The organism is Pseudomonas sp. Q11, assembly GCF_024494355.1.
Taxonomy (GTDB): Bacteria; Pseudomonadota; Gammaproteobacteria; order Pseudomonadales; family Pseudomonadaceae; genus Aquipseudomonas; species Aquipseudomonas hefeiensis.
Genome location: NZ_JAKNQY010000001.1, coordinates 457,346 through 500,021 on the forward strand (window position 1 = coordinate 457,346; position 42,676 = coordinate 500,021).

Below are 42,676 nucleotides of genomic sequence, written 5' to 3' on the forward strand. Positions count from 1 at the left end.
GGCAGCCTTATGGGCTCATGGCATCAGCAACCAGGCACGCCTGCATACTGCACCGAACTAACACTGCCGGAGCTAAAACTGGCCTTGTGTGCGGCTGATAAAATCAGGGCGCCTCAAAACCGGGACGCACTGTTGGCCAGGTTCATGGCTCCCGGTGGTCAGTTTACACATGAGCAAATTGTTGCCACGAATCGTGCAATGACAGCCTGACTATCGAACTGCGCTCAACACCAGCAAAGCACAATCCGTTATTACATCGGGTGCACATCGGCGGATCAAATGATCATTGCGCGGAACGTTCGCTGAGCGTGCTCGCGGCCTGAAACAGGATCTGCCCCACAAAATCGATCTCCTGCTCAGTGATGATCAGCGGCGGCAAGAAGCGCACCGTCGCGCCGTGGCGCCCGCCCAGTTCAACGATCAAGCCATGCTTCAGGCAAGCCTGCTGGAAAGCCTTGGCCCGGGCTGTGTCCACCGGCGGATGGCCCTGTACATCGAGGGTGCCCTGGGGGTCGACGATTTCCATCCCGAGCATCAGGCCGCGACCCCGTACATCGCCGATCCAGGCGAACTCGTTTTGCAGCGCCTGCAGTTGTTTTTGCAGATAAGCGCCGACCTTTTCAGCGTGCTGGACCAGACCTTCATCGCGGATAAACCGCAAGGTCGCAGTGCCGGCCGCCATCGCCAACTGATTGCCGCGGAACGTGCCGGCGTGGGCACCCGGCTGCCAGACGTCCAGCGACTCGTGGTAGACCATGACCGACAGCGGCAACCCGCCGCCGATGGCTTTGGACAGGGTGATGACATCCGGCGTGATCCCCGATTGCTCGAAGCCAAACATCCGGCCACTGCGGGCAATGCCGCACTGGATCTCGTCGACGATCAGCGGAATGCCGTGGGCCTGGGTCAATCGGCGCAGTTCCTGCAGCCAGCGGTCCGGCGCGGCGATTACCCCACCCTCCCCTTGAATCGGCTCCAGGATCAGCGCCGCCGGTGCGGTCACCCCGCTTTCCGGGTCGTTGAGCAAGTGTTCCAGGTAACGCACGTTCAACGTGACTGCCTGATCGCCGGCCACCCCGAACGGGCAACGATAGTCGTGCGGGAACGGCAGGCGCTGCACACCTGGCATCAATGCGCCGAGGGCATTTTTCGGTGACAGGTTGCCGCTGATGGCCAGCGTACCCAGGGTCATCCCGTGATAGGCCCCTTCGAACGCCAGGACCGAATGCCGCCCCGTGGCGGTGCGGGTCAGCTTGAGCGCGGCCTCGACCGCATCGGCCCCACTCGGGCCGCAGAACTGGATGCGTGCATGGCGAGCGAACTCGCTGGGCAGACAAGCGAAAATTTCCTGGACGAATGCGTCCTTCACAGGCGTCATGAGGTCCAGGGTGTGCATCGGCACACCGGCCGCCATGACTTGGGTGATGGCTTCGATGATCACCGGGTGGTTGTGGCCCAGCGCCAGGGTGCCGGCACCGGCCAGGCAATCGACAAACACTTGCCCCCGGCTGTCCTGCACATAAATGCCATGAGCCCTTTCAAGCACCAGAGGAATGCGTCGCGGGTAACTGCGGGCGTTGGATTCCTGCTGTTGCTGACGTTCCAGCAGGGGTGTCGAATCGAGGCAGTAAGGACTCGACAGACCGGTGTGCAACAGGCGCAACTGTTGCGCGCCACCCGCTGTGACATTCGAAAAAGCACTCATGATTTCCTCCATGGAGGCTGGGTTTGGAAGGGAACGAACAGCCTGGAAACAAACATCCGAAACGTTGCAGGACAGGCGCGAGGAGATTGCCTCCCCGCGCCTTTGGGTTTACATGTCGTCGCTTACATATCGTAACGAAGGCTCATGCCCACCGTGCGCGGTGCGCCGACGTCGATGATGTCATCGTTGCGGTTGTTGGTGACGTATTCCTTGTCGAAGGCGTTTTTGACGTAAGCGGACACAGCGACGTTCTTGGTGACTTTGTACTCGGTGTTGAAATTCACCAGCACATAGGCGTCGCTCTTACGCTCACCAGTGACTTTGCCGTTTGAATCGAATTCATACTCCGAAGGCGCGGTACCCTGATAGACAATGTCCGTGCCGAATATCAGACGGTCGTCGAAGCGATAGACACCCCCTACCGAAGCCTTGTACTTAGGCGAATAGAGGAACGACTCGCCGCTCCTGTCCTGACCGCTGCCTGTGACGAAGTCCTTATATTTGCTATCGGTCACGGCGGCGCCGACGTTCAAGGTCAGTTGCTCGGTGATGTCCTTCTCTACGAAGACTTCCAGCCCCTTGATATCGCTGCGACCGGCGTTGAAGACATCAATGAAGTCGCTGCCGTTGCGCCTAACACTGACCTGCTGGTCCTTCCAATCCGTGTAGTACAGGTTGGCGCGGGTACGCAGGGACTTGTCGAAGAACGAACCGCGGTAGGACAGCTCGTAGTTGGTGGTGTATTCCGGATCGTAGGCTTGGTGACCGCTACCGGAACGCAGGTTGACGCCACCGCCGCGGTAGCCTTTTTGCACCATGAAACCGAGGTATTGGTTCGCGGCCAGCTCGTAGTCGATGCCGAGTTTCGGCAGCACGGCGTCAAATGACTTTTTGACTTTGGCGGATTCGGAGAAATCGTCCTGCTCGACGTCGGTGTCGTTGGTCTCGTGGTCGTAACGCAGGCCGGTGATCAAGGTCCAGCGCGGTGCGAACGTCCAGTTGACTTCACCGAACACGGCCTTGTTCTCGATCGTGGTATCGCCCTTGACCGTACCGAACAGCACGTCATCGAAAAACAGCCGGTCGTGGAAGTCGTTGCTGTTGTGGCCGTAGTACGCCCCCACAAAGCTCTTCACCGTGTCCGAGGTGTAATTCAAGCGCAGCTCCTGACTGAACAGGTTACCGTCTTGCTTGCGCAGAACGACCTCGTTGTCCACGGCATTCTGGTCGAAGTCCAGACGGTTGCTGTAGTCGGTACTGGTATTGGCGGTCATGCTCGTCAGCGACCAGTCATCATTCAGGCGGTAATCCACCTTGGCGCTGAGGGTGTCCTGCTTGAGGTTGTCGAACGCCTTGGTGTTGGACGCGATATCGTAATAGCTCGGCTTGCCGTTGACGCGCATGGTCGAACGGTCGCCCTGGCGATGCTCGCTGTGGGCGTAGGTCAGCAGGACGTCGGTGTCGTCGTTGGGCAGGATCAGCAATTTACCGCGGGTGTTACTGGTGCGACGCGGGTTGGCGTCGTCATTGAACGTGGTGTTGCGGATGTAGCCGTCACCTTCGCCGTAGTCCACGGCGATACGCCCGGCGATCTTGTCGTCGACGATCGAGCCACCACCGGCCACCGCCGCCCCGCGCTCACCATAATTGCCCACATTGGTTTGCGCCGAGAAGCTCGGTTCGAAGGTTGGGTTCTTGGTCCGGATAACCACCGCGCCGGCCAGGGAGTTACGGCCCTGGGTGGTGGATTGCGGGCCAAGGAATACTTCGACCTGCTCGGCATCCCAGAGCGGGACCGGGCTGAGGGTCAGCGCACGGTTCGGCTGTACGGCACCGTCGACATAAACGGACACGGCACCATTGAGGGTCGCTGGGCCCTGATCGTCAAAACCGGACACCGGCACACCACGGATACCCCAGTTTTCATTGCCGGCCTGGCTATAGACGCCGGGCGTGCGGGCAAATACATCCACCAGGTCCTTGTCGCCGTGCTCACGCAGATTCTTGTCGGTGAGGACCACGACGCTGGACTGGGTCTGCTCAAGCGTGCGGTCGATTTTTTCACCTGTCACGGTGATCGGAGCAATTTCCATCGTGCCGGCTTCTTCGGCCGCCCATGCAGCGTTGCTCAGGCCTATGGCCGACCCTACAGCCAACGCAATTGTGTTCTTTTTGAAATTCACGCCCCGCTCCCCTGCGACAGATATTTTTTAGGTTTTTTGAGCTGGCCGAAGGCTGTTTGGTGCCAGCGGAGCGGAGTCTAATCCAAAAAAAAAATTAAATAAATAGTATTGATAATCCCTCTCATTTGTACCTAGTATGACGTCTTGTATTGATATGAATACATTACAGACGAGTCCTACACAACCGACCGCTGCCCTGCTTTCAAGGTCTTGTGACTGGTCGAAGAAGACAAAAGAGGATGCACAAGGATGACCTCAATCGAACACCTGACCGGGCGTTCCGAGCTTTTTTCCATGGCGCCCACGGATGCAAGCGCCCAGTCGCTACCCCTGCTGGTGGAGGGGACATCGGGACAGTCGATCCACGATCTGGACGCCTCGATTCGCGACAGCCTGGCCCATGCCCTGACCACGGTTGGCGGCGTGTTGTTTCGCGGTTTCACCGTCGCCACACCCATCGATTTCAAGCGCTTCGCTGCCAGCTTCGGGGCACCGCTGGCCAGTTACGAATTCGGCTCCACGCCGCGCAGCAAAGTCTTCGCCGGGGTCTATAGCTCCACGGAATACCCGGCCCATCAATTCATCCCTTTGCACAACGAGCAGGCCTACACCCGCCCCTGGCCTTCGCGCATCTGGTTTCACTGCATCAAGGCCAGTGAAACCGGCGGCGAGACCCCGATTGCCGACAGCCGCCTGATCTACCAGCGCATGCCCGCCGAGATCCGCGAGTTGTTCGCCAGCCGCGAGTTGCTCTACGTACGCAACTACAGCGGCGCCCTGGACCTGCCTTGGGAAAAAGTCTTCAACACCCAGGATCGTGCCCAGGTCGAACGCTACTGCCGGGACAACGACATCGAGTGGGAATGGAAAGCCGATGGCGACCTGCGCACCCGCCAGCGGTGCGCCGCCGTGCAGCAGCATCCCGATACTGGTGAATGGGTCTGGTTCAACCAGGCGCACCTGTTCCATGTCTCAGCCATCGAACCGAGCGTACGCGCCAGCCTGCTCGCAGCCGTGGGTGAAGAGAACCTGCCGCGCCATGTCTATTTCGGCGACGGCTCGGCCATTGCCGACGACATCCTTGACACCGTGCGCGAGGTCTACCGCGAGACGGCCATCAGTTTCCCCTGGCAGCCGGGCGATATCCTGATGCTCGACAACCGACTGGTGGCACACGGTCGCAATCCTTTCACCGGTGACCGCAAAGTCATCGTGGCCATGGCGTGAATTGCACATGTTTTCATTCAAACATTGGATCGAGGTGCTGGAAGCCAACGCCCAGCACTTCCCTCAGCGTGCTGCCCTGCATTTCTTGCCGGACGGTGTCAACATCGGCGAAACCCTGAGCTTTGCCCAACTGCACGAGCAGTCCCAGTCCCTGGCGGCCGCGCTGCAAGCGCGTTATGCCCCGGGGGATCGTGTGCTGTTGATGCTGCCCAGCAGCCTCGACTACGCCCGCGCCTTCTGTGCCTGCCTGTATGCGGGCCTGATTGCCGTGCCGTTGTTTCCACCGCCGTCGCGCAAACCGCGCCACCTCGACCGCGTCCGCAACGTGGTGGTGGATGCCGAGCCGGCGCTGATTCTGGCACCGGCGGAGCATTGCGAAAGTCTGCTTGAACTGGTGGAGGGCCGCGTCGATGTGTTGACCGTCCAGCACCTGGGCACACCACCGGCCAGCCAGTGGCAACGCCCGGCTATCGACGGTTCGACCGTGGCCTTCCTGCAATACACCTCGGGCTCTACCGGCTCGCCAAAAGGCGTCGAGGTGCGTCAGCGCAACCTGATCGCCAACGTCGAGCTGATGCGTCAGGCGTACGCTTTCGACGAACACGGCGCCATGGTCAACTGGCTGCCGCTGTACCACGACATGGGCCTGATCGGCGGCATGCTGGCCCCGCTCTACAGCGGCATGCCGTGCTACCTGATGGCGTCCCAGACCTTCGTCAATGCGCCGTCGACCTGGCTGCAGGCACTGAGTCGCTACCGGGCCACCGCCAGCTTCGCCCCCAACTTCGCCTACGCCCTGTGCAACCGTGTGGTCAGCGACAACCTGATCGCACAGCTCGACCTGAGCGCCTGGAAACATGCGATCAACGGCGCAGAGCCGATCCACCCCGGCACCCTGGAAGCTTTCGCCCAGCGTTTTGCCGCCTGCGGCCTGAACCCGCTGGCCATCAGCCCCGGTTATGGCCAGGCCGAAGCAACGCTGTGCGTCAGCGCCACGCCGGCCGATGCGCTGCCGGTGGTGCTGCGCCTGGACAAAGCCGTGCTGGAGAGCGGTCGCGTGGCGCTGGCGGCTGCCGACGCCGCCGCGGTGGAGTTCGTCGCCTGCGGTTATCCGCAAGCCTTGCACAGCATCGCCATCGTCGACCCGCACACCTTCGAGCGCTGCGCCGCCGATCACATCGGCGAAGTCTGGCTCAAGGGCCCGAGCAACGCCGAATCCTACTGGAACAATCCCGAGGCCACTCGTGAGGCCTTTGAGGCACGGATAGTCGGCTCATCGGAACATTACCTGCGCTCCGGCGACCTGGGCTTCATGTACGAAGGCCAGGTGGTGATCTGCGGGCGGCTCAAGGACCTGTTGATTCTCAATGGGCGCAACCTCTACCCCCACGACATCGAATTCGCCATTACCGACGCCGAGCCGGGCATCCGTACCGGACGCATCGCTGCTTTCTCGGAAATGGACCCGGCACTGGGCCGCGAGAAACTGGTGATCGTCGCCGAGCCGCAGCGCAAGTTCGTCGACCCGGCGCATCATCCGGCGCTGTTCGCGTCGATGCAAAACGCCGTGCGCGAAGCCGCCGATTGTGGCATCGACCAGATTGTGCTGGTGCAAGCCGGCACCATCCCGATGACCACCAGCGGCAAGATCGCCCGTCAAGGTGCGCGCAAGCAACTGGTCGCCGGCACGTTGAGCATCATCGCCCAGAGCGGTGGGCAGCAGGCCTCGAACGGCGAGCCCCTTGACCTTGCCCAGCTCAAGCGCCTGGCGACCGAAACACCGCAACAGGCCCAAGCCGCCTGCCGCCAATGGCTGGAACAGACGCTGCACGCGGTCAACCCGTATTTTTCCGCCGACTTCGACCTCAGCCTGATCGGCCAGGGCCTGGATTCCATCGGTGTGGCTGACTTCGCCGCGCGCCTGCACCGGGACCTGGGCTGGAACCTCGATATTCAGGACCTGTTCGGGGAAACCACCCTGGGGCAATGGGCGCTGGCCCTGCAAACCTTCCTCAATGAGCCAACGCCAACGGCCGAGGCTTCGACCGAGCAGGCCAACCTCAGCCAGGGGCATCAATCGTTCGCCCAGCGTCGTCTGTGGTTCCTGCGACAACTGAACCCGGACGACACCCGCCACAACCTGGTGTTGCACCTGCGCCTGCAAGGTCCGCTGGACATCGAGACGCTGGCCCTGCGACTGAACACGCTGGTCGAGCGTCACGGCGTATTACGCACGGTGTACCGCGACGGTGTCGATGGCCCGCAACAACAGGTGTTGCCGGCTACGACGGTAGCGCTGGTCCATCATGATGTGCGTGAGCAGAGCCAAGCGCAGCAACAGCAGACGCTGAACGAACGCCTGGCCCACGAACACACCACCCCGGTCGATCTGCAAGCCGGACCGTTGCTACGGGCGCAGTTGCTCAGCCGACACGACCAACAGCATGACCTGCTGCTGACCCTGCACCACATCGCCTTCGACGGACGCTCGGCGCAAATATTGTTGGCGGAACTGGCGGGGGCGGCGGACGCCGCGCTCCCGGGGCAATACCTCGATTTCGCCCAATGGGAAGCCCGGCACTGGAGCGAACAGCGGATCGCCACTGAGCAAGACTTTTGGCGCGAACACCTGACCGGCATGCCGCAAACGTTGGAACTGGGTGGCAGCGGCCAGGCCCCGGGCGAATACAGCCTGGACTTCAACGTGCCGCAGACCGGCTGCGAGCGCTTGGCAGCGCTGGCCCGTGAACAAGGCATGACGTTGTTCATGTTGTTGCTGGCCAGCTACCAACTGGTGCTCAAGCAACTGGGCGGCCAGCCGCAGTTCCTGCTGGGCACCGACGTCAGCGGCCGGCCGCTGGCAGAGCACAACGACGTCATCGGTTTCTTCGTCAACCAGTTGACCCTGCGCTGTGACCTGCACGGCGAACCGACCCTGGCCGGTTTCCTCGAGCGGGTTCGCGATGAAGCGCGCCTGGCCTACGCCCATCAAGGCCTGCCTTTCGACCTGGTGGTCTCGGCCCTTGCGCCGCAGCGCCGTCCCGGTCACTCGCCGCTGTTCCAGGTCAAGCTCAACTATCAACCGTCACGGGTGACCCCGACCGCCATCGCCGGCGCGCAGTTGTCCGCGCTGGACGTGGCCCAGGCACCGGGGGATTTCCACCTGGTGCTCGACCTCGTGCACGGCGGCGAAGGCCTCGCCGCGACGCTCAAGTATCGCGGCGAATACTTCGACCGCGACCGTGCCGTGCGCCTGCAACACCTGTGGACGCGCCTGCTGGAGCAGATGCACAGCCTGCTGGACGAACCGTTGCCGGCACTGGCCGAGCGCATCGACGGCTGGGACCAGGCCTTTGCCCGGGAGCGACAACAGTCCCAGGCGCTGGCCGGTCGCAGCCAGATGATGCAAGCCAAACGTCGCTCCTTGTCCCTTTAACCGAGTCGGATGCCGTTATGTCTATCGTGCCCCCATCGCCACGCGCCCTTGGCGCCGTGCGTCGCAAAGCCATGAACGTCTCGGAACAACAGTTGGTCAGCGAGCGCCTGCTCAGCCCGGACCACGCCCTGCCCCTGGTGATCGAGCCGGCGGTCAGTGGCGTCGACCTGATCGCCTGGGCCGCCGGGGAACGCGAGTCGCTGGAAAAAAAACTGCTGCAATACGGCGCCCTGCTGTTTCGCGGCTTCAACGTCGCGTCCGTCGAGCAGTTCGACCAGGTGATCGCCGCCCTCTCCCCCGGAGCGCTGGAATACATGTTCCGCGCCTCACCCCGGACACGGGTCGGCGGCAACATCTACACCTCGACCGACTACCCGGCCGACCAGATGATTTTCCCCCACAACGAACACTCCTACTCGCCGCGTTTCCCGCTGCGGCTGTTCTTCTACTGCCAACTGCCGTCCGAGACCGGCGGTGAAACCCCGATCGGCTCGACCCGCACCGTAAAGGCCAGGATCAGCCCGCAGATCCAAGCGCGGTTCAGGGAAAAAGGCGTGCTGTACGTGCGCAACTACGGCGACGGTTTCGGCCTGCCATGGCAGAGCGTTTTCCAGTCCGAAGATCGCCGCGAAGTAGAGGCCTACTGCGCCAGCGTCGGCATCGAAGTGGAATGGAAAGACAACAATCGCCTGCGCACCCGTCAACGCGGGCCAGCCGTGGTGCGCCACCCGCGCACCGGCGAAGAGGTCTGGTTCAACCACGCCACGTTCTTCCACATCAGCACCCTGCCTGAGCGAATCCGCGATTCGCTGCAAAGCAACTTCAACGACCTCGACCTGCCCACCAACACCTTTTACGGCGATGGCGAACCGATCGAGCCGCAGGTTCTGGAGTCGCTACGTGCGGCCTACCTCGACTCGCTGGTGCGCTTCAGTTGGCAACAGGGGGACGTGTTGTTCATCGACAACATGCTCGCCGTGCACGGTCGCGAACCCTTTACCGGCAAGCGCGCCATCATGACCGGCATGGCGGAAGCCCTGCTGTCGAGCGACGTTGCCGTCTGACATTCAACGGGTCCACCCGCCGTTCGCAGGCGGCTTGCCTGACACGAGTCCAGCAAGCCCCGGCGTCTGTGCGGTGATCCAGGCTCAAGCCCTTTTCCAGTCGAGATGAACATGAGCGGACTTCAAGGTTTTCGTATTTCGCCGCAACAGGCATCGGTTTACCCCCACACCAACGGCGCAGCGCAGCACCCGTTCAGCTGTCATTTGCAATGGTCGCTGTCGCGACCGCTGGATGTCGATGCACTGAACAACCGCCTGCAGGCACTGGTAGCGGGCAGCGAAATCCTGCGTACACGCCTGATGCCCGTGCCCGGCCTGCGCCACCCGGTGCAGGTGATTGACGAAGCCGGCTCGCTGGCGGTGAACCTCCTGGACCTGCGCCAGCACAGCCGCGCCGACCAGGACGCCGCGCTCGCTCAGCTCGCCACCCAGCCCCGTGACTGGACACCCCCCCTGTGCGTGACCCTGGTGCGCCTGTCCGATGAGCAAGGCGTGCTGGACCTCGCGGCGGCCAGCAGCCACTTCGACCTCGCCAGCCTGAAATGGCTGGCCGGTGCATTGCTGCAGGACACCGCCACGGACCTGTCCGACACCTTGCAGTACGCCGACTACGCCGAATGGCGCTGGAGCCTGGTTGAAGACGCGCCGGACCATCCGGGCGTGAGCTTCTGGAAACCTGCGGGCGACACCGAACAGGCCACCTTGCAACTGCCGCTCGAATCGGCCCTCGAGGGCGGTTTTGCACCAACCCGACTGGAGCTGACCCTGCCGAGCAACCTCGCCCGTCACTCGGCTCTGCCCCCAAACCTACTGCTGGCGGCATGGGCAGCGGTCCTGGGACGACTGGCCGGCCAGCAACAGGTGCCACTCACCCTGATCCATGAAAGTCGCGGCGCGGAACTGGAGAACGCCCTGGGCCTGTTCGAACAGTGCCTGCCCGTGAGCATCGAACTGGATGCCCAGGCGACTCTGCTGGAGCAAAGCACGCACGTGGCCGCCAACCTGGAACGGCTGATTGGCTGGCAGGACTATTACACCGGCAACCACCACGCCGGATACGCTTTTTCCTGGCGCTCCGGCGATGCCCGGGAGCGCCAGGCCGGCGCGGTGATGAGCCCGCTGAAGGCGTGCCTGAACGTCCGCCAGTTGCCCGACAGCCTGCACGCGCAGCTGGTCTACGACCGCCATGTCCTCAGCGCCGATGCTGCCGGCTGCCTCGCCGAACAATGGCTGCAACTGCTGCAAGGCGCCCTGGCCGAACCGCAACGGGGCTGGGCCCAATTGCCCCTGGGTGGCGCGCTGCAATCGCAGTTGATCGGCGCCGGCGCGAGCGCACCCTCCATCGAACCGGTGACGCTGGTGGAATTGATTGCCCGCCAGGTTCGCCACCAGCCGAACGCCATCGCCCTCAGCGATAAGGACGGCGACCTGAGCTACAGTCGCCTCGACGCCTGCGCCACGCAACTGGCCCACCGACTGGTCGCCGCCGGCATCGGTCCAGGGGTGCCCGTCGGCATCCTGTTCACCCGCAGCAACGCGGCCATTGTCGCCATGCTCGCCGTCTTGAAAGCCGGTGGCGCCTACGTGCCGATCGACCCGACCTACCCAGCCGACCGCCGCGCCTACATGCTCGCCGACAGCGCCATCGCCCACATCGTGGTCAGCGCCGAGCTGGCCGACAGCGTGCCGGCCAACCTGCAACGCTTCGTGCTCGGTGAGCTGACAACACAGGACCTCGGCGATTGGCCGGCGCTGCCGTTGCCGGACGCCAACGACCTCGCCTACCTGATCTACACCTCCGGCTCCACCGGTGCGCCGAAAGCCGTGGAAATCAGCCACGGCGCCCTGAGCTTCTCGACCCAGGTGCGCATGGCCACCTATGACAACCCGGTGCGCGCCTACCTGTTGTTGTCGTCGTTTGCCTTCGACAGTTCGGTCGCCGGGATTTTCTGGACCCTGGCCCAAGGCGGGCGCCTGGTATTGCCCGCCCCGGGCGAAGAGCTGGAGATGTCGCGCCTGGCGCAACTGATTGCCCAGCACCAGGTCAGCCACGGCCTGTCGCTGCCGTCGCTGTACCAGGCCCTGCTCGATCAATTGCAGCGCAGCGGGGGAACCGACAGCCTCGCCTGCTGGATCGTCGCGGGTGAGGCTTGCCCGCCGTCGCTGATCGCGCAACACAGCAAGACCCTGCCACGCGCACATCTGGTGAACGAATACGGTCCCACTGAGGCCACCGTCTGGGCCACCTATGAGGTGCTGGACCCACGCCGGAACGTCAGCATCGGCCGTCCGATCGCCGGCATGGACCTGCGCCTGCTGAATGAATTCGACACGGCTTGCGGCATTGGCGAACCGGGTGAAATCGTCCTCGCCGGCCCCACCCTGGCCCGCGGCTATCGCCACAAGCCCGAAGAAACCGCCAAGGCCTTCGTCACCCTGGCCGACGGCACTCGTGCCTACCGTACGGGTGACCTGGCGTGCTGGCTGGCCGACGGGCGCCTGGCGTTCCTTGGCCGCAAGGACCATCAGGTCAAGGTGCGCGGCTACCGCATCGAACTGGGCGAAATCGAACGGCAGTTGTGCAGCCACAGCGACGTGCGCGAAGCCGCCGTGATCGTCCAGGAACACGCCGCTGGCAAGCGCCTGCTCGCCTACATCCTGGCCGCCCACGGCTACGCACCGGACTCGGAGGCGATCAAGCGTTTCCTCGGTGAACGCCTGCCGGCGTACATGGTGCCGGCCCTGGTGCTGACCCTGGCGAGCTTTCCGCGCACACCCAACGGCAAGCTCGACACCCGGCAGTTGCCCGACCCCGACTCGTTCGATGAAAGCGCCCACGTGGCGCCGCGCAACGCGATGGAAACCGCCCTGCAAGCGATCGTCGCCAAGGTCTTGAAGCTCTCGACGGTGAGCGTCACCGACAACTTTTTCGCCATCGGCGGCGACTCGATCCTGAGCCTGCAAGTGGTGGCCCAGGCCCATGAGCAAGGCATCGCGCTCTCCGCCAAACAAGTCTTCGAGCGCCAGACCATCGCGGCCATGGCCGAGGTCGCGCAACCACTGGATCCGAACGCCGCCGAGCCGCAAGCCGACAGCACCGAATTCAGCGCCTCGGGCCTGTCCGATGACGAAATGCAAGCGCTGATGGCCGAACTGGACGAGGCCGACCTGTGAACGGCTCCTCTCGTCACCACGCCATCACCGTCGCCCCTATTTACGCAGGACCCTTGCAATGACCAGCGAAAAAACCACCGGTAACCCGATCGAAGACATTTACCCGCTGTCGCCGCTGCAACAAGGGATGCTGTTCCACTCCCTGCTGCACGAAGACTCCGGTGTCTACCTGATGCAGGATCGCTACCGCATCGGCGGGGCCATCGATGAAGGGGCGTTCCTCGAATCGTGGCGCCAGGTGGTGGCGCTGCACCCTTCCCTGCGCGCCAGTTTCCAGTGGAAAAGCCAGAAGCAACCGGTGCAGGTGATCCATCGCCAGGTCAAGGTACCGCTGGACACCCTCGACCTGCGCGGGCTCGCCCCCCATGAGCAGGAAGCGCGGATTCGCAGCCTGCTGGAAGACGAGCAGAAAGTCGGCTTCAACCTGTCCAAACCACCGCTGATTCGCTTCCGGCTGGTGCGCCTGGCTGACGAGTCCTACGAGTTCATTCGCAGCTTCCACCACATCCTGATGGACGCCTGGTGCATTTCCCTGGTGACCGTGGACTTCCTCAAAGTCTACGAAGCGCTGTGCAACGACCGCACGCCGGAGCTGAAAAGCCCTCGGCCGTTTCGCGATTACATCCAGTGGCTGCAACGCCAGGATGCCGGCAAGGCCGAGCAATTCTGGCGCGGACAGCTACAAGGCCTCAACGCGCCCACGCCACTGACCGTGGACAACGGCGTGACCCGCGACCGCTACACCGATGCGGTACTGGTGGACGACCAACTGATTCACCTGAACGAGCAGGAAACCCAGGCACTGGCGGCGTTCTGCCGCAATCGGCGGATCACCCCGAACACGTTTTTCCAGGGCGTCTGGTCACTGCTGCTGTCGCGCTACAGCGGGCAACAGGACGTGGTCTTCGGCGTCACCGTGGCCGGGCGTCCGGCCGACCTGACCGGCGTCGCACAAATGATCGGCCTGTTCATCAACACCTTGCCACTGCGGGTGTCGGTGGACCCGAATGCCACGCTCGGCAATTGGCTGGGCGACTTGCAGAAGCTCAACGTCGACATGCGTGACTTCGAGCACACGCCGTTGACCGACATCCAGGGCTGGAGCGATTTCCCCCGGGGCGAGACCCTGTTCGACAGCATCCTGGTGTTCGAAAACGCGCCCATCGACGAACAGATCCTCGAAGGCGGCTTCCAGTTCAGCCTCGAAGGCATGGACCACAGCGTGCACACCCACTACGGCTTGACCGTGGTGATCCTGCCGGGCGAACAGCTGGGCATCCGCGTGTCCTATGACCGCGAACGTTTCGAGGCCGCCACCGTGCAACGCCTGCTGGGCCACATCGCCAGCCTGGTCCGCAGCATGCTCGCCGCCCCCGACGCGCCGTTGGCCAGCTTCGAACTGCTGGCCGCCGAGGAACGCCAACAGTTGCTGGGCGAGTGGGCACTCAACCGCCACGATTTCCCGCTGGATCAAAGCTACTCCGAGCTGTTTGCCGCCCAGGTGGCCCAGCGCGGTGATCAGGTCGCCGCGATCTGCGCCGGTGAGTCACTGACCTACGCCGAGCTGGACCTGCGTTCCACGCGCCTGGCCCATACCCTGCGCGAGGCCGGCGTCGGTGCAGATCAACTGGTCGCGCTGGTGGCCCCTCGTGGCCTGGCGCTGTTGACCATGATGCTGGCCGTGTTCAAGGCGGGCGCAGCGATGCTGCCCCTTGAGGTCAATCACCCGCCCGAGCGCCTGCGGGAAATCCTCGGGCTGTCCCGCGCGCCTCTGCTGGTGGCGAGCGAAGCCTGCAGCGGCCTGCTCGATCAACTGCTCAGCGGCCTCGACCGGGCGCCCGAGTCGCTGTTCGCCGAGGCCTGCTGGACGTCCGGCAACGACGCGCCTCTGCCGGTGCTCGCCGGTCCGGACAGCCTGGCCTACGTGCTGTTCACCTCCGGTTCGACCGGCACTCCGAAGGGTGTGATGATCGAACAGCGCGGCATGCTCAACAACATCTTCGGCAAAGTACCGGCCCTGGGCCTCAGCGCCGCCGACCGGATACCCCAGACCGCCTCGGTGGCGTTCGACATTTCGGTGTGGCAGTTCCTCGCCGCGCCGGTGCTCGGTGCCACCGTGCACATTCTTCCGGATGAAGTCGCCCACGACCCGCAACGCCTGCTGCAGGTGCTCGCCAGCGAGCGCCTGAACGTGCTGGAAGTCGTCCCGAGCCTGATGCGCACCGTGCTCGCGCTGTGCCCGTGCGACCTGCACCTGCCGGACCTGCGCTGGGTATTGCCGACCGGTGAAGCCCTGCCGCCGACCGTGGCCCGTGACTGGTTCGCCCGGTTCCCCGACATCGCCCTGATGAACGCCTACGGACCGGCCGAATGCGCCGACGACGTGGCTTTCCAGCCGATCTTCGAAGCGCCGGGGGCCGAAGTCAGCCACATGCCCATCGGCCAGCCGACCGCCAACAACCGTCTGTATGTGCTGGACGAAGCCCTGCGCCCGGTGCCGGTTGGCGTGGCCGGGGAAATCTGTGTCGGCGGCGTCGGCGTCGGCCGCGGCTACCTGCACGACCCGCAACGCACCGCCGAGGCTTTTATCGACCATCCTCAACTCGAAGGTCGCCTGTACCGCACCGGTGACCTGGGGCGCTGGCGTGCAGACGGGGTGATCGAATACCTCGGCCGCCGCGACCAGCAGGTCAAACTGCGCGGGCACCGGATCGAGCTGACGGAAATCGAACACCGTCTCGCCCAGCACCCGAACGTGCGTGAAGCCGCGGTCCTGTTGCGGGAAAACACCGTCGGCGAAGCCTGGCTGGTGGCGTACTGGTCGGCCCATGACCAGGCCCTGGGCAGCGACGACCTGAGTGAGCACCTGCGGGCGCAATTGCCGCCGTACATGGTGCCGGCGGCCTTCGTCTGCCTGGACAAGCTGCCCCTGAACAACAATGGCAAGGTCGACCGCAAGGCCCTGGCCGCCCGAGAACTGGACTGGCAGGCCGACACCCAGCACAGCATCGCTCCGCGCAACGCGCTGGAAACCAGCGTGGCGTCTGTCTGGGCCGAGGTCCTGGGGCGCGACACGGTGGGCGTGGAAGACAACTTCTTCACCCTCGGCGGGCATTCGCTGCTGGCGACCCAGATCGTGGCCCGCCTGCGCACCCAGTTCAAACTGGACCTGCCATTGCGGGTACTGTTCGAGCAGCCGACCGTGGCCTTACTGGCCGAAGCCATCGGCGCCCGCCAGGCCCAGGCCGCCGCACCGCAAGCCAGTGCGATCAGCGTGCCCAAGGCCCAACCACGCCCGACGCTGCTGCCACTGTCGTTCTCGCAACAGCGCCTGTGGTTCATCGAGCAACTGACGCCGGGCACCACCCTGTTCAACATCCCGTTCGCCCTGCACCTCAAGGGTGAACTCAACGTCCAGGCGCTGCACGCCAGCCTGAACGATCTGCTGGTGCGCCACGAAATCCTGCGCACCGGTATCCACAGCACCAACGGCGTGCCGTGCCAGCGCATCAGTCAATCGCTGGACATCGCGCTGCCCTTCGAAGACTTGTCGGGGCTGACCGCGACCGCTCGCGCCGGCGCGCAGTTCAATGCCTTGCAAGACACCTTCGAGCAGCCGTTTGACCTGACTTGCCCACCGCTGCTGCGTGCGCGTTTGCTGCGCCTGGCACCGGGCGAGCATGTGCTCGGCATCGCCCTGCATCACTTGGTCTCGGACGCCTGGTCGGCCACCATCGCCCTGCGCGAGTTGGCCCTGGGTTATGAAGCCCGTTGCAATGGCGCCCCCGCCGACGTGCCGGCCCTGCCACTGCAATACGCTGACTTCGCCCTCTGGCAGCGCGAACACCTGCAAGGCGCCGAACTCAAGCGCCAGCTCGATTACTGGACCACCACCCTGGACCGTCGCGACAGTGACGCCAGCCCGCTGCTGGCCTTGCCCACCGATCATCCTCGGCCGTCGGTGCAAAGCTACCGCGCCGGGATCGTACAGCGCGAACTCAGCGCCGACCTCAGTGGCCGGGTGCAAGCCTTTGCCAGTCGCCTCGGCACCACGCCGTTCACCGTCCTGTTCGCCGGTTTTGCCGTGCTGATGCACCGTTTGAGCGGCGACGCCACGGTGCTGGTCGGCACCCCGGTTACCCACCGTGAACAACCGGGCACCGAAGGCCTGCTGGGCATTCTGTTGAACAACCTGGCGATCCGCGCCGACTTCGAGCCGCAAGCCGACTTCAGCGCCCTGGTCAAACAAGTGGCCGAGCGTCTGCGCAGTGGCTTGCTGCATCAGGACCTGCCGTTCGAACAATTGGTGGACAGCCTGCAACTGCCACGCAGCCTCAGCCATGCGCCGCTGTACCAGGTGATGGTCGCCCAGCAACTGGCCATGGAATCGCGGTTGCGCTTCCCCGGGCTGGAATTCGAAGCCCTGGACACACCGCTGCGGCACTCCGAATGCGACCTGGACCTGCACGTGCTGTGCCCGGCCAATGCGCCGATCCAGCTGGAGCTGATGTTCGCCCTCGACCTGTTCGTCGCCGACAGCGCCCGCCAGACCCTCGAGCGCCTGGAGCATCTGCTCGAACACATGCTCGCCGAGCCACAGCGCCCGGTCGCCGCGTTGCCGCTGCTGACGGACGCGGAGTGGCAACGCACCGTAGTCGAGTGGAACCGCACCGAGATGCAGGTGCCGACGCACCTGACCTTTGCCCAGCTGTTTGAACAACAGGCCGAGCGCACCCCGGAACGCGACGCCCTGTGTTTCGAAGGCCGCAGCCTGAGCTACGGCGAACTGAACCGGCGCGCCAACCAGGTGGCGCATTACCTGCGCAGCCGGGGCGTCGGCGCCAACCGCCCGGTGGCGCTGTGTGTCGAACGGTCGCTGGAACTGCTGGTCGGCCTGCTGGGCATTCTCAAGTCCGGCGGCGCTTATGTACCGCTGGACCCGACCTACCCGGTGGATCGCCTGGCGTACATGCTCGAAGATGCGCAACCGGCACTGTTCCTCGGCCAGCAGGGCCTGCTGGAACAGCTGGGCGCCGAACTGCCACGCTTGCGTCTGGACAGCGACGCAGCGCTGTTCGCCAACCAGCCAGACAGCAACCCGGCCCCGCTCGCCGGCCCGCACGACCTGGCCTACATCATGTACACCTCCGGCTCGACCGGTAAGCCCAAGGGCACCCTGGTGACCAACGGCTCGGTGGTCAATCTGGCCTGGGCGCGTATCCATGGCTTGTATCGCCGCTACACCGACCAGCCGATGCGCACCAGCTTCAACTACTCGTTCGCCTTCGACAGCTCGGTGGCCGAGCTGATCCTGCTGCTCGACGGCCACAGCCTGTACCTGACCCCGGAAGACGTGCGCTACGACCCCGAGGCCCTGGCCGGGTTCTTCCGCGACACCCGTCTGGAAGCCTTCGAGTGCACCCCGGCACAGCTCAAGGCCCTGCTTGAAAGCGACGGCGTTCGCCGTGGCGAGGTGTACCTGCCGCGCTTCGTGCTGTTCGGTGGCGACGCGGTGGACGCGCAACTGTGGCAACGGCTGCCGTCGATTGCCGGCAGCCGCTTCTTCAACACCTACGGCCCGACCGAATGCACCGTGGATGCCACCGGCTGCGCGGTGGATGACTTCCCGCTGCGGCCGATCATTGGCCGGCCGATCGCCAACGTGCGCACTTACGTGCTCGATGCTTTCCTCAACCCGATGCCGGTGGGCGTCCCGGGGGAACTGCACATCGGCGGTGCCGGCGTGACCCTGGGCTACCTCAACCGTGCCGAGCAGACCGCCAAGGTGTTCATCGAAGACCCGTTCTCGTCGCTGCCCGGCGCGCGGATGTACAAATCCGGCGACCTGGTGCGCTGGCTGCCCGACGGCCAGCTCGAATACCTGGGACGCATGGATCATCAAGTGAAGATTCGTGGCTTCCGCGTCGAACTGGGGGAAATTGAAACCCTGATCGGCGCCCAACCGGGCGTGCGCCAGGCCGTGGTATTGGCCCGTGAAGACGTGCCCGGCGACAAGCGCCTGGTGGCCTACGTGACCTGCGATCAGCAGGCCGATATTCACGCCTGGCGCAAAGCCATTGGCGCCGCCCTGCCCGACTACATGGTGCCCTCGGCATTCGTGCTGCTCGATGAGTTGCCGCTGACCGACAACGGCAAACTCAACCGCAAGGCTTTGCCGGCCCCGGACATCCAAGCCGCGCCAGACGCTCTGGAACCACCCCGAAGCGTCGCCGAACAGCAATTGGCCGCCCTGTGGGCAGAGTTGTTGAACGTGCCGTCGTCGCAGATCGGCCGTGACAGTCATTTCTTTTACCTCGGTGGCCACTCGCTGCTGGCGGCTGCGCTGTTTGCCCGCCTGCGCCAACAGTTCGCCAGCGTGCCACCGTTGCGGGCGGTGTTCGAACACCCGACCCTTGATGCCTTGGCCGCGCTGTTGGGCGATCCCCTGCAAGCTCCGACGGCAACCTTCGCTGCACCGGCACGTCCGGCGCGCCTGCCGCTGTCGTTCGAACAGCAACGCTTGTGGTTCCTCGAACAACTGAGCGCCGGCGGTGGTGAATACAACGTGGTCAGCGCCGTGCAACTGGACGGCGAACTCAATGTCCAGGCCCTGCAAACGGCCCTGAACAATGTGGTCCAACGCCACGAGATCCTGCGCAGCCGCATCGTGCGCGATACCGACGGCGAGTTGGCGCTGATTGTCGAACCACAAGTCGATATCACCTTGCACGTCACGGCACTGCAGGCCGCCAGCGACGAGCAGTGGCAACAACTCACCGACGCGGCGATCCACGCGCAAACCGGCCGCCGTTTCGACCTCGCCGCCGAAGTGCCCATGCGTGCCACACTGCTGCAACGCAGCGGCGGCGCCCAGTCGCTGCTGTTGCTCAGCGTGCACCACTGCGCCACCGATGACGCCTCCAGCCAGAACCTGCTGGATGAACTGCGACAGTTCTACACCGGCCAGTGCCAGGGCACTCCGGCGGCACTGCCGGCGCTGGCGCTGCAATACCCCGATTATGCCCTCTGGCAACGCGAGCCCGGTCAACAGACCGCGTTCAGCAGCCAACTGGAATACTGGCGCAACCAACTGGAGGACGGCGACTACCTGCTGGACCTGCCGACCGAACAGGGCCGGCCAAACCAGCTCGCCCCGGCGGCCGGCGCAGTGCAACTGCAATTGCCGCCCGCCCTGGTGGAACGCCTGCGGCAGTTCGCCCAGCAACGCGGTGCCACGCTGTACATGCTCATGCTCGGTGCGGCGCAGTTGCTCTTGGGGCGCTACGCCAACCAGCACGACGTACGGGTCGGCAGCCCGGTGGCCCAGCGTCCATTCGCCGAGCTGCAACCGCTGATCGGCTGTTTCGTCAACACCGTGGTCATGCGTGCCGATCTGGATCCGGCGCTGGATTTCGAAGGTTTGTTGGGCCAGGTGCGCAACCGTGTGCTGGATGCCCAACAGCACCAGGACGTGCCGTTCGACCAGGTCGTCGAGCACTTGAAGCCTTCGCGCAGCCTCGGCCAGACGCCGCTGTTCCAAGTGCTGTTCGCCATGCAGAACGCTGACTCGTCCTCGGCTCACTGGCCGCAGTTGCAGGTGCGCGAACGGGCGGTAACCGCCCAGGCCACCAAGTACGACCTGAACTGGGAAGTGCACGACGGCGAAGTGCTGTCGGTGTTGCTGGAGTACCGCGCTGCGCTGTTCAGCGAATCCACGGTCCGGCGTTGGCTGGAACAATGGCAACAACTGCTGGAAACCATGCTCGAAGCGCCACAAACCCGCCTCGGGGACTGGACACCGCTGCCGGCGGCAGAGCGTCATCGCCAACTGATCGAGTGGAACGCCAGCGAACGTCATTACAGCGGCCCGACCAACCTGCACACCGCGCTCAGCCAACAGGCAGCCCTGAGCCCCAACGCCCCGGCCTTGGTGTTCGAAGGCCAGCGCCTTACCTATGCCGAGCTGGATCAACGGGCGCAAACCGTGGCCCGGGCCCTGCGCGCCGCCGGCGTGGGCAGCGACAGCATCGTGCCGCTGTGCATGGAGCGTTCGGTGGAGATGGTCGTGGCCTTGCTCGGCATCGTCCATGCCGGCGCCGCGTGGCTGCCGCTGGATCCGGAGTTGCCGGCTGCACGCCTGGCCTTCCTGATCGAAGACGCCGATGCCAAGGTCACCTTGACCCAGGCGCAGTGGCTGTCGCGCCTACCCGCCGGGCATGACGTCTGGACGCTGGATGCGTTGCCAAACGCTGAGGTCGCAGAGCCGATCAGCGTCGAGCCCCATGACCTGGCCTACGTGCTCTACACCTCCGGCTCCACCGGCCAACCCAAGGGCGTGATGAACGAACACGGCGCCTTGATGAACCGCCTGCACTGGATGCAGGAGGCCTTCCCGATTGGCCCGAACGACCGTGTCCTGCAAAAGACCCCGTACAGCTTCGACGTCTCGGTGTGGGAGTTCTTCTGGCCGCTGATCACTGGCGCGACCCTGGTGGTGGCGCGTCCGGACGGGCATCGCGACCCGGCCTATCTCAGCCAGTTGATCCAGCAGGAGCGGGTCACCACCTTGCACTTCGTACCGTCGATGCTCCGGGCGTTTGTCGAAGAACCGGGCCTGGTCAACTGCCACAGCTTGCGCCAGGTGTTCGCCAGCGGTGAAGCACTGCCGGTGGATCTGGTGCGGCGTTTCATGGGCCAACACCCGGCCGCGCTGGCCAACCTGTACGGCCCGACCGAAGCGGCCATCGACGTCTCGGTCTGGCGTTGCTCGGCCAACGACGTGATCGTGCCAATCGGCAAGCCCATCGCCAACCTGCGTTTGTACATCCTCGACGAGGCCATGCAACCGTTGCCGATTGGCAGCATCGGCGAGCTGTACATCGGTGGCGTCGGCGTGGCCCGGGGTTATCTGAAACGCCCGGACCTGACCGAGGAACGCTTCCTCGCCAGTCCATTCATCGAAGGTGACCGCCTGTACCGCACCGGCGACCGTTGCCGCTTCCTGGCCGATGGCAACATCGAGTACCTGGGGCGCCTCGACCATCAGGTGAAACTGCGAGGACAGCGGATCGAGCTGGGTGAAATCGACGCTGCGCTGCTGGCGCAGGCCGGTGTTCGCGATGCCGCCACCTTGTTGCTCGACCAGCGCCTGGTGAGTTTCTGGTGCGGTGACGCCGACGAGGCAACCCTGCGGGCCGACTTGAACAACAGCCTGCCCGCGCACATGCAGCCAAGCCTGTTCGTGCAGCTCGACAGCCTGCCGCTCAACAGCAACGGCAAGCTCGACCGCAAGACATTGGCCGCCACGCCGCTGCCACAGAGCCAAAGCGACCAGCCGCGCACAGCACCGCGCAACGCCACTGAAAGCGCACTCTGCGAACTGTTCGGCGAAGTGCTGGGTTGTTCGCCGGTCGGGATCGAAGATCACTTCTTCCAACTCGGCGGCCACTCCTTGCTGGCCACCCGCCTGGTCAGCCGGGTCCGTGAGCACCTTGGGGTATCCCTGCCCTTGCCGCTGGTGTTCGCCCAACCAACGGTGGCGGCCCTGGCCGAGCATCTGCGCGCGGCCATGCCCGGTGAGTCAATCAGCGCACAACCGCGCCCGACGCAATTGCCCCTGGGTCTGGCCCAACGCCGGTTCTGGATGCTCAGTCGCCTGGTGCCGGAATCCCGCGAGTACCACATGCCGTTTGCCCTGACCTTGCGCGGCGAGCTGCAGGTCCAGGTCTTGCGCGAGGCCTTTGCGCAGCTCAGCCAGCGCCATCTGGTGCTGCGCAGCCGGATTGTCGACGTCGACGGCGAGCCGCAACTGCTGATCGACGACCACGGGCCGGCACTCGCGGTCACTGGCGTCGCGACCCAGGACTGGACCGCGGCCTGCGCCAACGCCCAGGACGAACTGATGACAGCGTTCGACTTGGCCGCCGCCGCGCCTTGGCGTGCGCATCTGCTGCAACGCCAGGGCAGCGACGAAAACCTGTTGTTGGTGTGCCTGCATCACAGCGCCACCGACGGCTGGGCCATGCAGTTGCTCATCGATGAACTGACCCAGGCCTACGCCGCCAGCCTCAACGGGCAATCGCCGGCCTGGACGCCGCTGGAGATCGACTACGTCGATTTCGCCGTGTGGCAACAGCACCCGGACACCCAGGCCCGACGCAGTGACAGCCTGGACTACTGGAAAAACCATCTGGGCCAGGACGACTACCAGCTCGACCTGCCCATCGACCATCCGCGTGGAGCCGAAGCCGATCGTCGCGCCCGGCAACTGACCGTCCGCCTCGGCACCCAGCGCGCCGAAGCCATCCGCCAGTTCGCCCGTCAGCGCGGCACCACCACCTATGTGGTGCTCGCCACGGCCTTGAGCGCGCTGCTGGCGCGCTACAGCGGTCAACGGGAGATTCGCCTTGGCACCCCGGCGGACCGACGTGATCAACCGCAAGCCCAGACACTGCTGGCCTGTCTGGTCAACACCCTGGTGATCCGCAGCGACGTCGACCAACGGGCCCCGGCCGAGCAATTGCTCGCCAACCTCGAGGCCGATCTGCGCGCCGCCCAGGCCCACGCCGACCTGCCATTCGCCACCCTGGTCGGCGCCATCGCGCAAACCCGCGACCTGAACCGTACACCGCTGTTCCAGGTGCTGTTCTCCCTCAACTACGGCCACGTCGACAGCAGCCAATGGCCGGGGCTGAACGTCGAAGAGCAGATGCTGCCGGTGATCGACGCCAAGTTTGAACAGAGCTGGGAAGTCCAGGACGACGGCAGCGACATGACGCTGGCGCTGGAATACCAATCGGCCTTGTTCGACGAAACGACGATGCAACGCTGGAGCGCGCAGTGGTGCGCGCTGCTCGACGCCCTAGTGGCAAGCCCTGGGCGCACCCTGGTCGAACTGTTCCCGCAACAGCAGGATCAGCAGCAACTGGACCGTTGGAATGCCACTGAACGTGAGTACAACGGCCCGACCAACCTGCACACCGCGCTCAGCCAACAGGCAGCCCTGAGCCCCAACGCCCCAGCGCTGGTGTTCGAAGGCCAGCGCCTGAGCTATGCCGAACTGGATCAACGCGCACAAACCGTTGCCCGGGCCCTGCGCGCCGCCGGCGTGGGCAGCGACAGCATCGTGCCGCTGTGCATGGAGCGTTCGGTGGAGATGGTCGTGGCCTTGCTCGGCATCGTCCATGCCGGCGCCGCATGGCTGCCGCTGGATCCGGAACTGCCGGCCGCACGCCTAGCCTTCCTGATCGAAGACGCCAACGCCCGGGTCACCTTGACCCAAGCGCAATGGCTGTCGCGCCTGCCCGCCGGGCATCAGGCCTGGACCCTCGACGCCCTGCCCCAGGCACCCGCGTTCGAACCCATCAGTGTCGAGGCCAACGACCTGGCCTACGTGCTCTACACCTCCGGTTCCACCGGCCAACCCAAAGGCGTGATGAACGAACACGGCGCCTTGATGAACCGCCTGCACTGGATGCAGGAGGCCTTCCCGATTGGCCCGAACGACCGTGTTCTGCAAAAGACTCCGTACAGCTTCGACGTGTCGGTGTGGGAGTTCTTCTGGCCGCTGATCACCGGCGCGACCCTGGTGGTTGCGCGGCCGGACGGGCATCGCGACCCCGCCTACCTCAGTCAGTTGATCCAGCAGGAACAGGTCACCACTCTGCACTTCGTACCGTCGATGCTCCGTGCCTTTGTCGAGGAGCCGAGCCTGGTCAACTGCCACAGCCTGCGCCAAGTGTTCGCCAGCGGTGAAGCCCTGCCGGTGGATCTGGTGCGGCGCTTCATGGGCCTGCACCCAGCCGCGCTGGCCAACCTGTACGGCCCGACCGAAGCGGCCATCGACGTCTCGGTCTGGCGTTGCTCGGCCAACGACGTGATCGTGCCAATCGGCAAGCCCATCGCCAACCTGCGTTTGTACATCCTCGACGAGGCCATGCAACCGTTGCCGATTGGTAGCATCGGCGAGCTGTACATCGGTGGCGTCGGCGTGGCCCGAGGTTATTTGAAACGCCCGGACCTGACCGAGGAACGCTTCCTCGCCAGCCCATTCATCGAAGGTGACCGCCTGTACCGTACCGGCGACCGCTGCCGCTTCCTGGCCGATGGCAACATCGAGTACCTGGGGCGCCTCGACCATCAGGTAAAACTGCGTGGACAGCGGATCGAGCTGGGAGAAATCGACGCTGCGCTGCTGAACCTGCCGGCCATCACCGGCGCCTGCACGCTGGTCATCGACAACCGCCTGGTGGCGTTCTACAGCAGTAGCACCGCACAGTCGGACCTCGACACCCAGCTCGCGGCCGAACTGCCGGCGTACATGGTGCCGGCGGTATGGGTGCAAATCCCGGCCCTGCCCCTGAGCACCAACGGCAAGATCGACCGCAAGGCCCTGGCCGCCCTGCCCTTGCCGCACAGCCAGAAAGACTACGCGGCACCACGCAACGAGCTGGAACGCCTGCTCTGCCAGTTGTTCGGTGAACTGCTCGGCGACACCTTGACCGGCGGCCGTGAAGTCGGCACCTCGGACAGTTTCTTTGCCCTGGGTGGTGACTCGATCCTCGGCCTGAAACTGATCTCGCGCCTGCGTGAACAGGGCTATTCGCTCACGCCACGGGACCTGTTCCGTTCGCCGACCCCGGCGGCGCTGGCCCACGTGACCACAACACTGTTGACCCAGGCCGAGCAAGGCGACGTGACCGGGCCAATGCCGCTGATGCCGTTGCACCAGTGGTTCTTCGACCAGCAGCAGGTCCAGGTCGCACACTGGAACCAATCGGTGCTGGCCGACAGCGACCGTCGCCTGGAACCGGCCATCGTGCAAGCCACGCTGGATCGACTGGTCGCCCACCACGACGCCCTGCGCTTGCGTTTCACCAACGTCGACGGCCAATGGCAGGCGTACATCGCGCCGGTAGCCCCGGCCCAACTGACCCGCTGCGAGCACCCGGAACAACTGCTGCACGTTGCGCAAAGCCTGGACCTGCAACACGGCCCGCTGTTTGCCGCGGCCCTGCTGGAAGGCACCCCGCAGCGCCTGTACCTGGTGGCCCATCACCTGGTGGTCGATGCGGTGTCCTGGACGCCGCTGCTGGAAGACTTCCAACAGCTCTACACCGCCCTGGAACGTGGAGAGCAGCCGACGTTGCCGGCAAAAACCACCTCGTATCGTCAATGGGCCGAGCACCTGCAAGCCCATGCCGCGAAGGCTGCTACCGAGCATCGCTACTGGCATGCCCAGATCGGCACGAACCGGCCGCCCATGGCCACGGTCGCCGAGCGCCAGACACTGGCGTCCCGCTGGGATGCCAGCCGCACGCAGCAATGGCTGACCGAGTCCCACGCGGCGTACCGCACGCAACCGGAAGAACTGCTGATCGCCGCCCTCGCCGCGACCCTGGCCGAAGTCGAACAGCGCACTGACATCGTGGTGGACCTGGAGCGCCACGGACGTGACGCACCGTTTGCCGGGCTGGACGTCGGTCGCACCGTCGGCTGGTTCACCACGCTGTACCCACTGCGGGTGAACGCCAGCGGCGCCGCAGGCGAGCAGGTGCGCAACACCAAGCAAGCCTTGCGTGACGTACCCGGCCAGGGCCTTGGCTACGGCTTGCTGCGCCAGCGCGGCGAGTTGCCGGCCAGCAGCGGCGATGTGCTGTTCAACTACCTGGGGCATGAGCAAACACCCGAGGGCTGGTTGCGCGCCAGTAGCCTGACCCCGCCGCCGGAGGTAGCCCCGGTGAACCGAGTGACCCATGCCCGTGAAGTGGTGGCCTGGCTGGAGGACGGCGTCTTGCGTGTCGAATGGCACAGCGTCACGCCGAACGCCGACAGCCGTTTGCCCGCTCGTCTGCTGGAACATTTGCAGGCGCTGGTCGAGCACTGCCTCGACCCGCAGGCCGGTTCGTTGATGCCAGCCGATTTCCCGCTGGCCAAGGCGCTGAACCAGAAGTCCCTGGACAAGCTGCTGGGCAAACTCAAGACCAAACCCAATTCCCAAAGCTAGCGAGCGACGCCGCGCCCGCGCAGGTCTGAGACCGGCGCGGCGCCTTGATCGACGCTCACTCAAGTTTCAAGACTTTGAAATGGACCAAGCAAGCATGAACAACATCGAAGACATCTACTCCCTTTCGCCGACCCAGCACGGTCTGTTGTTCCACAGCGTCTATGAACCGGATTCTCGGGTGTATTACCAGCAGTTGAGCCTGGACATGAACGGCCCGCTGCAACTGAGCGCGTTTCGCGGTGCCTGGCAGGCGCTGATGCGGCGCCACGCCGTGCTGCGCAGTGCTTTTCTCTGGGAGGAACTGGACGATGCCTATCAGGTGATGCAGCAGGACGTGGCATTGCCCCTGACCGAACTGGACTGGCAGGACCGCGCCGAACCCCAGGCCGCGCTGGAACAGTTGGCACTGGAACAACGCGCGCAACCCCTGGAGCTGAATGACTCACCGCTGATGCGCGTGTGCCTGGTGCGCCTGGCACCTGAACGCTGGCACCTGATCTGGACCTTCCATCACATTCTCATGGATGGCTGGAGCGTCGGCATTGCCGTCCAGGAGTGGCTGGCGCTGTACTACGAACAAGCCCATGGCCGCCCCGCCAACCTGGCGCCGACCCGCCCTTATCGCGATTACATTGCCTGGCTGGCGGAACAGGACATGGCCGCCACCGAAAGCTTCTGGCGCGAACAGTTGCAGGACGTCAGCGAGCCGACCCCACTGCCCAGCTTCGCCGTACGCCAGCCGGCACCGGCAGGGGCGCCGTTCGCCGAACGGGAAAGTCTGCTGACGGCCAGCGAAACCGAGCAACTGACGCACTTCGCCCGTCAGCATGACCTGACCATCAACACGCTGATCCAGGGCGCCTGGGCACTGCTGCTGGGCCAACACGCCGGGCGTGACGACGTGGTCTATGGCGTTACCGTCGCCGGGCGTCCGGAGAACCTGGCGGCGGTGGACAGCACCGTCGGGCTGTTCATCAATACCTTGCCGCTGCGCGTGCAATGGGCCGATGAGCCAACGCTGGTTGCCTGGCTGCAACACTTGCAGCAAGCCAACAGCGATCTGCGCCACCACGCCTATTTGCCGCTGGGCAAGCTCAAGTCGATGACGCGCATCGCCGCTGAACAGGCGCTGTTCGACTCGATCCTGGTGTTCGAGAACTTCCCGGTCACCGACGCGCTTAACCAGGACACCGGTGGCTTGAGTTTCAGTGCCCCAAGCAGCGACCAGCAGGCCGATGGCATTACCCTCACCCAAGGCCGCAACCACTTTCCGTTGTCGCTGATCGTGGTGCCGGACAAACAGCTGCACTACCTGATCAGCTATGACCGCAGCCGTTTCAGCGATGCCGAGGTGGCGGTGCTGTCGGCACAATTACGCGCGATCCTGTTGGCGATGACGGCGCACGCGCAGTGCCGGGTCAGCGAGCTTGAATGGCTGAGCCCGGAAGAACGCCAGCAACTGCTCATGCAGGGGCGCGGCGTGCAACTGCCGGTGCCCCCTGCGTGCCTGCACCAGCGCTTCGAACAACAGGTGGCCGCTCACCCTGAGCAACTGGCGGTCCGCGACCGTCAGGTCGCCCTGACCTACCGTGAACTGGACCAACAGGCCAACCGCCTCAGCCAGTATTTGCGCGCCCAGGGCATCGGCCACGACAGCGTGGTGGCACTGGCCCTGGAACGCAGCGCCGAGTTCGTGATCGCCCTGCTGGCCACCCTCAAGGCCGGCGCCGCCTATCTGCCGCTGGACCTCAAGCAGCCGGCCGGGCGCCTGGCCGACGTGCTGGTGGACAGCCGCGCCGCGCTGCTGATCGGTGCCGCCGCTTCACCCCTGCTCAAAGGCCTGGCCGAGCACACGCCGACGCTGTGGCTGGCGGAACAGGCCCACGCCATCGCCTCCCAGCCAGACACGCCACCTGCCGTGGTCCACAGCCCGACCGATGCTGCCTACGTGATCTACACCTCGGGCTCCACCGGCACCCCCAAGGGCGTAGTGGTCGAGCACCAGTCCATCGTCGATTACCTGACGGCGGTGCACGCAGTGCTCAACCCGCCACCGGCGGCTCGCTACGGCTTGCTGTCCAGCATCGCCGCCGACCTCGGCCACACCCAGCTGTTCGGCGCCCTGTGCAGCGGCGCCAGCTTGTTGCTGGTGGATGAAGACAGCGGTTTCAGCCCACTGGCACTGGCCGAACTCTTCGAGCAACACCCGGTGGATGTGCTGAAGATCACCCCAAGTCATCTGGCCGGCCTGTTGCAGGCGTTGCCCGATGACCGCCTGCTGCCCAGCGCCCTGCTGGTCTTCGGTGGCGACGCCCTCAGCCCGGCGCTGCTGGAACAGGTCAACCGCCTGGCGCCAGGGCTCCGGGTGTTCAACCACTATGGGCCGAGCGAAGCGACGGTCGGGGCGATTGCCACCGAACTGCCCGCGGGCCTGCGCAGCATCGCCCTCGGCCGGCCGCTGCCGAACCGTCAACTGCAAGTAGTCGATGCCAACGGTCGCCTGGTGCCCACCGGGGTATCCGGAGAGCTGCTGATCAGCGGCGTCCTGGCCCGGGGCTACCTGCACCGCCCGGACCTGACCGCCGAACGTTTCCATCTCGACGAGAATCAGCAACGCTGGTACCGCACTGGCGACCGCGTACGCTGGCAAGTAGACGGCCAACTGGCGTTCCTCGGCCGGGTCGATAGCCAGGTCAAGATCCGTGGCAATCGCCTGGAGCTGGGCGAAGTCGAAGCGCAGCTCAAGCGCTTGTCACCGCTGATCGAACAGGCGCTGGTCCGCGCCGTGGACCTGGACGGCAGCCTGCGCCTGGTGGCCTACCTGGTCGCCAGCCAGTCGCTGTCCGCCACCAAGCTGCGCAATGACCTGGGCGCGCGAGTGCCGGATTACATGGTGCCGGCGCACTTCATCACCCTCGACGAACTGCCCCTGACCCGCAACGGCAAGGTCGATGTCCAGCGCTTGCCGCTCCCGCAAAAACCCACGGACGACAGCGCCACCCACGTCGCCCCGCGCAATGAAGTCGAAGCGCAGCTGGCGGCCATCTGGCAGGACGTGCTGAAGCTGGAACGTGTCGGCGTGCATGACAACTTCTTCGCCCTGGGCGGTGACTCGATCATCAACTTGCAGATCATCGCCCGCGCCAACCAGCAAGGGCTGAAGCTCACGCCCCGCCAGCTCTTCGAGAACCGCACCATCGCCGATATCGCCCGGGTGCTGGGCGCCGATGCCAGCCATGGCGTGGCACACGAGATTGCCGATGGCTATGACCTGCCGCTGGCCGCCGGGCAATTGGCCCGCTTGCAACAAGGGCCGTTGCACGCCACCTGGCGTTGCGTGGCGCTGACCCAGGCCATCGACAGCGAGCTGCTGAGTCAGGCCATCGCGGCGTTGCAGCAACACCACCAGGCCTTGCGCCTGGCGCTCAAGGCCCAGCCGGAGGGCCAGTGGCAACAACGGGTGCTGGTCGCGGCCAAGGCCCCGGTCATCACCACCGAGAAACTGGAGACCTGTACGCCGGCGCAGTTGCAAGCCCTGGCCCAGGCCGGTGTCGACGCGCTGGAACTGGACGCCGGCCAAACCGTGCATGCCCGCCTGCTGGAGGTGGACGGCAAGCACGCCCTGCTGCTGGCCGCTCATCCGTTGTGCCTGGACGAAGCCTCCTGGTCGCTGCTGCTGACGGACCTCAACCTGGCCCTGGCGCAACTACGCTATCAGCGGCCGGTGCGCCTGTCCTATACCGGTGGCGATTTCACCCAGTGGACGCGGCACCAACAAGCCCATGCACAGGGCGACGCTCTGGACGACGCCTGGGAACACTGGCTGCAATACGCCGGCATGGAAACGCTGCAACTGCCTGACAGCCAGCAGCCGGCCAGCGTGGTCGAACAGACCCTGGCGGCCGCCACCTCAGGCGAACTCAAGCGCCTGGGCGAAGTGCTGCAACTGGACTGGAACAGCCTGTTGGCCGCTGCCGTGGTCGAACAGTGCCGTGAACGGTGCGGCAATGGCCTGGTGGCGCTGAGCATGCACGCTGCCCGTCCGAACGCCGAGCGCCTGCCGGTGGATGCGCCGATTGCCGTGGCCGACCTCGACCCGACACGCATCATCGGGCCGTTGGCCCTGGCGGTGCCGTACTTCCTCCAGCCCGAAGGCGACAGCCTGCTGCAACGCTTGCAGGCCCTGACCGCACAGATGCGCGCCTACCCGCAGCACGGCGTCGACTATGGCGCCCTGCGCTTCCTGTCGGACAACACCTACCTGCAAGAGCCACTACGCGACCTGCCGGCGGCCTCGGTGGCCATTCGCTGGCTCGGCAACCTCGACAGCCATCGTGAAGAGCGCGGCATCCTGGCCCAGGTCGAAGCCGCAACTCCATCGGCGGCCTCGCCTTGCCCGCTGACCCTGGACGCCTGGTGGCTGGATGACTGCCTGCACCTGCGCAGCCAGGGCACCCTCGCCGCCGACTGGGCACCGCGCCTTGCGCAACGCTTGAACGAACTCGCCGCACTGGCCAGCGCAGCCGACCTGCGCCCCGCCAGCCAGGCATTCGCGCTGTGCCACAAGCAAGCGGCGACCCTGGCATCCGAACCGCTGGACTGGTCGAACATCGAAGACGTCTACCCGCTGTCGTCCATGCAACAAGGCATGCTGTTGCACACCCTGTTGCAACCCCACAGCGGCATCTACCTGATGCAACAACGCTACAGCTGGGACGGGGTATTGCAGCGCCCGGCGATGGAGGCCGCATGGCAACTGTTCCTCGAGCGCCATCCGATGATGCGCACCGCCTTCTGGTGGCAGGACGATCATGAGCCGCTGCAATGCGTGTACCGCCAGACCCACCGGGCGTTTGACTGGCAGGACCTGCGCCACCTCGACGAGGAGCAGCAGCGCCTGGCCATGGACCAGGCCCTCGAAGCACAACGCCTGCAAGGTTTCGACATGGCCTGCGCGCCACTGACCCACCTGCGGGTGTTCCAACTCGATGAGCGACGCTTCGCCGTGGTGCGCAGCTTCCACCACATCCTGACCGACGCCTGGTGCTTCGGCCTGCTGATGGAAGACCTGCTGGCGATCTACCAGGCCATCGTGCGCCAGGAGCCAGTGGCCCGCGCGCGCCTGCGCTCGTTCCGCGGCTACATGAGTTGGCTGGAACGCCATGACATGGCCGCCGCCCACGCGTTCTGGCAGGCCGAAATGGCCGGTTTCAGCGAGCCGACGCCACTGCATGTAGACAGCCCCGTGGCCGGCCCGGAACAGGCGCCGGAACAGGTCGGCGACTTCGACCAGACCCTGAGCATCGCCCAGACCCAGCGGCTGCAGCAGCTGTGCCAGCAATACCAACTGACCCCCAACACCTGGATCCAGGGCGCCTGGGCGCTGTTGCTGTCGCGCTACAGCGGCAACCGCGATGTGCTGTTCGGCGTGACCGTCGCCGGCCGCCCGACTGACCTTGCCGGTGTAGAAGAAATGGTCGGGCTGTTCATCAACAGCCTGCCACTGCGCATCGATGTCGACCCAGAGATGCCAGTGGCCGACTGGTTGCAGGCGCTGCTGTCCCACAACGCGCAATTGCGCGAACACGAAAGCGCTTCGCTGGTGGACATCCAGCGTTGCAGCCAGGTGCCGCGCGGCCAGCAGTTGTTCGACAGCCTGGTGGTGTTCGAGAACGCGCCGCTGGACATCAGCAGCGTGCAACTGGATGCCTTCAGCATCGACATCTATGAAGACCGCGTGCACACCAACTTCCCGATGACGGTGGTGCTGTACCCCGGCGACCGCCTGGGCATTCGCCTGTCCTACGACAGCATGCGTTTCAGCACTGACACCGTGCAGCGCATGCTCGGCCATCTGGTGCAGCTGCTTTCGGGCATGCTGGAGACGCCGCAGGCGCCACTGGGCAGCCTGCACATGCTGCCCGAGGCGGAACGCCGGCAGTTGCAGATCGACTGCAACCGCAGCGACGTCGACTTCCCGCTGGAGCGCGGCTATGCGGCGCTGTTCGCCGAACAAGTGCGCAACCGTCCACAACACCTCGCCGCGGTATGCCAGGGGCAATCGCTGACCTACGCCGAACTGGACCGCCGCGCCAACAGCATCGCCCATGCGCTGCAAGCGGTCGGTGCCGGCCCGGAAACCCTGGTGGCGCTGTTCGCTGAGCGTGGCCTGGCCTTGCTGACGATGATGATCGCCACGCTCAAGGTCGGCGCGGCGTTCCAGGCCCTGGACATCCAACAGCCCCACACACGGCTGGCGGAGTTGCTGGACCTCGGTGAAGCGCCACTGTTGCTGGTCTGCGAGCACGCAAGCTCAACGCTGGACAACGTCCTGCCGCAGATGCGCCAGCAACCCACCTGCCTGATCGCCCAGGCACTCTGGCAAGGTCGCGAACAGCCGCCGGTCAGCTATGCGCACGACCCGGATCAACTGGCCTACGTGATCTTCACTTCCGGTTCCACCGGCACGCCCAAAGGTGTGATGGTCGAACAGCGCGGGATGCTCAACAACATGTTCGGCAAGGTCCCGAGCCTGGGCCTGGGTGAGCACGACCGGATTGCCCAGACCGCTTCGGCAGCGTTCGATATCAGCGTGTGGCAGTTCCTCGCCGCGCCGCTGTTCGGCGCCACCGTGCACATCCTTCCCGATGCCCAGGCCCACGACCCTGTGGCCCTGCTCGATGCGGTTCAAGAGCAGCAACTGACCCTGCTGGAAACCGTGCCGGCGCTGATTCGCGGCATGCTCCAGGAAAGCCTGGCGCACCACAGCCTGGCGAGCCTGCGCTGGCTCCTGCCCACCGGTGAGGCATTGCCGCCGGCCCTGGCGCGGGACTGGTTCGCCCGCTTCCCGGCGATCCCGTTGATGAACGCCTACGGTCCCGCCGAATGCTCGGACGACGTTGCCTTCTATCCCATCACCGAAGCGCCCGCCGACGATTGCCTGCACATGCCCATCGGCAAGCCTACCGCCAATAACCAGGTGTTCGTGCTCGACTCGGCGCTGCGCCTGGTCCCTGTCGGTGTACCCGGCGAATTGTGCATCGGTGGTGTCGGCGTGGGTCGCGGTTACCTGCGCGACCCGCAGCGCACCCGCGAAGCTTTTGTTCCGCACCCGTTCCAGGCCGATGCGCGGTTGTATCGCAGCGGTGATATCGGCCGGATGCGCGCCGATGGCGTGATCGAATACCTCGGGCGGCGCGACCAGCAAGTGAAGATCCGTGGCCACCGCATCGAACTGGGCGAAATCGAAAACCGCCTGATGCAACACCCAGCAGTGGACAGCGCGGTGGTACTGGCGCTGCCCGACGCGCGCGGGGCGTTGCAACTGGTGGCCTGGTACGTGCTCGACGAAGCGGCCGACCTCGGCGGCGAGTCCGCGCAACAAGCCTTGAGCACTTACCTGGGCCAGCAACTGGCAAGCTACATGGTTCCGGCCCGTTGGCTGGTGCTTGAACAATTGCCGCTGAACGCCAATGGCAAGGTCGACCGTCGCGCCCTCGCCGCGCTGGGTGTGCCCGTGGACGAGACGGCGCAGGCGCAAGGCATGGCACCGCGCACGTCAACCGAGAAAGTGCTCGCCGAACTCTGGCAGGAAATCCTCGGTCTGGACGATGTCGGTGTGCACGACGACTTCTTCGCCATCGGCGGTCACTCGCTGCTGGCCACCCAGGTGTTGTCGCGGATTCGCCGACGGTTGAACGTGAACCTGCCGCTGCGCACGCTGTTCGAGCGTGGCACCCTCGAACAATTGGCCGAAGCGGTCGATCAGCAGCGCGACGCCCAGACCGAGGCCGACGGCAACAGCGAGATTGCCCTGGCGCCACGCAACCAGCCATTGCCGCTGTCCTACAGCCAGCAACGGTTGTGGTTCCTGGATCGCTTCGAAGGCCCCAGCGCCGCCTACAACATGACCACCACCATCAGGCTGCGTGGGGCGTTGGACATCGCAGCGTTGCAAGCGGCGTTGCAGGCCGTGTTCGAACGCCATGAGTCCTTGCGCACGGCGTTCCACCTCCATGGCGACCAGCCTTGCCAGGTCATCAGCCCCGCACCGCAGGTTGACCTGACGCCGACCGAGTTGAGTCACCTCGATACCGAGGAACAGGCGCAAACCCTGCAACGCTTGATCGATAAGCAGGCGGCACGCCCGTTCGATCTGCAACAGGCGCCGATGTTGCGCGCCAGCTTGCTACGTCTGGGCACCGACGATCATGTGCTGCAACTGGTGTTGCATCACATCGCTACCGATGCCTGGTCCATGGGCATCCTCATGCAAGAACTGATCGTCGGGTACCAGGCCCGCACCAGTGGCTCGACACCGGTGCTGCCGGTGTTGCCGATGCAGTTCGCCGACTATGCCTTCTGGCAACGCAGCGAAACCCAACAGCGCCTGCTGGCACGGGCCATCGATTACTGGCGCCGCCAGCTCGACGGCGCGCCAACCTTGATCCCGCTGCCGCTTGACCAGCCACGCCCGGCGCGTCCCGACTACCAGGGGGCGGCCCTGGAGCAACGCTTCACACCGGCCCAGGCACAGGTGCTCAAGGCCTATGCTCAAGAGCAGCGGGCGACGCTGTTCATGGTCCTGCTCAATGCCTTCAACAGCCTGCTGCAACGGGCCACCGGGGCCAACGACTTTATTGTCGGCACCGACCTGGCCAACCGCGAACATCCGGCCCTGGAACACCTCATCGGCTTCTTCGTCAACGTGCTGCCGATCCGTGCCCGCCTGAGCGAGGGCGAAACCTTTGACGCCCGTCTGCAACGCTTGCGCGAGGATTGCCTGTCGGCGTTCCAGCACCAGCAGGTGCCGTTCGACAAACTGGTCGAGGAGCTGCAACCGCCGCGTACACCAGGGGTCAATCCACTGGTCCAGGTGCTGTTCGTCATGCAGAACACCCCCAGCGGCAATGCCAGCCTGCCGGACCTTGAGGTGGAACACCTGGTATCACGCCAGGAAAGCAGCAAGTTCGACCTCGCCGTGTTTGTCGAAGAGGACGAAGATCAAGGCCTGAACGTGCGCTGGGTGTATCGCACCAGCGTGTTGCAGGAGCCGACCATCCAGCGCCTCGAACAAGGCTTCGAGAGCCTGTTGGAGCAGATCGTCTCGGCCCCGGGGCAAGCGCTGGACAATTGGTCGTGGCGCCTTGAGGGCGGCAACGCCAGCGCGGCGTCCTTGGCGGATTCGTCGCTCGACGAGGCCACGGCCCGCAGCGCGCGCAAGCAGTCCAAATTGAGCAAGCTCAAGCAGACCCGTGCAACCGCCGTGAGCCAGGTGGCCCATGAGCAGGTCCGTACCCGCACCTTCAACGCCGGGCAAGCCTTGCCGTTGGTGATCGAGCCGTTGCTCGGCGACCTGGACCCGGTGCACTGGGCGCTGCAAGCGCGGGAATGGATCAATGCCCAGTTGCTGACCCACGGCGGCCTGCTGTTCCGGGGTTTCAACCTGCCGGATGCGGGTGCTTTCGAACAGTTCGCCCAGGCCATCGAACCCGACCTCTACGGGACCTACGGCGACCTGCCAAAAAACAAATCCGGCAAGAACATCTACCACTCCACGCCGTACCCGGAACAGCACATGATTCTCTTCCACAACGAGAGTTCCCATCTGCCGCAGTGGCCACGCAAGCAGTGGTTCTATTGCGAAACGCCGGCACCGCGTGGTGGCTGCACGCCCATCGTCGATTGCCGGCAGGTGTTGGCGCGCTTGCCCGAGGACATCGTCGCTCGCTTCAAGGCTCTGGGGCTGCTGTACGTGCGGCACTTCACCGACAAGCTGGATGTGCGCTGGCAGGACTTCTTCAAGACCGAGCAACGCGAAGAAGTCGAACGTCAATGCCTGGCGTCGGGCATGCGCTGGGAATGGCTGGAGGCCGATAACCTGCGGATCGCCCAGCACTGCCCGGCCATCGTCGAGCATCCCGAGACCTTGGAACTGTCGTTCTTCAACCAGGTGCAACTGCACCACACCGCCTGCCTGGAGCCGGAAGTGCGCAACAATCTGATCAGCCTGTTCGGCCCCGGACATTTGCCCCGCAACGTGTACTACGGCGACGGCAGCGTGATCGAAGACGCGGTGATGCAAGTGATCGGCGAGGCTTATGAAGACTGCGCGGTACGTTTCAGTTGGCAAAAGGGTGACATGGTGATGCTGGACAATATGTTGGTGGCCCACGCTCGGGACCCCTTCGAGGGTGAGCGCAAGATCTGTGTCGCCATGGGCCAGATGATGCGTCGCGAACAATTGACCGGTTGCCTGCCCGAAGCACAGCCGGCGCTGGCTGCGGAGGTGCAGGCATGAGCGCCTTTGAGACCCGTGAAGAAGCTTTCGCCCTCTCGCCCCAACAACGCAGCCAGTGGTTGGCGGGGTTGCCAGCCGCGCGCCTGGACCTGGAAATAAAAGGCCCGTTGGCCCTGGAGCGCCTGCACCAACGACTTGCCGCCCTGAGCGCGTGTCACGAGGCCCTGCGCCTGCGAGTACGGGCTGAGCCGGGCTTGCTGATGCCCTTGCAGGTGGTTGAATCCACCGTCATGGCTGCGGACGCCATCAGCGTCGAGGTGCAAGCGCTCGACGGCGATCGGCAGCGGGTGACACTGCAATTGCCGGCGCTGAGCGCGGATCGCGGGACCTTGCTGCGCCTGGCACAGGCATTGGGCTCGATAGACGCGCCATCGGTGGATGACGAGGCGATGACCTATACCCAGTACAGCGCCTGGCTCTATGAATTGCAGGCCGATGAAGACGCCGAGCCTGGCCGGCGTTTCTGGGCCAGCCAGGCCCTGGACGAAGCGGCCGCCAGCGAGTTGCTCTACCGTCAGGTACGCAGCGACCGCTGCGACGCCCCGGTGACCACTCGCCTGAGCGCCAACCCACAGTTGAGCATGGCCCTCGACAGCTTCTGCCAACGTCACGACGCTTCGCCCGAGCAAGTCCTGATGACGGCCTGGGGCGTGCTGTTGCAGCGCCTGAGTAGCGGCGACAGCCCGGCACTGACCTTGAACTGGGTCCACGATTGCCGCGACGACTATGAAGAACTCGCCGATTGCTGGGGATTGTTCGCCAAGCCCCTGCCCCTGCGCTGGCAAGCAGCAGCGGACAGCCAGTTTGCCCAGACCCTGGCGAATCTGCAGGCGCTCTGCGAGCAAGCCACCGAATGGCAGGAATACTGCGGCGTCAGCGCTGCACTGCCGGCCGCCGCTTTGCAGTATGGCTTCCAGTGGGGTGGGCAGTTGCCCGATCGGCTCGACACCTTGGGCAGCATGGCGTCGACGCTCACCGTGCTGGACGCACAGGCCATCCCCGCCGGTATGGAGCTGCTGCTGGTGGCCGAAACGACCGCTGGCGGCTATCGCCTGAACCTCTGCCACCTGCCGGGCCGCTACAGCGAACAGGCCGCTTTGGTCCTGCTGGAGCAATTCCAATCGCTGCTGCTCGATGCCCTTGCCAACCCAGGCAAGCCCCTGGCCGAACTGTCAGTGCAGGCGCCGAGTTTTAGCGCAACGCTGGCCGCCCTGCAGGCGTCAGTCGACGTCGCAGCGCTGCCGTTTACCAGCGTGCCGGCGAGCTTCGATGCGTGTGCCGCGCAGTTTCCCGAGCACTTGGCCCTGCGCGACCACAATGGGCAACTGAGCTATGCCCAACTGCAGGCCCGCAGTAACCAACTGGCGCATTACCTGCGCGCCCAGGGCGTGGGTCGCGAAGATCGCGTGGCGTTGTATCTGGATCGCTCGGCGCAGATGGTCCTGGCCATGCTCGCCGTGCTCAAGAGCGGCGCGGCGTTCGTTCCCTTGGATGTGCATCAGCCGGCACAGCGCTCACTGGCGATCCTGCAACAAGCCCAGCCGGTCTTCATCCTGACTGGTTCGGCCGGCAGCGCCCCCGCGCTACCGGGCATCGGCGGCCTCGACCTGCGCGATGAAGCGGCCTGGCAGCAAGCGCCAACGACTGCCATGAGCGTCGAGATCCAGGCACAGGACGCGGCCTACGTGCTGTTCACTTCCGGCAGCACCGGCACGCCTAAAGGTGTCATCGTCGAGCACGGACAACTGGCCAGTTATGTCGCCAGCGTATCCCGGCGCTTGCAACTGGCCGCAGGCGAACGCAGCGCAGTGGTCACTTCATTGGCGGCCGACCTGGGCTACACGTTGCTGTTTCCGGCCCTGCTCAGCGGCGGCGAATTGCACCTGCTGGACAAGGAAACGGCCATGGACGCCCAAGCCTGGGCCGCCTGGCAGGCGCAGTACCCGATCGATCACTTGAAGATCGTGCCGTCGTTGCTCGACGCCTGGTTGATTCACGCCCAAAGCGCTGCCGTGTTGCCACGCAAGCAATTGATCCTCGGTGGCGAAAGCTGTTCGCGGCGCCTGTTGCAAAGCATTCGCGGCCTCGCTCCGGCGCTGGCGGTCTTCAACCATTACGGCCCGACCGAAACCACTGTTGGGGTGGTGATGCACAAAACCGATCCGAACGTGGATTATCGTCGCCTGCCCCTCAGCGACCGTCTCGACGGTATGCGCCTGTACCTGCTCGACGAGCAGCAAGCGCTGGCCGCCCCCGGGCAAAGCGCCGAGCTGTATATCGCCGGCCCGCAACTGGCCCGCGGTTACCTGGACACGCAACAAAGCGCCGAGCGTTTTATCGAGCTGGCGCACCTGCCGGGCGAACGTCTCTATCGCAGCGGCGACATGGCCCGCTATCGCCACGACGGCAGCCTGGAAATCACCGGACGTGCGGACCGCCAGGTGAAAATCCGTGGTTTCCGCGTGGAGCTCGACGAGATCCAGGCGCAACTGACCGGCCTCCCCGGTGTAGCCCAGGCCGCGGTGGAATGCATCCCCCGCGGCGAGCTCGGCCAGCAACTGTTCGCCTTCATGACCCTGGCCCCCGGACATTCGACCACGGTCGCCCGGCTGCATGGCCAGGCCCAGGATTGCTTGCCGGACTACATGCTGCCGACCCTGCGGATCGTCGAAGCCTTGCCACTGATGGGCAACGGCAAGCTCGACCGCAAGACCTTGCAGCAATGGGCTGACAAAGTCCTCGACACGGTTGGCAGTGCCTTGCCGCGCACGCCGCTGGAAGCCCTGCTCGCCGAGGTCTGGGCACAGGTGCTGGGCCTGGAGCGAGTGGGCATCGACGATGATTTCTTCGAGCTGGGCGGCCATTCCCTGGCGGCGGTGACGCTTGCCAGTCGCCTGCAGACCGCGCTGTCGGCACCGGTGACGGTCAATGCGGTGTTCAACGCCCCGAGTGTCTCGGCATTTGCAGCATTGGTGCAGGCCGAACTCAAGCTCTCGCCGCTGGTACGGTTGTCGGCGCCCAACGCCGTTGAAGCCCCCAACCTGTTCTGCTTCCACCCCTCCACCGGCCACGTGCAAGATTACCGCACGCTGCTGGCGCCGCTGTCGGGTTGGCATCTGTGGGGCTTGCAGGCGGCGTACCTGAGTGATGACAGCGCAACGCTGGGCGGCGATATCGAGAGCCTCGCCGCGCTCTATGTCGAGCACCTGCGCCAACAACAACCTCAGGGGCCTTACCACCTGCTGGGCTTCTCCCTCGGCGGTCTGCTGGCGATTGCCGCGGCCGCGCGCCTGGAAAGCCAGGGCGAAGCAGTGGCGTTTCTCGGTATCATCGACTCGCAGTACCAGCACCAGGCGCCAGAAGACAGTGTCGAGGCGCTGCTGGAATCAGCCTCCCAAGCGCTGACACCGGACAGCCAGAGCGTGTTGCGCCAGTTGCCGCCACCGATCATGGCCGCATTGCGGGAGCAGCTGGACGCCCTGCCCCCAGCGGCACGCCTGCCGGAGCTGGTGCAGTGGGCACGCCAGCAAGGCCTGCAACTCGATGGCGACAGTTGGGAGCACCTGCAGACGCGGCTAAACTACCAGCAGCATACCCAGCATCTGCTGGCCACGTTCAGGCCCGTACGGTTGAACTGCCCGGTACATGTCTGGTGGGCAAGCGACACCCTGGCCCAGGCTGATTTCGCCGACCCACGTTGGCAAGACCTGAGCAGCGGGCCGTTGACCCGCGAGGTCATCACGGCGCAACACCTGACCATCCTTGAGCAACGCGCCTTGCACGAACAATTGGCGGCGCGTCTCACGGCCATTGCTACACACGGAGCGGTTTGAAATGGATCTGTTGTTACTCATGGCTAAACGCTCCTGGCGCGCACTGCTGGTGGCGACCCTGACGGGGTTGATCTGCGGCCTCGCGGCAGCCGGTCTGATCGCCAACATCAACCACAGCCTGGAGGTGTTCGATCAGCTGCGCCCGGTGGATGGCCTGCTCTTCGCCGGCCTGGTGGTGTTGGTCGCAGTGTCGCGGATCATCTCCGACATCAGCCTGTTGCGCCTGGGCCAGGCTGCGGTCAACGACATGCGCCTGCACCTGAGCGCCAAGCTGATCGACACGCCCTACGCGCAATTGCAGCGCCTGGGCAAGCATCGCCTGCTGGCGATGCTCACCGACGATACGCAAACCATCAGCCAGGCGGTGGAGCTGGTGCCGATCCTGCTGGTCAACGTCGGGATCATCGCCGCGTGCCTCGGCTACCTGGGTTGGCTCAGCATGCCATTGCTCGGTCTGACGCTGCTGCTGATCGTCCTGGGCAGCCTGAGCTTCCACTGGCCACAACGGCGGGCACTGACCTCGATTTCCCGTGCTCGCGAGCTCAAGGACCAGTTGTTCAATCAATACCGCCTGCTCACCGATGGCAGCAAGGAACTGCAGCTCAACCATCCGCGCCGGCAGCACTTCTTCACCCGCCTGCTGATACCGGTGAGCCAGCAATACCGCCGCGATTTTGTTCGGGGCATGAGCATCTACGCCCTGGTCCTGAACTGGGGCAACGCGGTGTTCTACATGCTGATCGGCGTGGTGCTGTTCGCCGCGCCGCATTTCATCGAGCTGAGCGCGAGCCTGGTTACCGGCTATATCCTGGCGATCCTCTACATGATCACGCCGTTGTCGGAACTGATGCACGCCTTGCCGACCCTCGGCCGGGCCAGCGTGGCCCTGAACAAGATCCGCGCCCTGGAAGGCGAGATGCAAACCGCCGACGAGACCGTTGACACAATCTCGCCGACCCAGGTTCGCAGCCTGGTGTGCCGCCAGGTCACCCACACTTACTACCGCGAGCGCGAGGACGGGCATTTCACCCTGGGCCCGATCGACCTCACCCTCAATGCCGGTGAAGTGGTGTTCATCACCGGCGGCAACGGCAGCGGCAAGACCACCCTGGCGCTGTTGCTGACCGGGCTGTACCGGCCGGAAAGCGGCGACATCATGCTCGACGAGCAAGTGTCCTCGAGCAATGACAATCACCATTTCCGGCAGCACTTCTCAGCGATCTTTACCGACTTCTGCCTGTTCGAGAACCTGTTCGATGGCGACGACCCGCACATGGTGAAACAGGCACAAGACTACCTGGTGCACCTGCAACTGGACCACAAGGTGCAGATCGAGGACGGCAAGCTGACGACGCTGGCGTTGTCCACCGGGCAACGCAAGCGCCTGGCGCTGCTCAGTGCGTACCTGGACGATCGCCCGTGCTACCTGTTCGACGAATGGGCGGCCGACCAGGACCCGGTGTTCAAGCACTTCTTCTACACCCGGATCCTGCCGGACCTGCGCGAGCGCGGCAAACTACTGATCGTCATCTCCCATGACGACGCCTATTTCGGCCTGGCCGACCGGCTGATTCGCATCGAACATGGCAAGCTCAGCGAAGTCACCGTCGAGGCCGACGCGCCGTCCGTGGCGCAAATGCTGTCTTGAGGAGACCCTGAACACTGTGGGTAATGCTGTTCACTTTTTTTGAAACATCTACTCGCCTTTTTCCAGACGGGTAGTGTGCATATCCGTTGCTGCGGTAACGG

The 42,676-nt window shown here is 64.8% G+C and carries 11 protein-coding genes (1 of these 11 only partly in view); 9 read left to right on the forward strand and 2 right to left on the reverse strand.

Going from position 1 to position 42,676, the window contains the following annotated elements:
* Positions 1-210, forward strand: partial view of an NADPH-dependent F420 reductase gene (locus tag MA884_RS01975; RefSeq protein ID WP_305518253.1) — the final stretch only. 588 nt of this gene lie to the left of the window's left edge; the window shows 210 of its 798 coding nt (coding positions 589-798); its start codon lies off the left edge, out of view; its stop codon occupies positions 208-210.
* 73 nt (positions 211-283) lie between these two features.
* Here MA884_RS01975 and MA884_RS01980 read toward each other — a convergent pair whose 3' ends face one another.
* Complete coding sequence (locus MA884_RS01980; protein ID WP_256228737.1) at positions 284-1,705, reverse strand: diaminobutyrate--2-oxoglutarate transaminase; 1,422 nt, start codon at positions 1,703-1,705, stop codon at positions 284-286.
* A gap of 122 nt (positions 1,706-1,827) precedes the next feature.
* A complete protein-coding gene (locus MA884_RS01985; RefSeq protein WP_256228738.1) occupies positions 1,828-3,888 on the reverse strand; it encodes a TonB-dependent receptor in 2,061 nt (686 codons plus the stop codon).
* Between the two features lie 249 nt (positions 3,889-4,137).
* Between MA884_RS01985 and MA884_RS01990 the strand changes: the two genes are divergently transcribed.
* The 8 genes from MA884_RS01990 to MA884_RS02025 all read left to right on the forward strand — a co-directional run bounded on the left by MA884_RS01990 (position 4,138) and on the right by MA884_RS02025 (position 42,575).
* Positions 4,138-5,115, forward strand: a complete 978-nt coding sequence (locus MA884_RS01990; protein WP_256228739.1) for a TauD/TfdA family dioxygenase — start codon at positions 4,138-4,140, stop codon at positions 5,113-5,115.
* 7 nt (positions 5,116-5,122) lie between these two features.
* On the forward strand, positions 5,123-8,551 hold the full coding sequence (locus MA884_RS01995) for a condensation domain-containing protein (protein ID WP_256228741.1): 3,429 nt from the start codon (positions 5,123-5,125) through the stop codon (positions 8,549-8,551).
* 17 nt (positions 8,552-8,568) lie between these two features.
* Positions 8,569-9,615, forward strand: a complete 1,047-nt coding sequence (locus tag MA884_RS02000; protein WP_256228742.1) for a TauD/TfdA family dioxygenase — start codon at positions 8,569-8,571, stop codon at positions 9,613-9,615.
* A 111-nt stretch (positions 9,616-9,726) separates the two neighbouring features.
* Positions 9,727-12,789, forward strand: coding sequence for an amino acid adenylation domain-containing protein (locus MA884_RS02005; RefSeq protein ID WP_256228743.1), 3,063 nt, complete (start codon positions 9,727-9,729; stop codon positions 12,787-12,789).
* A 58-nt stretch (positions 12,790-12,847) separates the two neighbouring features.
* A complete protein-coding gene (locus tag MA884_RS02010; protein WP_256228745.1) occupies positions 12,848-26,794 on the forward strand; it encodes a non-ribosomal peptide synthase/polyketide synthase in 13,947 nt (4,648 codons plus the stop codon).
* 94 nt (positions 26,795-26,888) lie between these two features.
* Positions 26,889-37,094 carry a non-ribosomal peptide synthetase gene (locus MA884_RS02015; protein ID WP_256228746.1) on the forward strand — a complete coding sequence of 3,402 codons (10,206 nt, stop codon included), beginning with the start codon at positions 26,889-26,891 and terminating at the stop codon, positions 37,092-37,094.
* Positions 37,091-40,927, forward strand: coding sequence for an amino acid adenylation domain-containing protein (locus tag MA884_RS02020; protein ID WP_256228747.1), 3,837 nt, complete (start codon positions 37,091-37,093; stop codon positions 40,925-40,927). Before MA884_RS02015 ends, MA884_RS02020 begins: the two co-directional genes overlap by 4 nt.
* Position 40,928: 1 nt before the next feature.
* Positions 40,929-42,575 carry a cyclic peptide export ABC transporter gene (locus tag MA884_RS02025; protein ID WP_256228748.1) on the forward strand — a complete coding sequence of 549 codons (1,647 nt, stop codon included), beginning with the start codon at positions 40,929-40,931 and terminating at the stop codon, positions 42,573-42,575.
* Positions 42,576-42,676: the final 101 nt, after the last annotated feature.

Coding starts and splice junctions, on each gene's coding strand:
- MA884_RS02025 (WP_256228748.1), top strand. CDS start 40,929: ATGGATCTGTTGTTACTCATGGCTAAACGCTCCTGGCGCGCACTGCTG.
- MA884_RS02020 (WP_256228747.1), top strand. CDS start 37,091: ATGAGCGCCTTTGAGACCCGTGAAGAAGCTTTCGCCCTCTCGCCCCAA.
- MA884_RS01980 (WP_256228737.1), bottom strand. CDS start 1,705: ATGAGTGCTTTTTCGAATGTCACAGCGGGTGGCGCGCAACAGTTGCGC.
- MA884_RS02005 (WP_256228743.1), top strand. CDS start 9,727: ATGAGCGGACTTCAAGGTTTTCGTATTTCGCCGCAACAGGCATCGGTT.
- MA884_RS02000 (WP_256228742.1), top strand. CDS start 8,569: ATGTCTATCGTGCCCCCATCGCCACGCGCCCTTGGCGCCGTGCGTCGC.
- MA884_RS01995 (WP_256228741.1), top strand. CDS start 5,123: ATGTTTTCATTCAAACATTGGATCGAGGTGCTGGAAGCCAACGCCCAG.
- MA884_RS01990 (WP_256228739.1), top strand. CDS start 4,138: ATGACCTCAATCGAACACCTGACCGGGCGTTCCGAGCTTTTTTCCATG.
- MA884_RS02015 (WP_256228746.1), top strand. CDS start 26,889: ATGAACAACATCGAAGACATCTACTCCCTTTCGCCGACCCAGCACGGT.
- MA884_RS02010 (WP_256228745.1), top strand. CDS start 12,848: ATGACCAGCGAAAAAACCACCGGTAACCCGATCGAAGACATTTACCCG.